The following is a 56,038-nucleotide window of genomic DNA, read 5'->3' as shown; positions in this document are numbered from 1 at the left end:
CGAGGTGGGCGAACTCGTCGCCGCTGGCAGCTTCGTAAAGCTCGGAAGCGTGAAGCAACGCTTTGGACGGCATGCAACCGACGTTAAGGCAGGTGCCACCCAGCGTCGCACGGCCTTCCACGCAGGCGACACTCAGGCCCAGCTGGCCGGCGCGGATCGCTGCGTTGTAGCCGCCAGGGCCGCCGCCGATGATCACCACGTCATAGGATTTCATGGGTTTTGTACTCCAGATGAGAAAGCGCGAGAGGGGCATAAGGTTAAGCTGAGAAGTGCGGATTGTATACAATCCGTTGCCTCATCAGACCAGTTGGTTCTAGACCTTGGTCTCGTTTAGAGGAAACCTCCCACGAATGAACTACTCTGTTCCGGCGACGTTCGAAATGTCAGGCGTCGTAGCCTTTCAGGGATAGGAGGAGTGTTCATGCTTGCTCAACTTCCACCGGCATTGCAGAGCCTGCATCTGCCGCTGCGGCTGAAACTGTGGGATGGAAACCAGTTCGATCTGGGCCCAAGCCCGCAGGTCACCATCCTGGTCAAGGAGCCACAGCTGATCAGCCAGCTGACCCACCCGAGCATGGACCAGCTGGGCACTGCATTCGTGGAGGGCAAGCTGGAGTTGGAAGGCGATATTGGCGAAGCCATCCGTGTCTGCGACGAACTCAGCGAAGCATTGCTGACCGAAGAGGATGAGGCTCCGCCGCAGCGCCTGGCGCATGACAAGAGCACAGACGCCGAGGCTATTTCTTATCACTACGACGTCTCCAATGAGTTCTATCAACTCTGGCTCGATCAGGACATGGCCTATTCCTGTGCCTATTTCCGCGAGCCCGACAACACCCTGGATCAAGCGCAACAGGACAAGTTCGATCACCTGTGCCGCAAGTTGCGCTTGCAAGCCGGCGACTACTTGCTTGATGTCGGCTGTGGTTGGGGCGGGCTGTCGCGTTTCGCCGCGCGTGAGTATGGCGCCAAGGTATTCGGTATCACCTTGAGCAAGGAGCAGCTCAAGCTCGGCCGCGAGCGGGTCAAGGCAGAAGGCCTGGCCGACAAGGTCGACCTGCAGATTCTCGACTATCGCGACCTGCCTCAGGATGGCCGCTTCGATAAGGTAGTCAGCGTTGGCATGTTCGAGCATGTCGGGCACGCCAATCTGGCGTTGTATTGCCGGAAACTGTTCGGCGCCGTCCGCGAAGGTGGACTGGTAATGAACCATGGGATTACTGCCAAGCATGTCGATGGACGCCCGGTCGGGCGTGGAGCCGGTGAGTTCATCGACCGTTATGTTTTCCCCCATGGCGAGCTGCCGCACCTGTCGATGATCAGCGCCAGCATCTGTGAGGCGGGGCTGGAGGTGGTGGACGTGGAGAGCTTGCGTCTTCACTACGCGAAGACGCTGCACCACTGGAGCGAGAACCTGGAGAACCAGTTGCACAGGGCTGCGGGGTTGGTGCCGGAGAAAACCCTGCGGATCTGGCGCCTGTACCTGGCCGGGTGTGCCTATGCGTTCCAGAAGGGCTGGATCAACCTGCACCAGATTCTGGCCGTGAAGCCATATGCCGATGGGCACCATGATCTGCCGTGGACGCGGGAAGACCTTTATCGCTGAACCTTCATCACTGACCGCAGAGGGGCCGCAAAAGCGGCCCCTTCTTCGATCAGAGGATGGGTGAAATCAGGCGCGCAATGCGCATTCCCAGCTGCTGGATACGATGGGTATCGCGGCTGTCTTCAGCAGTGATTTCACGGGCTTGTTCAAAGTCGTCCAGCAGCATTGCCTCTACCTGATCAGCGAACGGACGGTCCACCGTCAGCAAGGTGATTTCGAAGTTGAGCCGGAATGAGCGATTGTCCAGGTTGGCGCTGCCGATCGCGCTGACCTCGTCATCCACCAGCACCACTTTCTGGTGCAGGAAGCCTGGCTGATAACGGAACATCCTCACCCCTGCACGTACCGCTTCGAACGCAAACAGGCTGGAGGCCGCATACACGATCTTGTGATCGGGCCTAGACGGAATAAGCACGCGCACGTCCACGCCACGCAGTACCGCCAGGCGCAAGGCGGCGAACACGGCTTCGTCGGGGATGAAATAAGGACTGGTGATCCATACGCGTTTGCTCGCCGAGTGGATGGCCTCGATGAAGAACAGCGAACAGGTTTCCTGTGGGTCTGCCGGGCCACTGGCCAACGCTTGGCACAGCACCCCGTTGTCCGGGTAGGTGTCGGGCAGGATCAAAGGAGGCAGCTGGCGCGTGGCCCAGTACCAGTCCTCGGCAAACGACTCCTGCAGGCAGGCCAACACCGGGCCGCCGATCTGCACGTGGGTGTCGCGCCAAGGTGACAGGTGTGGATCCTTGCCAAGGTATTCGTCCCCTACGTTATGCCCACCGATGAAGCCGAGCAGGCCATCGACCACGACGATCTTGCGGTGGTTGCGGAAGTTGACCTGAAAGCGGTTGAACCATCCGCGGCGGGTGGCAAAGGCATGGATCTGCACACCACCATCACGCAGCGCTTGGCTGTAACTCGCGGGCAGCGCATGGCTGCCGACACGGTCGTACAGCACGAACACCTTCACACCCTCAGCCGCCTTGCGCAGTAGCAACTGCTGCAGCTCCTTGCCAAGGCCGTCGTCGTGGATGATGAAAAATTGCACCAATACCACTTCGCGTGCCTGCTCGATGGCAGCGAAGATGGCCTCAAAAGTGGCTTTACCATTGATCAGCAGCTTCACTTCGTTATTGGCCAGGCAAGGCATCCGCCCGAGCTTTGGCATGGCACGCAAGGCCGCATAGCTTTCTGACTCTCTGGCGGTGAGGGCTTCTTCAACCCAAGGCCGCCAGTTGAGGTTGGCCATGGCCACGTGCATTTCCTGGTTGGCCTGGCGCCGGGCCTGGATGTAAGCGTAGAAGGATCGCGCACCAAAGATGAGGTAGGGAATCAGGGTGAGGTAAGGAATGAAGAACAGTGACATGGCCCAGGCAATTGCACCTTGGGCAGTACGCACGGTGAACACGGCGTGCAACGCGGCGATCATGCCAAGCAAATGGATCAGGCCGAGCACGTAGCCGAAGAAGTAGGGGCTGTGGTAATCCATACGCATCCTGCTTGCCAAATACACAGCGGATAACAGAACACGTTCCACCTCCGCCTTGCAACCTGCAAGCGGATTTGGCGTCTAAGGCTGAGCCCGGCCCGTTGGCCGGCTTTACGAGGAGCGTCCGTACATGAAGATTCGTCTGCCACTGTTGGCCCTGGCCTTGGGCCTGAGCAGCCCACTGGTAAATGCGCAGATGTTGCAACCTGGTTTGTGGGAATTGACCACCAGCAACATGCAGGTCGATGGCAAGCCATTACCCGATATGCAGTTCATGCTCGGGCAATTGAAGAACCTGCCCCCTGAACAGCGGGCCATGATGGAAGGGGTATTGGCCAAGCAGGGCGTTACGATTGGCGGCAATGGCGTGCGCTCGTGTCTGACGCGTGAACAGGTGCAGACCAACGATATCCCCCTGCAGGATCCCAAGTCTGGATGCACTCAGAAGATCACCGACCGAACGGGTAATGTCTGGAAGTTCCAGTTCAGTTGCCCCAAGGCTCAGGGCACTGGCCAGGCGACTTTCCTCAGTGACAAGGAGTTCACCACCCAGGTCAACGGCACCTTCAATGCATCGGGCGTTCAGCAGCAGGGCAGCATGAACACCCGCGCCGTATGGCTCGGCAACGACTGTGGAACAGTCAAACCTCGCACCTGAGCCTCACCACCGCCATTGGCTGCTGGCTACCGCATCGTGGGCATGCAAGCTTTCTGCATGTTCCACGCGCAGCTTGAAGGCCGTCGCCCATTCCAACTGCTGTAGCGACTGGTGCAGCCGCCGAGCGGCGTCTTCACAGAACATGAGGTTCTGCCCGTTGGCCAAGGCGAACGCTTGTTCGTCTGCACGCTTTACCGCAGTTTGCACAGCCGTACCCAGGCTAGCCTCAATCCGGTCTATCAATTCAGTGATGGGCAGCAACGCCAGTTTGTCTTGCAGGCGCACGCTGACGATCGCCTGGCTACGCTGGCTATGGGGTGTCGCGACGATGCCTTGGCTGGTGCCCAACCAGTCCAGTACCGTGCTGCGCTCGAGGTGCTGCCCGGCGAAGTCAGCCTCGAACTGCTGTTGAATCAGTTGCCTTGCAAGGGCTGCCGAGCACGGGCACTTTGAGGAATAAGGCACACGAACGGATAGTTCCACGTGGAACATTTCATCTGCAATCTTCGCTTCGAGGCTGACTGCGTAGCGCTTCCAACCCGCCAATGGGCTGACCAACGCGGGCCTCTTCAGCATGTGCTGGAAATCCAGGTTGAGATAAGCCGCGTGGGAAAGTCCCTCGTGACTGGTGAGAAAGTCTGCGAGAAGACGGCGAATGGCCAAGGGCGTCAATGGCTGCGCTTCGAGCGATTCCAGTGCCAGGTATAGGCGAGACATATGGATGCCTCGGGCATTGCCATCCACCAGGCTGACACCCGCATCGGCCTTGGCCGGCACCTGACGACCGTCTAACTGGATAGGTACGGCGATACCGCGCATGCCGACCCAATCAAGCGGGGTGGCGTGTGCTTGGGGCTGCGAGGCAATGTCCGGGAGCATCAGGCTAGTCATGGGGTATTACCAGAATTAGGGTCAGCGACATCCGCCGACCAGGCTGCAATGCAGATTGAAACGCTGGCCGCTGGAGCTGGAAACGCGATTCAACGTGGTCCAGCCAACCCGTCGGCTGTAGCCGAACCAGGCTTCGCCATCGCTGGCCAAACCGGTAAACAACGTCAGTGCGCCATAGCGGCTGTTGGTCTGCGACCAGAGACGACGTGTCGTCGTGTCGAAGCCGCGCAGGTAGAAATGGCTGCCTTCAGTGCGCACGCTGTAGTAACTGCCGTTGCCGTCCTGGCAGGCGAGCAGCGTTGCGCTTCGGGTGCACAGCGCCAGCGAACTACCTGAGGCCAATGCCAGGGCGGGCACAGGCGTCAGGAGCAGCAGCAACAGGGCCGCAGGTGGCAGTTTCATTTCCATCTCCGGAATACGTTTGCGACGAGTATGGCTTGGCGAAATTGTATTGTTACTTTATAACATTATGCAATGCATCGTTTCGAGTGCGTCCGCCTGAAGAGGGTTCACCATGTCCAACCGCCTCCCTGTCACCGTGCTGTCCGGCTTCCTGGGTGCCGGCAAGAGCACCTTGCTCAACCATGTACTGCGTAACCGCGACAACCTTCGGGTCGCGGTCATCGTCAATGACATGAGTGAGATCAACATCGACGCCAGCGAAGTGCAGCGCAACGTCAGCCTCAACCGCGCGGAAGAAAAACTGGTTGAAATGAGCAACGGCTGCATCTGCTGCACCTTGCGTGAAGACCTGTTGGAGGAGGTCGCGCGACTGGCCGAGGAAGGCCGTTTTGACTATCTGCTGATCGAGTCCACCGGTATCTCGGAGCCGCTGCCGGTTGCCGAGACCTTCACCTTCCGCGATGAGCAAGGCCGTAGCCTGTCCGACATGGCGCGCCTGGATACCATGGTCACTGTGGTCGATGGCCTGAACTTCATGCGCGATTACCAGCAAGCCGACAGCCTGGCCAGCCGCGGCGAGACGCTGGGTGAAGACGATGAGCGCTCCATCAGCGACCTGTTGATCGAACAGGTCGAGTTCGCCGACGTGCTGCTGCTGAGCAAGATCGACCTGATCAGCCAGCACGAGCGCGAAGAACTCACCGCCATTCTGCGAAGCCTCAATGCCCGCGCGCAGATCGTGCCGATGGTCATGGGCAAAGTGCCGCTGGCGCGGATTCTCGATACCGGGCTGTTCGACTTCGACCTGGCAGCGCAGGCACCAGGCTGGCTGCAAGAACTGCGCGGCGAGCACATACCGGAAACCGAGGAGTACGGTATCGCGGCGAGTACCTGGGAAGCCCGTCGTCCCCTGCACCCACAACGTTTCTTTGACTTTATCCACAAGACCTGGAGCAACGGCCGGTTGCTGCGCTCCAAAGGGTTTTTCTGGCTGGCCAGCAAGTTCCAGGAAGCCGGTAGCTGGTCGCAGGCGGGCGGCATGATGCGTCATGGCCTGGCCGGGCGCTGGTGGCGGTTTGTTCCCCGCGAGCATTGGCCGCAGGATGAGCAGAGCACGGCAGATATTCTCAAGCACTGGCACGCTGAAACCGGTGACTGCCGCCAGGAGTTGGTATTCATCGGGCAGAACATCGACTTCGTGCAGTTATCCACAGAGCTGGACGCCTGCCTGCTGAGCGATGAGGAAATGGCACTCGGGCCGATGGCCTGGCTGCGCCTGCCAGATCCGTTCGGTCCCTGGCAGGCCGAGGAAGCAGCATGAACCTGGCGTTGCGCCCGCGGGTTATCCGCCAGGCCTTCGGTGAGGCACCCAAGGTGCTCACCGAAATCTTCGAAGATGGCGTTAACCTGGCTGTCTGGCAGCGCCGTTTGCCTGCGCAGGTCGAAGATTTTGCCACCTTGGTGGTCAGCCTCGGTCAGTCCCTGGCTGACCAGCGCGTACTCGATGTGAACGAGCACGAGCCGCCGCAATTGCCTGGCTTACTGCAGGAGGCTGCCGACCTGCATGGCTACGAGGGGTTTGTGGCTGATGTGACGTGGCTGGTATCGGCCTACACTTGCCTGGTCGGGGCGCGGCGGGTGGGGCTGCGGCTGCGGGTGCTGCAAGGTGCCATGTGCCCGCGCTTCCATGTGGATAACGTGCCCTTGCGCTTGCTCACCACCTACGTCGGCCCTGGCAGTGAATGGCTGGAAGAAGGCGCAATAGAGCGAGTCGGTCTGCATTTGGCCGCGGCACCTGTGGATAACATTCGCGCCCTGCAGGCGGGTGAGGTGGCAGTTGTCAAAGGAGAGAAATGGCTGGGCAATGAAGGCGCCGGACTTATCCACCGCTCGCCAGCCAGTGACCAGCGGCGTCTGCTGCTCAGCCTTGACTGGCTGGCCTGACGGGTCATAGTGGAGTGAATTCCGCGTAGAAGGCCTGGCATGCTGCAGAATATCCCCACCCACGTCATCGCCGGTCCCTTGGGGGCGGGCAAGACCAGCCTCATCCGCCAGTTGATGGCCCAGCGCCCGGCAAACGAACGCTGGGCCGTGCTGGTCAACGAGTTTGGCCAGGTCGGCCTTGATGCGGCGTTGCTCAGTCGCGACGAGGATGGGATTGCCATCGGCGAGGTGGCCGGCGGCTGCCTGTGCTGCGTGAACGGTACACCGTTCCAGGTTGGCCTCGGCCGCCTGCTGCGCAAGTCTCGGCCTGACCGCTTGTTTATCGAGCCTTCCGGGCTTGGTCATCCCGTGCAGTTGTTGAACCAGTTGCAGCAGGCACCTTGGGTTGGGGTGCTGGCAGTGCAGCCGTTGGTGATGGTGCTGGATGCTCAGGTACTGGCCCGAGGTGAGCCGTTGGCAAACGCTCAGCAACAGGCCTTGCAAGCGGCATCGCTGGTTGTGCTGAACAAGGCCGACGCTGTGGATGAAAATTCCAAGCTGTTGATAAATAGTAATTTTTCCCTTTTCCGCACGCTTTGGACCCAGCAGGGACTGGTCGAGCTCGAAATGCTGCCTGTTTCATCCACACATCCAATCAATGTCGGTTCGGTTGATGATGTGCCCGAGACAAGTCTATCCACAACCCCTTCAGCCCTGTGGATAGATCCTTCCCTGCCGATTTGTGCGGCCCAGGAGGGAGAGGGAGGGTGGAGCATCGGCTGGCGCTGGCACCCCAGTCAGCGATTCGAACCCCAACGTTTACAGGCGTTTCTTTCGGCCTGGCCCTGGCGGCGTGCCAAGGGAGTTATCCACAGTGCGGAGGGATGGCAGTCATTCAATGGGCTCAATGGTGAATTGGCGCAGTGGCAGCCGAGCGAATGGCGCAAGGACTCGCGAATCGAGCTGATCTTCGAACAGGTGCAGCCAGAGCCGCTGTTACGAAAGGCTCTGGCAGATAGCCTGATCTGAGGGTCAGTTGCGCCAGCGATTGTGCTCCTGACGCCACTGCTGCATCTCGATCACATTGTCAGCCCGTGGTGGCGTCTTGATCTCGAATGGGTAGGGGGCCAGTTCGATCTGGGCGCTGTGGGCGCCGAACTGGGTCACGGTTCCAGGGTGGCGTTGTTCACCGGTCACGGTGAACTCGAAGGCATAGACGCGGGCCAGGCGCTTCTTGCCGTTTGCATCGCGGATGAACGCGATGCGTTTGAGCGCAACGGCGTCATCCAGCAGCTCCAGGTCGAGCTTGGCACAATGCTGTTTGACCCGCTCCAGGGCCTTCTCGCGCAGCCCGTGGTTGTGCCATAACCAAGCGCCTGCCGTGGCCAGCAACATCAGGACGAAGAGATTCTCCAGGGTCAACATTTACGTATGCTCCAAACAGGTCAAACCAGCTTAACTGCGTCCCTGGCCTGTCGTACAGGTGGCAATCGAGTCCATACTGCGCGCTGCACAATCCTTGAAACAGCTTTGGAATCCTCCCGCATGAAACGTACCCCGCACCTGCTCGCCATCCAGTCCCACGTGGTATTCGGCCACGCCGGCAACAGCGCTGCGGTGTTCCCCATGCAGCGTATCGGGGTCAATGTCTGGCCCCTCAATACCGTACAGTTCTCCAATCACACTCAGTATGGCCAGTGGGCGGGCGAAGTGCTCGCTCCTGCGCAAATTCCTGCGTTGGTGCAAGGTATTTCCAACATCGGCGAATTGGGCCACTGCGACGCCGTGCTGTCTGGCTATCTGGGCAGCGCCGAGCAGGGCCGGGCGATCCTGGCGGGCGTCGATCGCATCAAGGCTGTAAATCCGAAGGCGCTGTACCTGTGTGATCCAGTCATGGGCCATGCGGAGAAGGGGTGTATCGTTCCGCAGGAGGTCAGCGAGTTCCTGCTCGATGAGGCGGCGGCCAAGGCGGATATCCTGTGCCCCAACCAGCTGGAGCTGGACAGCTTCTGCGGCCGTCGGGCGCAATCGCTCGAGGACTGTGTGAGCATGGCGCGCAGCTTGCTCGAACGTGGACCGCAAGTGCTGCTGGTCAAGCACCTGTCTTATCCGGGGCGGGCTGAGGACATGTTCGAGATGTTGCTGGTGACCCGCGAAGCAAGCTGGCACCTGCGTCGCCCCCTGCTGGCGTTCCCTCGGCAACCGGTCGGTGTGGGCGACCTGACTTCGGGGTTGTTCCTGGCCCGCGTGCTGTTGGGCGACAGTTGGCAGCAGGCCTTTGAGTTCACCGCTGCGGCCGTGCACGAGGTGCTGCTGGAAACCCAGGCCTGCGCCAGCTATGAACTGCAGCTGGTGCGGGCCCAGGATCGCATCGCCCATCCGCGTGTGCGCTTCGAGGCGCAGCGCCTGGCAATCTAGATCGAGTCGGTTTTCAGGTCCTGGTAGCGTTTTTCCAGTTCCTGGCGGATCTGGCGGCGCTGCTGGCCCTGCAGGAAGCGGCGCTTCTCTTCGCTGGAGTGCGGCTGGCGGGGCGGCACGGGTACCGGGCGGCGGTTGTCATCGACCGCGACCATGGTGAAGAAGCAGCTGTTGGAGTGACGTACCGAGCGCTCGCGGATGTTCTCGGTGACCACCTTGATCCCCACTTCCATCGAGGTGTTGCCGGTGTAGTTGACCGAGGCGAGGAATGTCACCAGCTCGCCGACGTGTACCGGCTCGCGGAAGATCACCTGGTCGACCGACAGGGTCACCACGTAGCTGCCGGCGTAGCGACTGGCACAGGCATAGGCCACTTCGTCGAGGTACTTGAGCAACGTGCCGCCGTGTACGTTGCCAGAAAAGTTGGCCATGTCCGGGGTCATCAGGACGGTCATGCTCAGCTGGGCGTTTCCAGGTTCCATAGTGTGCTCACGGTGAGGTTGCGCTGAATCGGGGCGGGTATCTGCTGACACTTCTGGTTCCCCCTCTAGAAGGTTTGCCTTCCTGATTTACGGGACGTTGCCGGACGCGCCATGGTCACGCCAATGACGTCATCAGAGGCGGCTGATCGGCCGATCTGTTTCTACATATTGCACCGCCTTTTTGCGGCAGGGTGCGATGTTAACCTGACTACGCCCACGCAACGTGGGCGTTCTTGCATTCAATACAGTATGTACTTGCTGCTCGCTCGGCTGTGCCTTGGCAGAGGAGCGGTCTGCCCAGGCATCCAGCAAAGTCGACAAGGAGTATCGCGCCATGCATGCCATCAGCTTCATCCAGGACCTGGCAGTTATCATGCTGGTCGCCGGTGTGGTGACGATTCTGTTTCATCGCCTCAAGCAGCCCGTGGTGCTGGGCTACATCGTCGCCGGTTTCATCATCGGCCCGCACACACCGCCGTTCGGCCTGATCCACGATGAAGACACGATCAAGACCCTGGCCGAGCTGGGGGTCATTTTCCTCATGTTCTGCCTGGGCCTGGAGTTCAGCCTGCGCAAGCTCTTCAAGGTCGGCGCCACGGCCTTCATCGCGGCATTCCTGGAAATCGTCCTGATGATCTGGATCGGTTTCGAGATCGGCCGCTGGTTCGGCTGGAATACCATGGACTCGCTGTTCCTGGGCGCGATCCTGGCAATTTCCTCGACCACCATCATCGTCAAGGCGCTGAACGACCTGAAGATGAAGAACGAGCGTTTCGCCCAGCTGATATTTGGCGTGCTGATCGTCGAGGACATCCTCGGTATCGGCATCATCGCCTTGCTGTCCGGCATTGCCGTCAGTGGCACAGTCAGCTCAGGCGAGGTGTTCTCGACGGTGGGCAAGCTGTCGTTGTTCATGATCGTCGCACTGGTCATCGGCATCCTTCTGGTGCCGCGACTACTGGCCTACGTGGCGAAGTTCGAAAGCAACGAGATGTTGCTGATCACAGTGCTTGGCCTGTGCTTCGGTTTCTGCCTGCTGGTGGTCAAGCTGGAATACAGCATGGTGCTGGGGGCCTTCCTGATCGGTGCGATCATGGCCGAGTCACGCCAGTTGCTGAAGATCGAACGCCTGATCGAGCCCGTGCGCGACCTGTTCAGCGCAATTTTCTTTGTCGCCATCGGCCTGATGATCGACCCCCAGGTGCTGGTCGACTATGCCTGGCCGATCGTGGTGATCACCCTGGCGGTGGTACTGGGCAAGATGCTGTCTTGCGGTATGGGCGCCTTCATCGCCGGTAACGATGGCCGTACTTCGCTACGGGTGGGCATGGGCCTTTCGCAGATTGGCGAATTTTCCTTCATCATCGCGGCGCTGGGGATGACCCTGCAGGTCACCAGCGATTTCCTTTACCCGGTGGCCGTGGCGGTTTCTGCCATCACCACGTTGCTGACGCCTTACCTGATTCGCGCTGCCGATCCGCTGTCACTGAAGCTTGGCAAAGTCGTGCCAAGGCGCCTGGCGCGGGTCCTGTCACTGTATGGGGAATGGCTGCGCAACATTCAGCCGCAAGGCGAAAGCGCCATGCTGGCGGCGATGATCCGGCGCATCCTGCTGCAGGTGGGCGTCAACCTGGCGCTGGTGATCGCGATCTTCTTCAGCGGTGGTTACTTCGCCGGGCGCATCGGCAATTGGTTGAACGAATGGGTCACGGATGTCAGCCAGCAGAAGGCGTTGATCTGGGGGGCGGCATTACTGCTGTCGCTGCCGTTCCTGATTGCTGCGTATCGCAAGCTCAAGGCATTGTCGATGCTGTTGGCAGAGATGGGGGTAAAACCGGAAATGGCCGGGCGGCACACCCAGCGCGTGCGTCGTGTGGTTGCCGAGGTGATTCCGCTGCTGTCGCTGCTGGTGATCTTCCTGCTGCTGTCGGCGTTGTCGGCGAGCATTCTGCCGACCAGCGAGCTGTTGCTGGTGATCGCCGTGGTAGCGGCAGTGGTGGTGTCGTTGTTGTGGCGCTGGTTCATCCGCGTGCATTCGCGGATGCAGATCGCCCTGCTGGAGACGCTGGAGAACAGCCGCGATCATTCGCATTGAGGGCGTGCCCAGGCAGGAGCGCCCATGTGTCACAAACGGGCCGCAAAGCGGCCCTGGCGTTCAGCATCGAATCGAAGCAGCGAGGCCGCTTCTGAAGGATTGGTGCAGCTGACGATGTCAGCTCTCCAGCCATACATCCCGTGCCCAGTGCCACACCGATTCCCAGCTCTCCTCGGCAACGGCTTCTTCGTCGCCATCCCACAGCACCACGGTGCCATCTTCCTCGACGCAGTAGTAATTTTCGCCATCCTGGCACAGCGGGATCAGGTCGCGCGGCACACCGGCATCCCAGGCGTTGGCAGCGACATCAGGCAGGTAGGTGTGCGAATGCGGGTCGGTGCAGGTCACCGGCTCCAGCGAGCCGTACACGACATCGCTGACCGTCAGCAAAAACTCCTTGAATACGAACGGAATGTTGATGAACAGCTGCTCCTCGATCTCGACCAGTTGGTCTTCATCGGGAAGCTCCAGCGGCACCGGCACCGGTTCATTGGCTTCACGGAGTTGTTCGATCACTTCTTCCACGGTTTACATCCTCTGACCTTGATGACAACGCTGCGCGTTATACCCTAGTAGTCTGCTCTGGCAAAAGCAAAAACCCCGAGGCAGGCCCGGGGTTTTTTGTGCAACGTGCGGCGGTTAACCGTTTTGACGGATACCGGCGACCAGCCAAGGCTGGTTCTCGCCATGGGCGCGAACCATGTGCCAGCTTTCGTTGAAGGCTTCGCCCTGGTCGAAGCGCGAGGTCTTCGACACGCCACGGAAGGTCAGTGTGGCGTCGGTGCGGTCGGCGCGATCATCGACACCGTCCAGCTGCACATCGAGGTCATCGATGTAGGTGGACTGGAAGCCATCGCCCAGGTCGGCGCGCTCGCGCTTGAGGAATTCAAGCATCTGCGGGGTGACGAACTCGGCGATCTTGTCCATCTCGTTGGCATCCCAGTGCTGCTGCAGCGACTGGAAGTGGCTGCGGGCTGCGGCCAGGAAGCTCTGCTCGTTGAACCAGGCCGGTGCGTTGATCACCGGAGCGGCTGCGGCGGCAGGGGCGGCCGACCCACCGAAGATCGACGGTTGGGCTGGCTGCTGACCATGGGCTTCACGCTGGAACGGCGCATGGCCCGGAGCGGCCATGTGTGGCTGCTGCTGGCGACGGCGCGCGGCAATGAAGCGGAACACCAGGAAGGCGATCAGACCCATGATCAGGAAGTCCATGATCTGCAGGCCCTGGAAGCCGTCACCCATGAACATGGAGGCCAACAGGCCACCAGCGGCGAGGCCGGCCAATGGGCCCAGCCAGCGCGAAGCACCGCTGGCGGCGGCCGGGGCGCGGCCTGGAGCGGTCGGCGCGGCGGCAGGCGTGGTTGGCGTAGCCTGGCGGGTCTGGTGGATAGGTGCGGCGCCCGAGCTCTTGCCGCCGCCAAAACGCTTGGCGTTGGCGTCCAGGCTCAGCGTCAGGCCGACGCAAAGCGCCAGTACGATGCTAAGAAAACGTTGCATAAATGGGATTTCCCCTGTTGTGGATTGCACGCGCGTCATGGTGCACAGGTTCCTGTGCACATGACCAGCGACAAGATGTTTCCAGCTTTTGCCTGAATGTTACAGGCCGCTCAGGTCGTGGTTGGGCGACTCGGTCTTTGTGGGAGCGGCCTTGTGTCGCGAAAGGGCTGCGAAGCAGCCCCAGGATTTCAGCGCAGATGCATAATTTGTTGGGGCTGCTTTGCAGCCCTTTCGCGACGCAAGGCCGCTCCCACAGGTTTCAGATGGCCTCGAGCTTGGCGTACCCCAGCATGAGCCATTTGCTGCCTTCGGCAAAGTTTACCTGCACGCGCGCCTGGGCACCGGACCCCTCGAAATTGAGGATCACCCCTTCGCCAAACACCGCGTGCTGCACTCGCTGGCCCAGGCTGAAGGCGGTCTGTGGAATGGCCGCATTGGCAAACAGGTTGCTGCTGGTGCTCGTCGAGCCGCCGAACGGCCTGCTGACGCTGTTGGACAAGCGTACTTCCTGAACAAGGCCGCTCGGAATCTCGCGTACGAAACGAGACACCTTGTTGTAGGTCTCGCTGCCATAAAGACGGCGAGTCTCGGCATAGGTCATGATCAGCTGGCGCATGGCGCGGGTGATGCCCACGTAGGCCAGGCGGCGCTCCTCTTCCAGGCGGCCGGGTTCTTCCAGGCTCATCTTGTGAGGGAACAGGCCTTCTTCCATGCCCACCAGGAATACGTAGGGGAACTCCAGGCCCTTGGCGCTATGCAGCGTCATCAACTGGATACTGTCTTCGTGCTCGTCCGCCTGGGCATCGCCAGCCTCCAGTGAGGCATGCCCAAGGAAGGCCGACAGCGGCGACAGGCCGGCGTCGTCTTCGCTGGTTTCGAAGTTGCGCGCGGCGCTGACCAGTTCTTCAAGGTTTTCTACCCGTGCCTGGCCCTTTTCACCCTTTTCTTCCTGGTGATAGATGATCAGGCCAGACTGCTCGATGGCCGTCTGGGTCATGGTGTGCAGCGGCATGTCCGCTACCTTGCTGGCCAGGCCTTCGATCAACTCGATAAAGGCTCCCAGGGCAGAGGCGGCGCGGCCTTTCAGCGCCTTGGCGGCCAACAGCTGGCACATGGCTTCCCACATGGACAGCTGGCTGTGGCGGGCATGTTCGCGAATGGCTTCGACGGTTTTCTCGCCAATGCCACGGGGCGGCACGTTGATCACCCGCTCCAGTGCCGCATCGTTGCCGCGGCCTTCGATCAGGCGCAGGTAGGCCATCGCATTCTTGATTTCGGCACGTTCGAAGAAGCGCTGGCCACCGTAGATGCGGTAGGGGATGCGTTCGCGCAGCAGGGCTTCTTCCAGCACCCGCGACTGGGCGTTGGAGCGATACAGGATGGCGATATCGCTGCGCGCGCTGCCTTGCTTGATCAGGCTCTCGATGGTCTCGACCACATAGCGCGCTTCATCGTGTTCGTTATAGGCGGCGTACAGCGTCAGCGGCTCGCCTTCGCCCATGTCGGTCCACAGCTCCTTGCCCAGGCGCCCGCTGTTGTTGGCGATCAGCGCGTTGGCAGCCTTGAGGATGCCGCCGGTGGAGCGGTAGTTCTGCTCCAGACGAATCATCTCGGCGTCAGGGAAGTCGGCCGTGTACTGGTGAATGTTCTCGATCTTGGCGCCGCGCCAGCCATAGATCGACTGGTCGTCGTCGCCCACCGCCATCAGGCTGCCACCGTTCTTGCCCGCCAGCAGGCGCAGCCAGGCGTACTGCACGGCGTTGGTGTCCTGGAATTCGTCCACCAGCAGGTGGCGGAAGCGCCGCTGGTAGTGTTCCAGCAGGCCTGGGTGGTCGCGCCACAGGTCGAGGGCGCGCAGCAGCAATTCGGAGAAGTCGATGACCCCGGCGCGCTCACAGGCCTGTTCGTAGGCGCTGTATACATCCCGCATGGTCTGCAGGAACAGGTCACCGCTGGCCTGGATGTGGTGTGGGCGCAGGCCCTCGTCCTTCTGCCCATTGATGAACCACTGGGCTTGGCGCGCCGGCCATTTTTGCTCGTCCAGGCCGAGTTCACGCATGACGCGCTTGATCAGCCGCTGCTGATCATCGCTGTCGAGGATCTGGAAGTTCTGCACCAGGCGTGCTTCCTGCCAGTGCGCCCGCAGCAAGCGGTGCGCCAGGCCGTGGAAGGTACCCACCCACATGCCGGCCGGGTTGATACCCAGCAACTGTTCGATCCGCTGGCGCATTTCGGCGGCAGCCTTGTTGGTGAAGGTCACCGACAGGATCGAATGCGGCGAGGCCTGCTCGACCTGGATCAGCCAGGCGATGCGGTGCACCAGCACGCGGGTTTTACCGGAACCGGCGCCAGCAAGCACCAGCTGACGCCCAAGCGTGGCGGCGACGGCCTGGCGCTGGGCATCGTTGAGGGAATTGAGCAGGAGGGAGAGGTCATCTGTGTGCATCCGGCCATTCTAGGGGCAGGCCGGTCAAGGGGCAAACGTCTACTGTATGAATATTCACCTCTCGCCCTGTCGCTCATCGGGTTCTGCATCCACTACAGTCAGCAGGCCAGTGCTTGCCCGGTACGACCTGGCGAAAGAAGCCACGGAGCAGTTTGGCCAAATCAGCGGTTTGTGTAAGATCGCAGCTCGTTCAACGCCAACCATAATAAGAACAGTACAAGAACCCGCGCTATGACTCAGGACTGCACGGCGATCGGAGTATCGCTGGAGATGACAAGGAACGTGCGCAGGCAGTTCGCCACTCAGCTGTCCGTTGAGCGAACCCGCCTGTTGTATCAAGGCTCACTGCTGCCCACAGTGTTCATGCTGCTTACCGGTTTGCTGTGCGCCTGGCTGGTGTGGAGCCCTGGACGTTATCTGCTGGTGGGCGTCTGGCTGGTATGGCTGGTGGCGCTGGTGGCCCTTCGAGTGATCCAGGTTGCGGCGTTCGATGCAGCCACGGTGCAGCGCCAGGCCAACCCCGGCTGGCGCCGTATGTTCTTGCTCGGTTCGGCGTTCAGTGGCTTGACCTTGGCCTGTGCCGCGATTGCGCTGGTGCCGGACGACAACTTCGTGCAGCAGGCCTGGGTGTTCGGGCTGCTGGGGATGGCCACCTTGAGTGCGAGCATTGCCTATGCAGTGAGCTTGCCGGCCTTTCTCAGCTTTGCCTTGCCCTGCCTGGTGCCGCCCATCCTGTTCCTGTTCTGTTTCGGCGCCGGACAGCAGCGTGGTTGGGGCTGGCTCGGGCTGATCCTGCTGGCGGCGCTGCTGGTGGTAGCCTGGCAGGTCAACCGCCTGCTTGACCGCAGCCTCCTGCGGCGGTTCCAGAATCAGGCGTTGAACCAGGACCTGCAACGGGTCTCGGCGCAGAAGGTGCTCGAAGAGCAGCAGCGTCTTGCTGCCACGGTGTTTGAAGCCTGCAACGAGGGCGTGGCGATTCTCAGTGCCGATTTCGTGGTGCTGGCAGTGAATCACGCTTACTGCCAGATGACCGGCTACAACCGCTCCGAGCTACTGGCGCGCGAGCTGTTCGACCTGCCATGCCACAGCGATGCGCGCCGGCACAGCCAGGCCATCGAGTCGGCGCTGGCGCAGCAAGGCGGCTGGGAGGGTGAACTGGTAGAGGCGCGCAAGCACGGCGAGCTGCACCCGCAACGCTTGCAGCTGACGGCTGTGCGCGACCCGCAGGGCCAATTGAGCCAGGTGGTCGGCTTCTTTACCGACCTGTCGGCGCGTCGGGCATCCGAGGAGCGCCTGCGCTATCTGGCGCACTACGATGAACTGAGCGGACTGGCCAACCGCTCATTGTTCCGGCTGCGCCTGCAAGAAGCCGCGCAACGGGTACGCAGCAACGGCCGCAGCCTTGCCCTGCTGCATGTCGATCTGGACCGTTTCAAGCTGCTCAACGAAAGCCTGGGCCATGAATTGGCCGATCAGCTGATTCGCAAGATTGCCCGGCGCATTGTCAGCACCGTTCCCGAGGCGGATACCGTGGCGCGGCTGTCTGGCGATGAGTTTGCCGTGCTGTTCGACGGGTACAGCAACCTGTCGAGCCTGGTGCGGGTAACCACCCGCTTGCTGAACAAGTTGCGCAAGCCGCAGCGGCTCGATGGGCATGAGGTGGTGGTCAGCGCTTCGGTGGGTATCAGTGTGCTGTCCGACGCCACGCTCGATGCCGATTCGCTGATCAGCCAGGCAGACATGGCCAAGCAGCATGCCAAGCATCTGGGCGGCGACAACTTCCAGTTCTATACCGAGAGCCTGCGTGCCAGTACCCTCGAGCGCCTGCAACTGGAGAACCAGTTGCGCAAGGCCATCGATGAAGAACAACTGAGGGTCTATTACCAGCCCAAACTGTGCCTGCGCAGTGGCCGCCTGCATGCCGCCGAGGCACTGGTGCGCTGGCCGCATCCGCAGTGGGGCATGGTACCGCCAGCTGAATTCATCGGTTTGGCCGAAGAAACCGGTCTGATTGCTCCGATCGGTGAACTGGTGCTTCGCCATGCCTGCAGGCAAGCGCGCGAGTGGCTCAAGCAAGGGCTGGAGGTGCGGGTTTCGGTCAACCTGTCGGTCTATCAGTTGCGTCAGGGCAAGCTGGTCAGCCTGGTGCGTCAGGTGCTTGAGGAAACCGGGTTGGCGCCGCATCAGCTGGAGCTGGAGCTTACCGAAAGCCAGCTGCTGGACAGCGTCGAACATATCATCTCGACCTTCGGGCAACTGCGTGCACTGGGCGTGAAGCTGGCCATCGACGATTTTGGCACCGGCTATTCGTCATTGAGTTACCTCAAGCGCCTGCCGGTGGACTACGTGAAGATCGACCAGGCATTCATCCGTGGCTTGTCCGAGGGTAGCCAGGATGCCGCCATAACCCGAGCGATCATCACCCTGTCCAGAAGCCTGGGCCTGAAGGTCGTGGCAGAAGGGGTGGAAACGGCGGAACAGTTGGCTTTCCTGCGTGAGCACGGCTGTGATGAGGCCCAGGGCTACCTGATCAGCAGGCCCATCCCGGAGCCTGAGTTCAGGGAGATGATTGCCCGTCCCTGGGGGCATTGAGCGCACCATCAGCCATGCCAGTGCCTGCCATGCCTGGCCAGCAGGCTGTTGGCCTGTTCCGGCCCATTGTTGCCGGCAGCATAATGGCGGGGCGCCTGGAAGTGCTCTTCCCAACCCTTGATGATCGGGTCGACCCAGGCCCAGGCGGCCTCCACTTCGTCGCGGCGCATGAACAAGGTCGAATCGCCTTCCAGGACGTCCAGCAACAACCGTTCGTAGGCGTCCCAACGGCGCGTCTGGCCAAATACCTGGGCAAGGTTCAGGTCCAGGTCGACCGGTTCCAGGCGCATGCCCTTGCCGGGGCTTTTGGTCATCATCCGCAGGCTGATGCGCTCCTCCGGCTGCAGCTGGATCAGCAGCTGATTGACCTGGCCGCCGATGAACAGCTCGTGGGGCACCGGTTTGAACTGAATGACGATCTGCGACGAACGCCGCGCCATGCGCTTGCCGGTCCGCAGGTAGAAAGGCACGCCAGCCCAGCGCCAGTTGTCGATGTGCGCGTGCACGGCGACGAAGGTTTCGGTGTCGGTGTCATTGTCGACGTCTTTCTCGAAATAGTAGGCCGGTACTTCCTGCCCGCCGATATGGCCGGCACCGTACTGGCCGCGCACGGTCTTGTCCTGCACGTCCTGGCCGGTGATCGGCTTGAGTGCGCGCAGGATCTTCACTTTCTCGTCGCGGACGGCTTCGGCCTCGAACTGCGCCGGTGGCTCCATGGCCACCAGGCACAGCAGCTGCAGCAGGTGATTCTGCAGCATGTCGCGGGTCGCCCCGGCGCGGTCGTAGTAACCGCCGCGGTTTTCCACACCGAGGGTTTCGCAGACACTGATCTGCACATGGTCGACCTGGCCGTTGCGCCATACCGGCTCCAGCAAGGCGTTGGCGAAGCGCAGGGCCATCAGGTTCTGCACGGTTTCCTTGCCCAGGTAGTGGTCGATGCGAAACACCTGCGATTCGTCGAACACCGCGCCGATCGCTTCGTTGATGGCGGTGGCCGAGGCCAGTGAATGGCCGATCGGTTTCTCCAGCACGATGCGCGCTTCGCTGTCGGCCAGCCCGGCAATCCGCAGGTGGTTGGCGATGGGTACGAACAGGTTGGGTGCAGTGGCCAGGTAGTAGATGCGGGTCAGCCCTCCAGGCTCACCGAGGTAGCGGGCCAGGCGGCCGAAATCAGCGCTTTGCGCCGCATCCATGGGGAAGTAGTCGAGGCGGGCGGAGAAGCGTTGCCACACATCCTCGTCGAAATCGTGGCGGGCGATCTGCGCCCGGCAATGGCGTTCGGCGAGCTTGAGGTACTCATTACGGGTTATGTGGCGGCGGGCGAGGGCGATGATGCGCACCGCGTTGTTCAGGCGTGCCTCGCGATACAGGTGATACAGCGCCGGCAGCAGTTTGTGCAGGGCCAGGTCACCGGTGCCACCGAACACCAGAATGTCGCAAGGAATAGTCAAACCACCACTCTCCACGTTCGTTTAACTGGGCGGGTTGGCCTCCATGTAGTATAACTACAAGAAAGCTACATCCCGGCCAGCCGATCATAACCGAGTCCAGCCCGTGAATCTGTTGCAACATATCGCCCAATCGCGCCACTTGCTGCGCAAATCGGAACTCAAAGTGGCCGACCACGTGCTGCTCGACCCGGCTGCCGTGATGCACAGTTCCATGGCCGACCTGGCGCACAGCGTGGGTATCAGTGAGCCGACCATTGTGCGCTTCTGCCGGGCGATCGGTTGTTCGGGCTTCCAGGATCTCAAGCTCAAGCTGGCCCAGAGTCTGGCGGCGGGCGCCAGTTTCGGCCAGTTCGCGATTCATGAAGACGACTCGGTTGCCGATTACAGCCTGAAGATCTTCGACACCACCCTGCACACGCTGATGGAAGTCCGAGAGCACCTGGACCCGCAGGCCTTGCAGCAGGCCGTGAGTGCCATGGCTCAGGCACAACGCGTGGAGTTCTATGGCTTTGGTGCGTCCGGCGCAGTAGCCGCCGACGCCCAGCACAAGTTCTTCCGCCTGCTGCTCAGCGCCGCAGCCTACTCCGACCCGCACATGCAGGCCATGTCGGCGGTGACGTTGAAACCGGGTGACGTGGCGGTGTGCATCTCCCAGTCGGGGCGTTCCAAGGACCTGCTGATCACCGCCAATCTGGTGCGTGAAAGTGGTGCCAACCTGATCACGTTGTGCCCAAGCGCGACGCCCCTGGCGGAGCTGTCGACGGTCAACCTGGCGATCGATGTCCATGAAGATACCGAAATCTACACCCCGCTGACCTCGCGTATCGCTCACCTGGTGGTGATCGACGTGCTGGCCATGGGCGTGGCGATGGCCCGTGGGCCAAGCCTGGTCAATCACCTCAAGAGCGTGAAACGCAGCTTGCGCAGCCTGCGTTTGTCGCCCAAGTCGATCAAGGCTACCGACGACTGATAGCGGCCTGTACGGGCAAAGCAGATTTCACTGTTTTGTCACCGATCCACAGCCAAACCGTAAACCTTCAGGGCCAGTCTGAAACTCCCGCATCCTATCTGGGAGACAGGCAATGGCTCGTGACTTCGACGGTACGTATCAACCCAGCGCCAAGGCTCGCAAGCAGCAGGAAAAAGATCAGCGCCGCATGGAATACCGCCGCGCAATCGAGAGCTATTGCGACCAACGTCAACTGCTACGCGATCTCGCCGACTACCCCGAGCTGCAAGCGCTCACGGTGTGGCAGGCATCGGCGGCAACTTTCCCGAAAAGCGCTCAACCAGTGCGCTGATCAGTGCACGTTCGCTACGGATGAACGCCAGAAACGCCAAGGCCACTGGCGACTGTCGCTTGGCCTTGGCCTGCACCACACACCAGCTGCGGTACAGCGGCAACTCCTCAACCGGCAGCTCCCTGAGTACCCCCGTGGCCAGCTCCAGGTTTACGGCATGGCGGGTCAACAGGGCAATGCCCAGGCCGGCGATCACGCATTCGCGCTGGGCATCGGCTGACGCGACTTCCAGGGTCTGGGTGAAGTGCACGCGCTTGTCCTTGAAGTACTCTTCGCAAGCCTTGCGGGTCCCCGAACCCTGTTCGCGGACCAGCAGAGTATGAGGCTCCAGGTCTTGCAAGCGCAGGTGCTCGAGCTTGCACAGCGGGTGTTCCGGCGGGGCCACGGCAATGATCGGGTTATTCAGAAACGGCAGAAACTCCAACCCCATGTCCTGCGGCACCATCGACATGATGATCAGGTCGTCGCGGTTGTCGGAAAGGCGTCGGATCGCCTGGGCACGGTTGACCACCGTGAGGGTGAGGTTGACCTCCGGGTGACGCTGCTTGAAGGCGGCGAACAGGTGTGGCACGAAGTACTTGGCACTGGACTCGATCGCCAGTTTCAGCTGCCCCTGCAGTGAGCCCTGCATGTCCGACAGCTGCATGTCGAGGCTTTCCAGCCGCCCGAAAATGTCGCGGCTGGCCCGTTGCAGGGCCTCGGCGGCTTCGGTCAGGTAAAGCTTCTTGCCGACGTACTCGAACAGCGGTTGGCCGATCAGCTCTTCGAGCTGGCGGATCTGTAGACTAACGGCGGGTTGCGTCAGAGCCATCTCTTCCGCCGCGCGGCTGTAGGAGCGCAAATCGCATACCTCGTTGAAGATCTGCAATTGGCGCAATGTCATACGCATCAAGGACTTACGCATTTTTATTAGCTCTTCGGCAATACCTTGTTACCTAACTATAAGCTTTTGCTAATACAGCCCCTAACAAATATTGATTTTTGTTTATCGACCTTCGGCGCTAGGGTGAATGTGCGACTGGCCAGCAACCTCTGGTCACGCGCCGACCGGTACAACCGGATCGTCTGTTCCTACGGCTTTGGGAAGACTCCAGTGATAAAAAAAATCCTGATCGCCAACCGGGGTGAAATCGCAGTTCGGATCGTGCGTGCCTGCGCCGAGATGGGCATTCGCTCTGTCGCGATCTATTCCGACGCCGACCGCCACGCCTTGCATGTCAAGCGCGCCGACGAGGCCTACAGCATTGGCGCCGAGCCACTGGCCGGTTACCTGAACCCGCGCAAGCTGGTCAACCTGGCTGTGGAAACCGGCTGTGATGCCCTGCACCCGGGTTACGGTTTCCTCTCGGAAAACGCCGAACTGGCAGAGATCTGCGCCGAGCGCGGGATCAAGTTCATCGGCCCGGCCGCCGACGTCATCCGCCGCATGGGCGACAAGACCGAAGCGCGTCGCACCATGATCCAGGCCGGTGTGCCGGTAACCCCCGGCACCGAAGGCAACGTCGCCGATATTCATGAAGCCCTGAGCGAAGGAGACCGTATCGGTTACCCGGTGATGCTCAAGGCCACTTCCGGCGGTGGCGGCCGTGGTATCCGCCGCTGCAACAGCCGTGAAGAGCTGGAACAGAACTTCCCACGGGTGATTTCCGAAGCCACCAAGGCCTTCGGTTCAGCCGAAGTGTTTCTGGAAAAATGCATCGTCAACCCCAAGCACATCGAGGCGCAGATCCTCGGCGACAGCTTCGGCAACGTCGTGCACCTGTTCGAGCGTGACTGCTCGATCCAGCGCCGCAACCAGAAGCTGATCGAAATCGCCCCGAGCCCACAGCTCACCCCTGAGCAGCGCGCCTACATCGGCGACCTGGCGGTGCGTGCGGCCAAAGCAGTGAACTATGAGAACGCCGGTACCGTAGAGTTCCTGCTCGCCGATGGCGAGGTGTACTTCATGGAGATGAACACCCGGGTGCAGGTGGAGCACACCATCACCGAGGAAATCACCGGTATCGACATTGTCCGCGAGCAGATCCGCATCGCTTCGGGCCTGCCGCTGTCGGTGAAACAGGAAGACATCCAGCACCGTGGCTACGCGTTGCAATTCCGCATCAACGCCGAAGACCCGAAGAACAACTTCCTGCCCAGCTTCGGCAAGATCACCCGCTACTACGCCCCGGGTGGCCCGGGCGTGCGCACCGACACGGCGATCTACACCGGCTATACCATTCCGCCGTTCTACGACTCCATGTGCCTGAAGCTGGTGGTCTGGGCGTTGACCTGGGAAGAAGCCATGGACCGCGGCCTGCGGGCCCTGGATGACATGCGCGTGCAAGGGGTGAAGACCACCGCCGCGTACTACCAGGAAATCCTGCGCAATCCGGAGTTCCGTAGCGGCCAGTTCAATACCAGCTTCGTCGAAAGCCACCCGGAACTGACCAACTACTCGATCAAGCGCAAACCCGAAGAGCTGGCCCTGGCCATCGCCGCCGCCATCGCCGCCCACGCAGGCCTGTGAGGAATCCCCATAATGTCCAAGAAAATTCACGTAACCGACACGATCCTGCGCGACGCCCACCAGTCTCTGCTGGCTACCCGTATGCGTACCGAAGACATGCTGCCGATCTGTGACAAGCTCGACAAGGTCGGCTACTGGTCGCTGGAAGTCTGGGGTGGCGCCACCTTCGACGCCTGCGTGCGCTTCCTCAAGGAAGACCCGTGGGAGCGCCTGCGCAAACTGCGTGCGGCCCTGCCCAACACTCGCCTGCAAATGCTCCTGCGCGGCCAGAACCTGCTGGGCTACCGTCACTACAGCGACGATGTGGTCAAGGCCTTCGTCGCCAAGGCTGCGGTCAACGGCATCGATGTTTTCCGCATCTTCGACGCCATGAACGACGTGCGTAACCTGCGCGTGGCCATCGAAGCGGTGAAGGCTGCCGGCAAGCACGCGCAGGGCACCATCGCCTACACCGTCAGCCCTGTGCACACCATCGACGCCTTCGTCGCCCAGGCCAAGCAGATGGAAGCCATGGGTTGCGACTCGGTTGCGATCAAGGACATGGCCGGCCTGCTGACACCGTTCGCCACCGGTGAGCTGGTCAGGGCGCTGAAGGCCGAGCAGTCGCTGCCGGTGTTCATCCATTCCCACGACACCGCCGGCCTGGCCGCCATGTGCCAGCTCAAGGCCGTGGAAAACGGTGCCGATCACATCGATACCGCGATCTCCAGCTTTGCCTGGGGCACCAGCCATCCAGGCACCGAGTCGATGGTCGCCGCGCTCAAAGGCAGCGAGTTCGACACCGGCCTTGACCTGGAGCTGCTGCAGGAAATCGGCCTGTACTTCTACGCGGTGCGCAAGAAATACCATCAGTTCGAGAGCGAGTTCACCGCCGTGGACACCCGCGTGCAGGTCAACCAGGTGCCGGGCGGGATGATTTCCAACCTGGCCAACCAGCTCAAGGAGCAGGGCGCGCTCAGCCGCATGAACGAAGTGCTGGCAGAGATCCCGCGGGTGCGTGAAGACCTCGGCTTCCCACCGCTGGTGACGCCGACCTCGCAGATCGTCGGTACCCAGGCATTCTTCAACGTGCTGGCCGGTGAGCGCTACAAGACCATCACCAACGAGGTGAAGTTGTACCTGCAAGGCGGTTACGGCAAGGCGCCGGGCGTGATCAACGAGCAACTGCGCCGTCAGGCCATCGGTAACGAAGAAATCATCGACGTGCGCCCGGCCGACCTGCTCAAGCCAGAGATGGCCAAGCTGCGCAGCGATATCGGTGCCTTGGCCCGTTGCGAAGAAGACGTGCTGACCTACGCCATGTTCCCGGACATTGGCCGCAAGTTCCTCGAGGAACGTGAAGCCGGCACCCTGACCCCCGAAGCCCTGCTGCCGATTCCTGAGGCCGGTGCCGTGGCGTCCCATGGCGGTGAAGGGGTGCCGACCGAGTTCGTCATCGACGTCCACGGGGAGACCTACCGCGTCGACATCACCGGCGTGGGCGTCAAGGCCGAAGGCAAGCGTCACTTCTACCTGTCGATCGACGGCATGCCGGAAGAAGTGGTGTTCGAGCCGCTCAACGAGTTTGTCGGCGGTGGCAGCAGCAAGCGCAAGCAGGCCAGTGCGCCGGGCCACGTCAGCACCACCATGCCGGGCAACATCGTCGATGTGCTGGTCAAGGAAGGCGACGTGGTCAAGGCCGGCCAGGCCGTGCTGATCACCGAAGCGATGAAGATGGAGACCGAAGTGCAGGCGGCCATCGCCGGCAAGGTCGTGGCCATCCACGTGGCCAAGGGTGATCGCGTGACGCCGGGCGAGATCCTGATCGAGATCGAAGGCTGAGATAAGCCTTCATCTACAAGCGGTTTACCTCTGGGGAGCGGGTGCTCCCCTTTTTTATGGTTAAGAGTGCATTTTAATGCAGACCTTGTTGGGTTGATTGGACTGTATCTGCATTAAAGCGCATATTCAGTATGGAGCTTGATGTAAATCTGCACTATGCTGCAGATTAACCGCCTGAAGCGATCGACAGCATGCAGTAAATTGCAGGTGACCTGTGTACAGACTCACGCTCCAACTCCATGATCAGGGGCAGTGGCATGATGCTGTTGCCATCGCTTTTGCCGAGCCTGAAAAGAGCCTCTCCAGTCCCTGCGAGTTCGGGTACACGTCCGAGTACGTCAAAACCAATCTGGATGCCTACGACAGCCTGTTCTGCCAGGCCGCAAGCGCCAGGCTGCCGGTGGACATCGGTTCCCATCGTCTGCAGCACGCTCCCGCATTCCTTTACGACATCGCGCCTGCAGGCGCTGCGAAGCGCTTCCTGCTCAGGCATATCGGCCGTGAGAAACCGGAGGGTATGGGCGAGGACCTGTTTCTGCTGGGGCGCTCGACCCCGGCTCCGATCGGTAATCTGCGCATCAAGGAATCGGTCGAGCTACTGGATCTTGCCGACCCAATCGGCTTCACCCGCCAGGACGTCATCACCCGTGATCAACGTTTTCTTGAATACGCCTATGAGCAAGGCGCGGCCATTGGTGGCGCGACAGGCGCTGGTGGTGAAGCGCCAAAGCTGTTGATGACCGAAGGCGAGGGCGGCCAGTTGTATCCGGACGCGGTGCTTGCGGATGAACGTGCCCGACGGCACTGGTTCATCAAGTTCGCCCGGAACCAGGCCCTGGCCGATGATCAGGACATCCTGCGGGCCGAGTACCTCTACTACAAGGCGTTGCAGCAGCTTGGCATCGAGACGGTGGCCAGTGAGCACATGGCGCTTGAAGAGGGTAGAAAGCCCAGCCTGTGGATGGAACGCTTCGATCGTCAGGTTTGCGCTCAGGGTGTACGGCGCTTTGCCGTGGAGTCGGTGTATTCCCTGTGTGGAGTTACCGAGCCCGGTAGCCGGATGGGGCACCTTGAGGTGATCGAGGCGCTCGCCGGAGTATGGAACATGGCTGGCCAAAGCAAAGAGGTGCCTGACCTGATTGCGGATTATCTGCGGCGCGACCTGATCAACAAGATCCTGGGCAATGCCGATAACCACGGACGCAACACGGCGATCATTCGTACCCGCGACGCGGTGCGTCTCGCACCCATCTACGACCTTGCGCCGATGGTGATGGATCAGGAAGGGATAACCCGAACCACCAAATGGCCTGCTTCGATCGAAAGAGCCGGCGAAATCGACTGGCAGGCGGCCTGTATTGCACTGGCTCGCTTCGTCGATCCGGGCGAGGCTTACCAGCGTCTACGCCAGGATGCCCGGCATCTGTTGGCATTGCCGGATATCTTGTCCGGTCTTGGGCTCCCGGATGCAGTGATGAATCACCCGGCGATTGCGCTGGGCAAGCTTGAGCGCCGAATGGCGGAGTGGGGGTTGGCATGACGGTCTCCATCGATGCCCGCGGGCTGATGATCGATGGCGTGCGCGAAGGCATTGCCGACGGCAGCCTTGAACTGGGGGCTGCCGTGCGACGGCTGCGCGTGGAGGTGGCGAAGATGCAGCAGACTCAGTTTGCGCGGATGTGCAAGATTTCCGTGCGTACGTTGATTCAGATCGAGCAGGGGGATGGCAATCCCACGCTCAAGTCGTTGAACGCTGTGTTCAAACCATTTGGTTTGCAGATGGGTGTTGTCAGGCGCGCGAGTCAGATCAGGTAAACCCCTTGGATCGATCACAGGCCCGCCGGCCCGTGATCGGTCATTGACGATTCAGTTCTTGCGGCAGTCCTCAAGTGTTCGAGCCTGGCCCTCTGGCCTCTGATTCTCTGCGCTCAACCACCGCTCGAACCCTGCCGCCACCTGCGGCCACTCATCATCGGTGATCGAATACCACGCGGTATCGCGGTTGTGGTCTTTCACCACCAGGTGCTTGCGGAACACCCCTTCGAAGACAAAACCGAACCGCTCCGCTGCACGCTTGGAGCGGGCGTTGGCGTTGTTGCACTTCCACTCCAGCCTCCGGTTGCCCAGCTCGAAGCTCAATTTGCCCAGCAGGTAGACGGCCTCGGTGCTCTTGGGCGTGCGCTGCATGGGGGCGCCGAAGGCGATGTGGCCAATCTCGATTCGGCCGTGGTCGGGCACGATCGACATCAGGGTCAGGACGCCTTGGGCCTGGCCGCTGGCGCGGTCGATCACGCTGTAATACAGCGGGTCGTGGCCGGCGGCGTTGCCTTGCAGCCAGCGGTCGAAGGCCGCACGCTCGGTGAACGGGCCGTAGGGCAGGTAGTCCCAAAGTACCGGGTCGGAACCCGGGCCTTGCAGGGCGGCCCAGAGGTCGTCGCCGTGACGCGCCGGGTCGAGTTTCTCCAGGCGGATGAAGCGGCCATCGATGGGCTCGGCCTTGGGCGCTGCAGCGGGTTTCCAGTTCAGTGCGTCAGTCATGTGGCCTACAACCCTTTGCGGAATTGGATGAAGCCCGGGCGCTCGGCAACCTGTTGGTACAGGCTGATGGCGGTGGCGTTGGTTTCGTGGGTCAGCCAGTGCACCTTGATGCAGCCGGCGGCCTTGGCCGTGGCGTAGACGTGCTCGATCAGCTGGCGGCCGATACCGAGGCCGCGCTGGCCGCTGTCGACGTAGAGGTCCTGCAGGTAGCAGGCGTTCTCGATGCTCCAGTTGGAACGATGGTAGATGAAGTTGACCATGCCCACGGCCTTGCCATCGACCCAGGCCAGGGTCGAATGGGTTGGCTCGTTAGGGTCGAGCAGGCGTTGCCAGGTGCTGAGGCTTACTTCTTCTGCCAGTTCGGTCTGGTAGAAGCGCAGGTAGGCTTGCCACAGTTCGAGCCAGGCGGCGTGGTCTTGTGCGCTGACGGGGCGCAGGGTAACGCTGGGCATTGGGCTTTTCCTTCAGAGTTGGCGCATGTGCGCCGCAAGTTGGTTGTCCAGGTAATCCGGGCTCGCACCCAGGCCTTCGCGCACGCCGGCGATATCCTCGGCCGAGCGGTTCTGGCTGAGCTTGCGCGCGCCTTGCAGGCGGGCAATGGGCAGGCGAATGCCGACAATGGCGCGGAGCATGCCCTCCAGATAGTCGGTGGGGGCGTCGGCGACTTTCCAGGGTGTGCTGCGGCCTTGTTCGTGAAGATCGGTCAGGCGGCTGACGATCTGCAGCAACGGTGCGGCTTCGTGGATCACGTGCGCAGTGCCGTAAGCATGCACGGCAAGGTAGTTCCAGGTCGGCACCACCTTGGGGTTTTCGGCCTTGCTCGGGTAATAGCTGGGGCTTACGTAGGCGTCGGCACCTGGGAACACCAGGAGTGCTTCGGCACCTTGCGCCAGGTCCTGCCATTGGCGGTTAGCCCGCGCCAGGTGGGCATAAACGCAGCCGAACTCGCCCTCGTCGGTGTCGAGCAAAACTGGCAGGTGTGTGGCCAGCAGGCCCTGTTCACCGTGGCTGACCAGCACGGCCAGGCGGGTGTTGCGCATGTGCTGGTGCAAGCGCTCAAGGTCATGTTCCTGATGGGGTTTGCTGTTGTACATGCGCAGGGTCCTTGTTGAATGGCTCCATCCTAGGCAGGCTATTGGCTCTGGGTAAGAGCCATTAATGACTGTTTTGGTAGGTCCAATGCCATGAGCGAGCGTCCCTTCCTATTGCCTTTCGATCCTGCCGGTATCGTGCTCGATCGCCGACGCGGGCTCAGTCAGCAGCTCTACGAGGCCTTGCGGGCACGGGTACTGGATGGTCGCCTGAGCAGCGGTACCCGGTTACCGGCTACGCGTGAGCTGGCGAGCGTGCTGGCGCTGTCGCGCAACAGCGTGGTGCGTGCCTATGACCAGTTGTATGCCGAGGGCTACATTGAAAGCCGGATAGGGGATGGCACGTACGTGAGCCGCCTGCCAAAACTATCCACACAACTGTCCACAGGCTTATCCCAAGGCTTATCAACAGACTTATCCACATTTTGCCTGAATGATACTGAGGATTTATCCAGCAGCCAGCGTTCCAGCGAGCCGTTGGGACGGCTGAAAAATAACCATCTACCGCCGCCCAAGAGCGGCGCGCCCAGGGCATTTCGCGTCGGCATTCCGGCATTCGATTTGTTCCCGTTTGACGTGTGGGCCAAGCTGCAGGCGGGTTTCTGGCGTAATCCGTCGCATGCGAAGCTGGGTTATGGTGACCCCGCAGGTGAACCGGTACTTCGCGAGCTGATAGCCGCCTATCTGCGCCGTTCGCGCGGTCTCTCCTGCTCGGCTGAACAAATTGTGATCACCAGTGGTGCGCAACAGGCCATCAGCCTTTGTGCACAGTTGTTGTTGCAGTCGGGCGACCGCGTGGCTGTGGAAAACCCGGGATATCGAGCCGCCGGGCATGCTTTTGCCGTGGCCGGCGCCAAGGTGGCCGGGGTGCCGGTGGACGAGGATGGCCTGGACTGCCAGCGCCTGGAGCAATTGGAGGATTGTCGACTGGCCTATGTCACCCCGGCGCACCAGTACCCGACCGGCGTGACCATGAGCCTGCCCCGGCGCCTGGCCTTGTTGGCCTGGGCCGAGCGCAACGATGGCTGGATCATCGAGGATGACTACGACGGCGAGTACCGCTACAGCGGCGCGCCGTTGACCCCGCTGGCAGCGCTCGACCGCCAGGGGCGGGTGCTGTACGTCGGTACCTTCGGCAAGATCGCCTTCCCGGCTTTGCGCCTGGGGTATCTGGTACTACCGCCACCGCTGGTGCAGGCGTTCAGCCAGGGCCGGGCGCTGGCGGTGCGGCATTCCGAGGTGGGCACCCAGTGCGTGATGGCCGAATTCATGGCTCAAGGGCACTTCCAGCGCCATATCCGGCGCATGCGCAAGGCGGCGCTGAGCCGACGCAATGTGCTCAAGGCCGGATGGCCATTGGATGTACCCGGGCTTGGTGCGATGCCCGAGGTGGCGGCGGGGCTGCATGTGAAGGTGGATGTGGATGACGTTGCGTGGGAGCAGGCGTTGGTGGCCAGGGCTGAAGCGGTGGGGGTAGAGGTGAATCCACTGAGCAGTTACTGGCTTGAGGACAGCGAGGTGCCTGTGGATAAGCGGGCAGGGCTGGTGTTGGGGTTTGCGGCGGTACCTGAAGGGCAGATTGCCGAGGCTTTATTGAAATTGCGTAAGGCCTGGAAAAGGTGAATGGGGCTGCAAAGCAGCCCCCCCGGCTCTACATCAGGTGCCGGATTTGATCCGGGTCCAGGCGCGTGTCCGCGCCCGTTCAGCCTCACGCGTCAACGGTTTGAGGGTATACAGCTTGGCCATCGCCTCTGCCGTCGGATACAGGTTCGGGTTGTTGCGGATCGTCGGGCTGACCTTGTCGGTGGCATCCTTGTTCGGGTTCGGATAGCCGACAAAATCGCTGATCGGCGCAATCACCTCAGGCCGCAGCAGGTAGTTGATGAACGCGTGGGCGTCCTCCGGATTCGCTGCATTCTTGGGGATTGCCAGCATGTCGAACCAGATAGGTGCACCTTCCTTGGGCAGGCGCATGTCCACCACCACACCATTCTTCGCATCCTTCGCGCGGTTGGCAGCCTGCGAGAAGCTGCCGCTGTAGCCTACCGCCACGCAGATATCGCCATTGGCGATGTCGGCCATGTACTTCGAAGAATGGAAGTAGGTGATGTAAGGGCGGATCTTCAGCAGCAAGGCTTCGGCCTTCTTGTAGTCGTCCGGCTTGTCGCTATTGGGTGGCAGACCCAGGTGCTGCAAGGCCAGCGGCAGGATCTCCGACGGCGAGTCGAGTAGTGCGACGCCGCACTGTTTCAGCTTGGCGATGTTCTCTTCCTTGAAGATCAGGTCCCAGCTGTCGACCGGGGCCTGGTCACCGAGCGCGGCCTTGACCTTGTCCGGGTTGAAACCGATCAGGATGGTGCCGTACATGTACGGCACGGCGAACTTGTTGCCCGGGTCGTTGGCTTCGATCAGCTTCATCAGCGCCGGGTCCAGGTGTTGCCAGTTCGGCAGCTTGCTGCGGTCCAGCGGCTGGAACACCCCGGCCTCGATCTGCTTGGCGAGGAACACGTTGGACGGCACGACCACGTCATAGCCGGAGTTGCCGGTGAGCAGCTTGGCCTCGAGCGCTTCGTTGGTGTCGAAGATGTCGTAGACCAGCTTGACGCCACTGTCCTTCTGGAAGTCGCTCAAGGTCTGCGGGGTGATGTAATCGAACCAGTTAAACACACGCAGGGTGCGCTGCTCGGCTTGAGCGTGCAGGGCACCGGTGAACAGGGTGGCAGCGATGAACGGGGCGAGCAGACGCTTGAGTCGAACCATGTCAGGCTCCTGGCTGGGCGCGCTGGAAGCCTTCCAGCACATTGACTGCGTTGATACCGATTTCTTCCACAGCGTAGCCACCTTCCATCACGAACAGGGTCGGTTTGCCGAGCTGGGCGATGCGCTTGCCCATCTCCAGATAATCCGGGCTGTCCAGCTTGAACTGGGAGATCGGGTCGTCTTTGAAGGTGTCTACGCCCAGGGAGACCACCAGCACGTCGGCGTCATAGGCGGCGATGCGTTGGCAGGCGTCTTCCAGTGCGGCGCTCCAGGCTGCCCAGTCACTGCCGGCGGGCAGCGGGTAATTGAGATTGCAGCCTTCGCCTGCGCCTTCACCGGTTTCGTCGGCATAGCCGAGGAAGAACGGGAATTCATCCTGGGGGTCGCCGTGTATCGAGGCGAAGAATACGTCGTTGCGCTGATAGAAGATGTCCTGGGTGCCGTTGCCGTGGTGGTAGTCGACGTCGAGGATGGCCACCTTGGCGCGGCCCTGGTCAAGGAAGGCCTGGGCGGCAATCGCGGCATTGTTCAGGTAGCAGTAGCCGCCCATGACTTCAGCAGCGGCGTGGTGCCCTGGTGGGCGGCACAAGGCGAAGGCCGAGTGAGCACCTTGCTCGATGGCAGCCTGGGCGGTCAGGGCGACCTGCGCGGCACTGTAGGCGGCTTGCCACGTACCCGCGGTGATCGGCGCGCCGGCGTCGAAGCTGTAGTAGCCCAGTTCGCCATGCAGGCCGGTTGGCTTGACCTGGCGCAGGGTGCGTGCCGGCCAGGTGAAGGGCAGCAGGTCACCGTCGTGACCGAGCGCGGCCCAGCGCGCCCAGGCGCCCTGGAAGAAGTCGAGATAGTCGGCGCTGTGAATGCGCTGCAACGGCGCACGGCCGAAATCAGTTGGCCCCTGGACATCGCCGAGGTTGCGCTTTTTCACTTGTTCGAGGACATGATCGGCGCGCGAGGGCATTTCGAAGCAAGGCATCAGCTTGCCGTCGATCAGCTCGCAGCGGCCGTGGTGCAGGCGGTGATCATCGGAATAGATCGTCAGCATTTGTTGTTCTCCGGGTACTGGCGTGGGCCTATTTTCACGGGCGTCCCGCTGGCGGAAAACGACGCAAACGGCCAAAAGGGGATCGATGTGGCCAAGCTCGTTGGCCTGCATTGGCCTCTTCGCAGGTCAACCGCGGAAGTGGCTGGGCGCGACGCCGCTCCAACGCTGGAAAGCATGGCGGAAACTTGCGGTCTCGCTGAACCCCAGGGTTTCGGCAATCCGGTAGATCGGCATCTGTTCATCGGCCAGCAACTGCTTGGCACGATCGAAGCGCAGCTCATCGAGCAGTTGTTGATAACTGCAGCCCAGCGCCTGCAGATGCCGGCGCAAGGTGCGCGAGGAACAGTTCATCTGCCGCGCCAGACCCTCCAGGCCCGGCGCCGCATCCAGTTGCTGCAGCAAAAGCTGGCGGATGCGCCCAAGCCAGGCCTGGCGCCCGGTGAATTCAAGGTTCAGGCGCCGGCAGCGCTCGCTCATGGCCTTGTGGGTAATCGGGTCGGCCAGCGGCAATGGCATGTCCAGCCAGCGCCGTTCGAAGGCAAAGGCGTTGTCCTCTGCGTCGAAGGCCAATGGGCACTGGAAGGCGCCGCTGTAGAGGCTGTGGTAGCCGGGCCGTGTGTGCTCGAAGCGGGCACCGAGTAACGGCAGTGTGCGGCCAAGCAGGTCATCACAGATCACTTTCAGCGACACCAGGCAGAACTCGGCATTGAAGGCGGCGAGGGCCGGACTGTCGTGGTATTCGCTGGCGCTGAACCAGACGCGCTGGCCATCGTCGACCAGGCGCAGCTTGAAGACTGTTCCCAGCAGTGCCGGGTAATGCAGGGCCAGGCGCAGGGCGTCACCCAAAGTGGCACTGGAGAGCAGGGCGTAACCGAGCATCCCGTAGCACGACACATGCATGCGCCGCCCCAGCTCCAGGCCGATCTCTTCACGCCGGGCCACGGCATTGGCGCACACCTGCAACTCTTGCTGGGTGGTGATGCGTGCGTCGCTATGGCCCAGGTCGGCCGGGCCTATGCCGCTGCCGGCGAGCAACGCCGTCGCCTCGCATCCTTGCTCCTGGAACAGGTTGAGGATCAGCGAAACCGCATTGAGGGTGGTCAGGTGGCTGTGCAGCATGCTCGGTCATCCCGTGGGCCTGGGAGACATTATGGAGCAAGTAGCGTGCCGATACCGGCGCTGCAAACTGGCGCGCCATGCATGAGGCGAAAAAAAAGGCCCGGAGCGTGCGCTCGGGCCTTTGAAAGGTTGAGAGGTGTCTAGTCCCTCGACCTGGTGAGACTGTATGCAGGGGCCTGGATTACGCCTTCAGCGGGACCAGACGTGGAGCGATCATGTTTTCCGGACGCAGGATGTCGTCGAGCATCGCGTCGTCCAGCAGCTTCTCTTCACGCACCAGTTCCAGTACGCCGCGGCCGGTTTCCAGGGCAACGCGGGCGATACGGGTGGCGTTTTCGTAGCCGATGTACGGGTTCAGGGCGGTGACCAGGCCGATCGAGTGCTCGACCAGTTCACGGCAGCGCTGTTCGTTGGCGGTGATGCCGACGATGCAGTGCTCGCGCAGCATGTCCATGGCGCGCTGGAGCAGGCGGATCGAGTCGAAGATCTTGTAGGCGATCAGCGGCTCCATCACGTTCAGCTGCAGCTGGCCACCTTCGGCGGCGACGGTCAGGGCCAGGTCGTTGCCCATGATGGCGAAAGCGACTTGGTTGACGGCTTCCGGGATGACCGGGTTGACCTTGCCTGGCATGATCGAGCTGCCTGGCTGACGCGCTGGCAGGTTGATCTCGTTGATGCCGGTGCGTGGGCCGCTGGACAGCAGGCGCAGGTCGTTGCAGATTTTCGACAGCTTGACCGCGGTACGCTTGAGCATGCCGGAGAACAGCACGAAAGCACCCATGTCGGAAGTGGCTTCGATCAGGTCGGCAGCCGGTACCAGAGGCTGGCCGCTGATAGTGGCCAGGCGTTGTACGGCCAGGGCCTGGTAGCCCGGGTCGGCGTTGATGCCGGTACCGATGGCAGTACCGCCCAGGTTGATTTCGGTCAGCAGTTCCGGCGCCAGCGAGCGCAGGCGCTGCAGGTCTTCGGTCATGGTGGTGGCGAAGGCGCGGAATTCCTGGCCCAGGGTCATCGGCACGGCGTCCTGCAGCTGGGTGCGGCCCATCTTCAGTACGTGGTCGAATTCCTTGCCTTTGGCAGCGAAGGCCTGGATCAGGCTGTCGAGGCTGGCCAGCAGGGCATCGTGACCCAGCAGCAGGCCCAGGCGGATGGCAGTCGGGTAGGCGTCGTTGGTCGACTGCGCCATGTTCACGTCGTTGTTCGGGTGCAGGTACTGGTATTCACCCTTCTGGTGGCCCATGGCCTCCAGCGCGACGTTGGCGATGACTTCGTTCGCGTTCATGTTGGTGGAAGTACCGGCACCACCCTGGATCATGTCCACCACGAACTGGTCGTGGTAATCGCCTTTGATCAGGCGGGCGCAGGCTGCACTGATGGCCGCGTGCTTGGCATCGCTCAGGTGACCCAGCTCACGGTTGGCGTCGGCAGCAGCCTGCTTGACCATGGCCAGGGCCACGACCAGCTTCGGGTAGTGCGACAGCGGAACACCGGAGAGGTGGAAGTTGTTGGCAGCGCGCAGGGTCTGGATGCCGTAGTAGGCATCGGCAGGGACTTCAAGGGTACCAAGCAGATCTTTTTCGACGCGGAACGATGCAGCGGAGGACATGATGGATATCATCTCGATTTTGACCCGGCACCTGCCGGAATGGCGGCAATCCTAGGCCTGAAGGGGATTTTGCGGCCAATGCTGTTGCACGCTAACCTATGCACAAACGGCATAGTGTTTCATGTGACGCCAATTGACATTCGAGCGTGTTCCATTTTGGTGCACGCCGGGAGATCTGCTTCATGAACCTCGAAAGCAAGTGGCTGGAGGACTTCAGTGCCCTGGCCTCCACCCGCAGTTTTTCCCAGGCGGCCGAGCGCCGTTTCGTTACCCAGCCCGCCTTCAGCCGGCGTATACGCAGCCTGGAAGCGGCGTTGGGCCTGACCTTGGTGAATCGTTCCCGCACACCGATCGAACTGACCGAGGCCGGCCAGCTTTTTCTCGTCACTGCGCGTACCGTTGTCGACCAGTTGAGCGAAGTTCTTCGCCATTTGCATCACCTCGAAGGAGGCCAGGGCGAGGTGATCCAAGTGTCAGCCGCGCACTCCTTGGCATCAGGCTTTTTCCCTCGCTGGGTAGCCCAGCTGCGCAATGATGGCTTGAACATCGCCACCCGCCTGGTTGCGACCAACGTCGGAGATGCGGTGCATGCATTAAGGGAGGGGGGGTGTGACCTGATGCTGGCGTTCTATGACCCTGATGCCGCCCTGCAGATGGATGCCGAGATCTTCCCATCGCTGCACATGGGCACCACCGAAATGCTTCCGGTGTGCGCAGTGGATGCCGACGGCAAGCCGCTGTTCGACCTTGAAGCCGACAGCAGCGTGCCGCTGTTGGCTTACAGCGCCGGTGCTTTCCTGGGGCGTTCGGTGAACTTGCTGCTACGTCAGCGCAATCTGCGCTACACCACGGTTTACGAGACTGCGATGGCTGACAGTCTGAAGAGCATGGCGCTGGAAGGCATGGGTGTCGCCTGGGTGCCACGTCTGTCGATGCGTGGCGAGCTGGAGCGCGGCGAGCTGGCGATTTGTGGTGGGAGCCAATGGCATGTGCCATTGGAAATCCGCCTGTACCGTTGTGCTCTGGTGCGCAAGGCCAATGTCCGGCTGCTGTGGCGCAAGCTGGAATCGGCGGGCGGCCCAGGCGATATGCCGGTTTGAATGATGATCGAGGGTAGCCGTCAGGCGGTGCGGTAGCCGTTTCGTACCGCCGCAAAAGTTGTCCCGCGAGACAGCTTGCCCTTTGATCCGACATGTGCTTATGGGGGTGGGCGGGCCGCCCGGATATACGCTACAATCCCGCGCCTTCGACCGACCCGGTCGATACAGAATCCGTATGACAAGCCACGCTGGCCCACCTGCGTGGCTTGTTGCTTTTAGCGCGCCTGAAGGCGCTTGCAGGAGAGGCTCGACGATGAGTGCACTGGTTGGCGTGATCATGGGCTCCAAGTCCGATTGGTCCACCCTTAGCCACACCGCCGATATGCTGGAAAAACTCGGCATTCCCTACGAAGTGAAGGTGGTCTCCGCCCACCGCACCCCGGACTTGCTGTTCCAGTATGCCGAAGAGGCCGAAGGGCGTGGTATCGAGGTGATCATTGCCGGTGCCGGTGGCGCTGCCCACCTGCCAGGCATGTGTGCTGCCAAGACCCATCTGCCGGTGCTGGGCGTGCCCGTCCAGTCGTCGATGCTGTCGGGCGTCGACTCGCTGCTGTCGATCGTGCAGATGCCTGCCGGTGTGCCGGTTGCCACCCTTGCCATCGGCCGTGCTGGCGCCGTCAACGCTGCGCTGCTGTCGGCGAGCATCCTCGGTGCCAAGTACCCGCAGTACCACGCGGCGCTCAAGCAGTTCCGCACCGAGCAGACCGACACCGTGCTGGACAATCCAGACCCGCGCCAGGCTTGAGGCTGAACCCATGAAGATCGGTGTAATCGGTGGCGGCCAGTTGGGCCGCATGCTGGCCCTGGCGGGCACTCCGCTGGGCATGAACTTCGCCTTCCTCGACCCGGCGCCAGACGCCTGCGCCGCCGCGCTGGGCGAGCACCTGCGTGGCGACTATGGCGACCAGGCTCACCTGCGCCAACTGGCCGACGACGTCGACCTGGTCACCTTCGAATTTGAAAGCGTCCCGGCCGAGACCGTGGCTTTCCTGTCGCAGTTCGTGCCGGTTTACCCAAGTGCCGAAGCCCTGCGCATCGCCCGTGATCGCCTGTTCGAGAAAAGCATGTTCCGCGACCTGGGTATCCCGACCCCGGCCTTCGCCGACATCCTCTCGCAGGCAGACCTCGACGCGGCGGTCGCCAGCATCGGCCTGCCGGCAGTACTGAAGACCCGCACCCTGGGCTACGACGGCAAGGGCCAGAAGGTGCTGCGCACACCTGAAGACGTGGTTGGCACCTTTGCCGAACTGGGCAGTGTGCCTTGCCTGCTGGAAGGCTTCGTGCCGTTCACCGGCGAAGTATCGCTGGTAGCCGTGCGGGCCCGCGATGGTGAAACCCGCTTCTACCCGTTGGTGCACAACACCCATGAGAGCGGCATCCTGAAACTGTCGGTGGCCAGCGACGCGCACCCGCTGCAGGGCCTGGCCGAAGACTATGTCGGTCGAGTGCTCAAGCAACTGGATTATGTCGGGGTGATGGCCTTCGAGTTCTTCGAGGTCGACGGTGGCCTGAAGGCCAACGAAATCGCCCCGCGTGTGCACAACTCCGGGCACTGGACCATCGAAGGTGCCGAGTGCAGCCAGTTCGAGAACCATCTGCGCGCCGTGGCCGGCCTGCCGCTGGGTTCGACTGCCAAGGTCGGTGAGAGCGCCATGCTCAACTTCATCGGTGAAGTGCCGGCGGTGGACAAGGTCGTGGCCATCGAGGGCTGCCACCTGCATCACTACGGCAAGGCTTTCAAGGTCGGGCGCAAGGTCGGCCACGCTACCCTGCGCTGCCAGGACATGGTCAGCCTGAAGGCCAGGATTGCCGAAGTAGAAGCGCTGATCAGCAACTGATCGAACTTCTGCGCAAGGTCTGCCCTCTGAAAATGGCAACAAGCCAAAGCGCTGTCTAGGCTTTGGCTTGTTCCATCTTCACTTCAGAGGGATTGCCATGGGCATCATTGGAACCATCTTCATCGGCCTTATCGTTGGCCTGCTGGCCCGCTTCCTCAAGCCGGGTGACGACAGCATGGGCTGGATCATGACCATTCTGCTGGGTATCGCCGGCTCACTGCTCGCCACCTATGGCGGCCAGGCACTGGGGATCTACCAGGCGGGCCAGGCCGCAGGATTCGTCGGCGCGCTGGTCGGTGCGATCATCCTTCTGGTGATCTACGGATTCATCAAGAAACGTTGAATACTGGTTAGAATGCCCGGCAATTCATCCCGAGTTGCCGAGCATTTCCATGCGTGCCTTTTTCCTCATCCCGTTGCTTCTGGCCAGCACCCTGGCCCATGCCGAACTGCCCGAGACCGACTGGCTGGAGCTGATGCCCAAGTCAGACCAGAAGGCCCTCGAAGCGATGCCCGAGATCGATCACAACTCACCGGAAGCCAATGGCACCTTCACTGCCAAGGGCGGCCTCAAGCAGAGCAAGGGCCTGCCGGCGGTGATGTATTCGACCAAGACCGTGGCCACCATGAACGGTAGGGACATCCGTCTGGGCGGCTACCCGGTACCGCTGGAAAGCGACGCCAAGGGCAACAGCACCTTGTTCTTCCTCGTGCCTTACCCAGGCGCGTGCATCCACGTGCCGCCGCCGCCGCCCAACCAGTTGGTGCTGGTGCGGTATCCGAAGGGCCTGAAGATCGATGACATCTACACGCCGCTTTGGGTCAGCGGCAAACTGAAGGTAGAGAAGGTCAGCAATGACCTGGCCGATGCGGCCTATGCGCTGGATGCGGGGAAGGTGAGGGTGGTTGAAGACGCCGATCTTTGATTTCCTGCACTGTCCCTTTCGCGGGTAAACCCGCTCCCACAGGGCCGGTGAAATACCTGTGGGAGCGGGTTTACCCGCGAAAAGGCCGGGCCTGCAAGGGAAGCACTCAGGTCTGTGCGCTACCGATCCTGACCTGCAACGATCGGCTGGCACCAGGCTTGAGCTCCACCACATCATCCCAGACATTCGCCGTCTCGATGCACAGCATCCGCTGCCAGCCGTCATCGGCCATGTCTGCCAGCTCCTTGGCCCGCTCGGTCCAGGGGTTCCAGATCACCGCCGAGCGCGATCCGTTGCTGGTCAAGGTAATCCGCCGCTGCCAGTGCGGATCGACGATGCTTAGCTGCTGTGGCGTATCCAGGTAGATCCGGTCGGTTTCTCCGGCAAAACCCAGCGCACCCTGCTGTTGGCGCTGTTCCCAGTCGGCCAGGGTTTCGATGTACTGCAGCCCCTCGACACCTTCGACCCGCGCCTGGCGCACGTCGCTCACGGCGAAGTAGCTGTGCAAGGCCTGGCTGATGGTCACGGGGCTGTTGCCCAGGTTGCGGCTGTTCAGGGACACGGTGAGATCGTCACCGAGCACGATGTGCAGCTTCAGCTCGACATCATGCGGCCAGTCCGGCAGATCGCCCTGGGCCTCTGGCAGCTCGAACTCGATGTGCAGGCCATCGCCTTTTTCTTCGACGCCCAGCAATTGCCAGTCGCGCGTGCGCGCCAAGCCATGAGCGGGAGCCTGCTCGCCACGGTACATGGCCTGCACGGAGGCGGGGTTGCGCTGCAAGTTGCCAAACCACGGCCAGCACACCGGCACACCGGCGCGCACCGATTTGCCCTGGCGGAAGATGGCCTGGTCGCTCAGCCATAGCAGCGGTGGCTCGCCAACACGCTGGTAGCTGAGGATCTGCGCGCCCTGCTGGGCGATCAGTAGTTCGGCGCGGTCGCTGCTGATGCGCCAGCAGTTGAGTTCGCCATGTTGCTCGGATTCGACCTTGAAGGTTGCCATTGCGTTCGTCTCATTGATTGCCTGTGGGCCTTGGACCCGGTGACGTGCAATGAGTTTACCGCTCGCAAGGCTCAGCGACGAGGCACCGAGCGGGTGCGGCCACTGCCATCGATGGCGACGAATACGAACGTCGCTTCAGTGACCTTGCGCCATTCGCTGGACAGCGGATCGTCACTCCACACTTCGACCATCATGCGGATCGAGCTGCGGCCGATTTCCAGGGTCTGGGTGTAGAACGACAGTTGTGCACCGACGGCCACCGGCACCAGGAATGCCATGCGGTCGATGGACACCGTGGCTACCCGGCCGCCCGCGACGCGGCTGGCCATGGCGGTACCGGCGAGGTCCATCTGCGCGACCAGCCAGCCGCCGAAGATGTCGCCGAAGCCATTGGTTTCGCGCGGCAGTGCAGTGATCTGCAAGGCCAGGTCACCTTGCGGGATAGGATCTTCTTGTTCGAGCTCAATCATGCGATGGGGCCTCTGACCCGTGACGCTTCGTTGGTGTGGCGCAAGGCCGGGAAAACGATTCAGCTGACAACATACTACGCTGATTCCGCTTCGCTGGGCGCCCATAGGGAAACTCTGCGAAACCGTCTGACCTCAAGCCCGGCGTTTTCGCACAACTTCCCACGGTTAAAGCAACCTTTTCCTACGAGCGGCCAGTATATATAGCCAATCGCCAGGCGACGACCGCGCATTCACGAATATCTGTATGGTTTTTGTATCGCTTTCAGCGCAGCTCGGCAATTTGCTATCTTCGCTGCTCGCCTCAACCCAGAAGCCGCGTGCCAAGCGGCCTGCGTCACCTACAAGAGAACAACGATCAATGACCTCCGTGCCGAGCAGTATCGAGCAGCCCTCACGGCCGCTGACCCGCAGTGACTACAAGACCCTCTCACTGTCCGCGCTGGGCGGAGCCCTGGAGTTCTACGACTTCATCATTTTCGTGTTCTTCGCCACGGTGGTCGGCAAGCTGTTTTTCCCGCCTGACATGCCCGAATGGCTGCGCCTGATGCAGACCTTCGGCATTTTCGCCGCCGGTTACCTGGCACGGCCACTGGGTGGCATCGTCATGGCCCACTTCGGCGACCTGCTCGGGCGCAAGAAGATGTTCACCCTGAGCATCTTCATGATGGCCTTGCCGACCCTGATCATGGGCCTGCTGCCGACTTATGCACAGATCGGTCTGTGGGCGCCGGTCCTGCTGTTGCTGATGCGCGTGATCCAGGGCGCGGCCATCGGTGGTGAAGTACCGGGCGCCTGGGTGTTCGTCTCCGAGCACGTGCCGGCACGCAACACCGGCTACGCCTGTGGCACCCTGACCGCCGGCCTGACGGCAGGGATCCTGCTCGGTTCGCTGGTGGCCACCCTGATCAACACCCTCTACAGTGCCGAAGAAGTGGCCGACTATGCCTGGCGTATCCCGTTCCTGCTCGGCGGGGTGTTCGGCCTGTTCTCGGTGTACCTGCGCCGCTGGCTGCACGAAACCCCGGTGTTCGCCGAGATGCAGCAGCGCAAGGCACTGGCCGAAGAGCTGCCATTGCGCGCGGTGCTGCGTGATCACCGTGGGCCGATCATCCTGTCGATGCTGCTGACCTGGATGCTGTCTGCCGGCATCGTCGTGGTGATCCTGATGACCCCGGCGTTGCTGCAGAGCATCTATCACGTCAGCCCTACCGATTCGCTCAAGGCCAACAGCCTGGCGATCGTGCTGCTCAGCTTCGGCTGCATCGGTGCCGGCAGCCTGGCCGACCGCTTCGGTGCGGGTCGGGTGTTCGTGATCGGCAGCCTGCTGCTGCTGGCCAGCTCCTGGACCTTCTACCACAGCCTGCCGACCCATCCTGAGCTGCTGTTCCCGCTGTATGCGCTGACCGGCCTGTGCGTGGGGGTGATCGGCGCGGTGCCGTACGTGATGGTCAAGGCGTTCCCGGCGGTGGTGCGCTTCAGTGGGCTGTCGTTCTCCTACAACGTCGCCTACGCCATCTTTGGTGGCCTGACTCCAATGGTGGTGACGGCGCTGCTCAAGGTCAGCCCGATGGCACCGGCCTACTATGTAGCAGGGCTGTGCGCCGTCGGTCTGGCCGTGGGCCTGTACCTGCTCGCCAACAAGCGCTGATCTACGGCGCGGCTACTGGCCTCTTCGCGGCTGAAGCCGCTCCCACAGGTAAGGTGTAGGCCCTGGGGCCTGTGCAAAACCCTGTGGGAGCGGCTTCAGCCGCGAAGGGGCCAGACCTCATTCTGTGATGGCCTTTCATCCATTTGTCACAATTTGGTCATATCGTATTCATGCGGCCTGCAGATACTGGGCCCCGTTCCATCCAACACCCCCATATTCCTGCTAGGAGCAAGGCATGAAACTGAAGCGTTTGATGGCGGCCCTCACCTTTGCCGCCGCTGGCGTTGCGACCGCCAACGCGGTAGCCGCTGTCGACCCTGCGATCCCGACCTACACCAAGACCACCGGTGTGTCGGGCAACCTCTCCAGCGTCGGTTCCGATACCCTCGCGAACCTGATGACTCTGTGGGCCGAGGCCTACAAGAAGGAATATCCGAACGTAAACATCCAGATTCAGGCTGCCGGCTCCTCTACCGCGCCGCCCGCGCTGACCGAAGGCACCGCCAACCTCGGCCCGATGAGCCGCAAGATGAAGGACGTCGAGCTGCAAGCCTTCGAGCAGAAGTACGGCTACAAGCCGACCGCCATCCCGGTCGCCGTCGACGCGCTGGCCGTGTTCGTGCACAAGGACAACCCGATCAAGGGCCTGACCATGGAACAGGTCGATGCGATCTTCTCGTCCACCCGCCTGTGTGGCGCCAAAGCCGACGTAAAGACCTGGGGCGACCTGGGCGTGACCGGCGACCTGGCCAACAAGCCGGTGCAGCTGTTCGGCCGCAACTCGGTATCGGGTACCTATGGCTACTTCAAGGAAGAGGCCCTGTGCAAAGGCGACTTCAAGCCTAACGTCAACGAACAGCCTGGCTCGGCTTCGGTCGTACAGGCGATCAGCTCCTCGCTGAACGGCATCGGTTACTCGGGCATCGGCTACAAGACTGCCAGCGTCAAGACCGTGCCACTGGCCAAGAAAGGCAGCACCGAGTTCATTGAAGACAACGAAACCAACGCCCTGAACGGCAAATACCCGCTGTCGCGCTTCCTCTACGTCTACGTCAACAAGGCGCCGAACAAGCCACTGGCCCCGCTGGAAGCCGAGTTCGTCAAGCTGGTGCTGTCGCAAGCTGGCCAGCAGGTCGTGGTGAAGGATGGCTACATCCCGCTGCCGGCCAAAGTCGTCGACAAGACCCTGGCTGACCTGGGCCTGTCCCACGCCGGTAACGTTGCAAAGAAGTAACTGACTGAGGATGAGGCCGGTGCTGAAGTCCGGCCTCTTCCACGACTTCCCCAGTCCGTTGCCAGGGTTCCTGTGCAGCGGGCTTTTTTGCGTCAACTCACTGTCATGTTTTTGTCATACGGGACCGCTAGGGTGTGCGCATGAATGATCTGGCCAATTCCACAATGACCCCAAACTCCCCGCCCGTGCGGATTGACTTCAATACGCCCGAGTTGCAACGCAAGCGCCGCATGCGCGCCCTCAAGGATCGCCTGACCCGCTGGTATGTACTGGTGGGCGGGCTTGCCGTATTGGCAGCCATCACGCTGATCTTCTTCTACCTGGCGTATGTGGTACTGCCTCTGTTCCAGGGTGCGGAGCTGACCAGCAAGAAGGCCCTGGAGCCAGCCTGGCTGCAGCAGGATGCCGGCAAGCCACTGATGATCGCCCTTGAAGAGCAGAACCTGGTCGGCATGCGCGTTTCGGACAAGGGGCAGGCCATTTTCTTCGACACCAAGAGCGGTAATCCGCTCAGCCGCGTCGACCTGCCAGTGCCGGCTGGCACCCAGGTCACTTCGATCAGCGCCGACCAACCGGGCAGCCCGCTGGTGGTGCTCGGCCTGTCCAATGGCCAGGCACTGGTGTTCCACCACACCTACAAGATCACTTACCCGGACAACAAGAAGGCCATTACCCCCGGCATCGACTACCCGTACGGCCAGGCGCCGTTCGTGCTCGACGAGCAGGGCCGCGCGCTGGAGCACGTGAGCGTCAACGTCAGTGGCGACACCCTGGTGCTGGCCGGCTCCACCGGTGCGCACCTGCAGGTGGTCGAGCTGTCGCGCAGCGAAAACATGCTGACCGGCGAGACCAGCACCGAGCAGCGACGTATCGAATTGCCGCAGATGACCGAAGTGGTGAAGAACATCTTCATCGACCCACGTCAGCAGTGGTTGTATGTGATCAACGGTCGCGCCACCGCCGATGTCTTCAGCCTGCGCGACAAGAGCCTCAATGGCCGCTACAAGCTGGCCGAAAGCGCCGACACCGAAGTCACCGCCACCGCCCAGCTGGTGGGGGGCATCTCGCTGATCATCGGCGATTCCAAGGGCGGACTGGCCCAGTGGTTCATGGCCCGCGACCCGGATGGCGAGCAGCGCTTCAAGCAGATCCGTACCTTCAAGATGGGTAAGGCGCCGATCGTACAGATCGATGCCGAAGAGCGTCGCAAGGGCTTCATCGCCCTGGACAGCGAGGGCAAGCTCGGCGTGTTCCACAGCACCGCGCACCGCACTTTGCTGGTCGAGCAGGCCGCCGAGGGGCCTGGCATCCTGGCCCTGTCGCCGCGTGCCAACCGCATCATCATTGAAGAAGGTGGCAAGCTGCTGCCGCTGAGCCTGCGCAACCCGCACCCGGAAATCTCCTTCAGCGCCTTGTGGGGCAAGGTCTGGTACGAGAACTACGACGAGCCCAAGTACGTCTGGCAGTCGACCGCCTCGAACACCGACTTCGAACCCAAGCTGAGCCTCTCGCCGCTGACCTTCGGTACCCTCAAGGCCGCGTTCTACGCGATGATCCTGGCGGCCCCGCTGGCCATTGCTGCCGCCATCTACACCGCCTACTTCATGGCCCCGGGCATGCGCCGCAAGGTCAAGCCGGTGATCGAGCTGATGGAAGCGATGCCGACAGTGATCCTCGGCTTCTTCGCCGGCCTGTTCCTGGCACCTTACCTGGAAGGCCACCTGCCCGGCGTATTCAGCCTGTTCCTGATCATGCCGCTCGGCATTCTGCTGACCGGCTTCACCTGGAGCCGCCTGCCGGAGTCTATCCGCCTGCGCGTTCCGGATGGTTGGGAAGCGGCAATCCTGATTCCGGTGATCCTGGCGATCGGCTGGTTTGCCCTGGCGGTCAGCCCGTATCTCGAAAGCTGGTTCTTCGGCGGTGACATGCGCCTGTGGATCGAGCACTCGCTTGGCCTGCGCTACGACCAGCGCAACGCCTTGGTGGTCGGAATCGCCATGGGCTTCGCGGTCATCCCGAACATCTACTCGATCGCCGAAGACGCCGTGTTCAGCGTGCCGCGCAGCCTGACCCTGGGCTCCCTGGCCCTGGGTGCGACGCCGTGGCAGACCCTGACCCGCGTGGTCATCCTCACCGCCAGCCCGGGCATCTTCTCGGCGTTGATGATCGGCATGGGGCGTGCGGTGGGCGAGACCATGATCGTGCTGATGGCCACCGGCAATACCCCGGTGATGGAACTGAACCTGTTCGAAGGCATGCGTACTCTGGCCGCCAACGTGGCAGTGGAAATGCCTGAATCGGAAGTTGGCGGCAGCCACTATCGCGTGCTGTTCCTCGCCGCCCTCGTGCTGCTGATGTTCACCTTCATCATGAACACCTTGGCCGAGCTGATTCGCCAGCGTCTGCGCAAGAAATACTCGTCGCTTTGATAGAAAGGTAGCGATCCGTGAAAAAGGATTCCCTCAAAGGCTGGTTCAAGAGCGGCGCCCCAGGCGTCTGGATCAGCGGTGGCGCGGTGGCCATGGCGGTGATCATGACCGTTGGCCTGCTGGCGGTGATCGCCGTGCGCGGCCTGGGCCACTTCTGGCCAGCCGACCTGATCCAGGCCACCTACCAGGTGCCGGGCCAGGCCGACCACGTTGTCATCGGCGAAGTGGTGCAGAAGGAAGAAGTCCCGCGTGCCCGCCTCAAGGGCGCCGGCTTGCCGGTGCCGGACGACGGCCCCGAGTTCATGACCCGCGAGCTGGTCAAGGTGGGTAACCGCGACCTCAATGGCAGCGACTTCACCTGGGTGGTCGGCGACTGGCTGGTCGACGAGCAGCGCCCGGCCGACCTGATCGCCCTGGAGCGCCGCGAATGGGGCAACTTCTACGGCTACCTGGTCAGCGTCAAGGAAGAGGGCCGCGTGGTTGCCCAAGGCCCGGCGGCCTGGAACGAGTTGCAAGCCCGCCTGAAGCGTGCCAACCAGCTCAACAGCGAACTGCAAACCCTCGAGAAGAAAGACATCGGGGCCATCAACCATGGCCTCGAGCGCTTGCGCCTGCACGGCCGAAAGCTGGAACTGGACGGCAAGCTGGACGCCACTGCCCAGGCCGACATGGACGCCGAACGCGCCGAGCTCAACAGCCGCTACAAGGCCGTCGAGGAGCGCCTGCTGGGCCTGCACCAGGCCTTCGCCCGTGACAGCCTGGTGGCCCGCGACGGCAACGGCCGCGAAGTGGAAATCAACCTGAGCAAGGTGGTGCACGCCGTCCAGCCGAATGCCATGTCCGGCTTCAGCAAGATGGGTACCTATTTCGCCAAGGTCTGGGAATTCCTCAGCGACGACCCGCGTGAAGCCAACACCGAGGGCGGCATCTTCCCGGCCATCTTCGGCACCGTGATGATGACCCTGATCATGGCGGTAATCGTCACGCCGTTCGGCGTGCTGGCCGCGGTCTACCTGCGCGAATACGCCAGGCAAGGCCCGGTGACCCGCCTGATCCGCATCGCGGTGAACAACCTGGCTGGCGTGCCGGCGATCGTCTACGGCGTGTTTGGCCTGGGCTTCTTCGTCTATGTACTGGGCGGCTCGATCGACCGCCTGTTCTTCCCCGAAGCGCTGCCTGCGCCGACCCTGGGTACCCCGGGCTTGCTGTGGGCTTCGCTGACCCTGGCGCTGCTGGCCGTGCCGGTGGTGATCGTGGCCACCGAGGAAGGCCTGGCACGGATTCCACGGACCGTGCGCGAAGGCTCCCTGGCCCTGGGTGCGACCAAGGCCGAAACCCTGTGGAAGATCGTCCTGCCGATGGCCAGCCCGGCGATGATGACCGGCATGATCCTCGCCGTGGCCCGTGCCGCCGGTGAAGTGGCGCCGCTGATGCTGGTGGGTGTGGTGAAGCTGGCGCCATCGCTGCCGCTGGACGGCAACTACCCGTACCTGCACCTGGACCAGAAGATCATGCACCTGGGCTTCCACATCTACGACGTCGGTTTCCAGAGCCCTAACGTCGAAGCTGCGCGACCGCTGGTATACGCCACCGCGCTGCTGCTGGTGCTGGTGATCGCCACCCTCAACTTGTCGGCGGTGTGGATCCGTAACCACCTGCGCGAGAAGTACAAGGCGCTCGACAGCTGAGCCTGGATTGCAAGCGTGCCGCCTGCCAATCGGCGGCCCTTTGAAACGTATTGATAGCGTATGGAGTTGACCATGCAGCATGATTCCCATACCCACGGCATCGACATGTCTGCCCTGGGTCGCGACAAGCAGGGCCTGCGCCTGGCTGAAGAAACCGTGGCCATCGAAGTGCCGGGCCTGAGCCTGTTCTACGGCGACAAACAAGCCCTGTTCGACGTGCAGATGAACATTCCCAAGCAACGCGTGACCGCCTTCATTGGCCCGTCCGGCTGCGGCAAGTCGACCCTGCTGCGCACCTTCAATCGCATGAACGACCTGGTCGACGGCTGCCGCGTGGAAGGTGCCATCAACCTTTACGGCAACAACATCTACCGCAAGGGCGAAGACGTGGCCGAGCTGCGTCGCCGGGTTGGCATGGTGTTCCAGAAGCCCAACCCGTTCCCCAAGACCATTTACGAGAACGTGGTGTATGGCCTGCGTATCCAGGGCATCAACAAGAAACGCGTGCTGGATGAAGCCGTGGAATGGGCACTGAAGGGCGCCGCCTTGTGGGACGAAGTCAAAGACCGCCTGCACGAATCCGCCCTGGGCCTGTCCGGCGGCCAGCAGCAGCGTCTGGTGATCGCCCGTACCATCGCCGTGGAGCCTGAGGTGCTGCTGCTCGACGAACCGTGCTCGGCGCTGGACCCGATCTCGACGCTGAAGGTCGAAGAGCTGATCTACGAACTGAAATCCAAGTACACCATCGTCATCGTGACCCACAACATGCAACAGGCGGCCCGTGTTTCGGACTACACCGCCTTCATGTACATGGGCAAACTGGTCGAATTCGGCGATACCGACACCCTGTTCACCAACCCGGCGAAAAAGCAGACCGAAGACTACATCACCGGTCGTTACGGCTAAGGCCGGCTCGGTGTCTGGCACCGGCTTCGCCGGTGTTCGCGGGTGAACCCGCTCCTACAGGGCCGCGCTACCAAAGGATAATACGATGATCAACAAAGAAAGCCTGACGCACCATATTTCCCAGCAGTTCAACGCCGAACTCGAAGAGGTGCGCAGCCACTTGCTGGCCATGGGCGGCCTGGTCGAGAAGCAGGTGAACGATGCCGTCACCGCGCTGATCGAGGCCGACTCGGGTCTGGCCCAGCAGGTGCGCGAAGTCGATGAGCAGATCAACCAGATGGAGCGCAACATCGACGAGGAATGCCTGCGCATCCTCGCCCGCCGCCAGCCGGCGGCCTCCGACCTGCGCCTGATCATCAGCATCTCCAAGTCGGTGATCGATCTGGAGCGCATTGGTGACGAATCCACCAAGATCGCTCGCCGCGCCATCCAGCTGTGCGAAGAAGGCGAGTCGCCGCGCGGCTATGTCGAGGTGCGCCACATCGGCGACCAGGTGCGCAACATGGTGCGCGATGCCCTCGATGCCTTCGCCCGCTTCGATGCCGACCTGGCACTGTCGGTGGCCCAGTACGACAAGACCATCGACCGCGAGTACAAGACTGCCCTGCGTGAACTGGTCACCTACATGATGGAAGACCCGCGCTCGATCTCGCGGGTGCTCAGCGTGATCTGGGTGTTGCGTTCGCTGGAGCGGATCGGCGATCACGCGCGAAACATTTCGGAGCTGGTGATCTACCTGGTGCGCGGCACCGATGTCCGTCACATGGGCCTCAAGCGCATGAAGGCTGAAGTCGAAGGCACTGCGGGGGATGCGGCCGAAAGCGCTAATGTTCCGGGCAAACCTGACGATAAATAAGATTGCTCCCGAGCATCGACGCCCGGCCCGTGCCGGGCGTTTGCGTGTGTGGCAGAGCAATCAGCAGGCACCCGCGAACGATGCGAAGAAGTCCCGGCGTGACCCTAGAGTTGGCAAGTGGCCACCATTGCGCGGTAGGCTAGTCGGGTTCAAGAGGAGTATCGATGAGTAAAGTCAATGTGCTGGTCGTGGATGACGCACCGTTCATTCGTGACCTGGTCAGGAAGTGCCTGCGCAATGCTTTCCCGGGCATGGTCATCGAAGACGCGGTCAACGGTCGCAAAGCCATGGCCATGCTGGCCAAGGAGCCGTTCGACCTGGTGCTGTGCGACTGGGAAATGCCGGAGATGTCCGGCCTTGAGTTGCTGACCTGGTGCCGTCAGCAGCCCGAGATGAAGGACCTGCAGTTCATCATGGTGACCAGCCGTGGTGACAAGGAGAACGTGATCCAGGCCATCCAGGCCGGCGTCTCCGACTTCGTCGGCAAGCCGTTCACCAACGAGCAGCTGCTGACCAAGGTGAAAAAGGCCCTGAGCAAGATCGGCAAGCTGGAGAGCCTGATGGCTGGTGCACCGGCACGGGTGAATTCGGCCTTCGCCAACGACTCGTTGAGCGCACTGACCGGTGGCAAGCCTGAAGCGGCCAAGGTGGCGGCACCTGCTGCTGCCGCGGCGGCCAAGCCTTTGCTCAATGCGCCGAAGCCCCAGACGGCGGCGGCTGCGGCGGCCCAGGTCGGGCGGGGGCAGGGCCAGCTGCGCCTGGCCAGCGGTACCCAGCCCTGCGTGATCAAGGCGCTGAGCCTCAAGGAAGCGTTGTTGGTGGTGCGCCGCAGTGCAACGCTGCCACAGGTACTGGAGGGCGCAGTGCTCGACCTGGAGCAGGGTGAGAACGCCGAAGTGGCGCGCCTGAACGGCTACCTGCACGCCATCGCGGCGCTGGAGCCCAAGCCAGAAAGTGACTGGCTGCAGCTGACCTTCAAGTTCGTCGACCAGGATGCGCAGAAACTCGACTACCTGTCGCGCCTGATTGCCCGAGGTACACAGCAGAAGCATTTCACCCCCGGCGCCTGATCGACACCCTGTCCAGAACCCTATGGGAGCGGGCTTGCCGGCGAAGCAGGACCGCAGTGGATGGCACGGGCTTCGCCCGTGTTCGCGGGCAAGCCCGCTCCTACAGGGATCGCGCCAACTTCCAATGATTTGAGCAGACAGTTGCTCCCACAAGGTCCACACCAACCTGCCGGGTTCTTCCGACCAGCTGCAATACCGCTCACAAATCCCGCTGCTAGTCTTCGACAGACCATACCTGTCAAAAAGCCACCATCATGCCAGCCGCCGCCCGCTTGCTGCTTTTCTGTGCCTTGCTTTCGGCCTCGGCGTCGAGCGTGGGCATGACGATCTACAAGACCGTCGACAACTCCGGCGTGGTCTCGTACTCCGATCGCTACAGCCCGGGGGCGAAGACCTTCGAGCTGAGCGAGCCGATCCTCGATCACATCGATGGCAAGGTGCGCCTGCAGGCCGAAACCTTCCCCGGCGGTGTGCGCTTCATGGTGCGCAACGACCTGTACGTGCCGATGCAGGTCGAACTGCGGATCGACAAGCTGAGCAATGCCTTCGGTGGCAACCAGCCGCGCAACATACGCGCCGTGGTGGGGCCGCGTTCGAGCAAAGTGCTGAGTTCAGTGCTGGCGGCACCCGGCGGCAAATTGCAGTACGCCACAAGCTTCCAGTACGCCATGGGCGACCCGGGCCAGCGCTCTCTCGCCTACCGCTACCCGTTCCCCTGGAAGGGCGGGCCATTTCGCCTGACCCAGGGGCCCAATGGCCGTTTCAGCCACTTCGGCCCCAGGAGCCGCTATGCGATGGACATCGCCATGCCGGAGGGCACGCCGATCATTGCGGCCCGCGGCGGTATGGTGGTGAAGGTCGAGAATGGCCAAAGTGGCCGGGGCAGCAACCCGGCAGGCAATTTCGTGCGGATTCTGCACCCCGACGGCACCATGGGCGTTTACCTGCACCTGATGCAGGGTTCGGTGGTGGTTCGCGAAGGGCAGCAGGTGGTCGTGGGGCAGGCCCTGGCGAAGTCGGGCAATACCGGTAACAGCACCGGGCCCCACCTGCATTTCGTGGTACAGCGCAATGTGGGGCTGGCGCTGGAGTCGATACCGTTCCAGTTCGACCGGCCGCTGGGCGGGCTGCCGGACTTCACTGCCGGCAACCCCTAGGGTCAGTCGAGCTTGAGCACCTTGGCCAGCACGATCTTCGGCCCTTTCATCTTCTTGATGATGATGCGCAGGCCTTCGACTTCCAGCACTTCCTCTTCTTCAGGCACGCGCTTGAGGGTCTCGTAGACCAGGCCGGCGAGGGTTTCAGCCTCGATGTGGTCAAGGTCGACACCGAGCAGGCGCTCGACCTTGAACAGCGGCGTATCGCCACGTACCAGCAGCTTGCCGGGCTGGTAGGCGAGGATGCCGCGTTCGGTCTTGCGGTGTTCGTCCTGGATGTCACCTACCAGCACTTCCAGCACGTCTTCCATGGTCAGGTAGCCGATCACCTTGCCGTCGGCTTCCTCCACCAGCACGAAGTGCGCGCCGCCTTTGCGGAACTGTTCGAGCAACTGCGCCAGTGGCATGTGCCGCGATACCCGCTCCAGCGGGCGAGCCAGATCGTCCAGGTCGATGGTTTCGGGCAGGTGCTCGAGTTCGGCCAGCTCCAGCAGCAAGTCCTTGATGTGCAGCAGGCCGGTGAATTCTTCGCGCTCGGCGTCATACACCGGGTAGCGGCTGAACTTGTGCCGGCGGACCAGGGCGAGGATTTCCTTGAGCGGGGCATGGGCGTCGATGCTGACCATGTCCTCACGCGAGTTGGCCCAGTCCACGACTTCCAGCTCGCCCATTTCCACGGCCGAGGCGAGTACGCGCATGCCTTGGTCGCTCGGGTCCTGACCGCGGCTGGAGTGCAGGATCAGCTTGAGTTCTTCGCGGCTGTAGTGGTGTTCGTGGTGCGGGCCGGGCTCACCCTGGCCGGCGATGCGCAGGATGGTGTTGGCGCTGGCGTTGAGCAGGTAGATGGCCGGGTACATGGCCCAGTAGAACAGGTACAGCGGCACGGCGGTCCACAGCGACAGCAGCTCGGGCTTGCGGATCGCCCACGACTTGGGCGCCAGTTCGCCGACCACGATGTGCAGGTACGAAATGACGAAGAAGGCGACAAAGAACGACACCGCCTTGACCACTTCGGCGCTGTCCACGCCCAGGTAAGCCAGCAGCGGTTCGAGCAGGTGGGCGAACGCCGGTTCACCGACCCAGCCCAGGCCCAGCGAGGCGAGGGTGATGCCCAGCTGGCAGGCCGACAGGTAGGCGTCGAGCTGGTTGTGTACCTTGCGCAGGATGCTGCCGCGCCAGCCATGCAGTTCGGCAATGGACTCGACGCGGGTGGCGCGCAGCTTGACCATGGCGAACTCGGCGGCGACGAAGAAGCCGTTGAGCAGCACCAGCAGGAAGGCAAAGATGATCATGCCGAAATCGGCGAATAACGAGGTGAGGCTGATACCAGGGGAAGGGTCCATGATGGGGTTTTTACGGGGTCCGTCTTCGAGAAAGAGAAAAAAAGTGCCAGCTCTTGCTGGCACAGGGGATCCAATGTAGCGGCTGGGGCAGCAAAAGCAAAGGGCTGCAAAGCAGCCCCCGGTACCTCAGGCTTTGCCGTTGGCCAATTGTGCCGGCCCGAAATGACAGGTGAAGGTACTGCCATGCCCCGGCACGCTGCTGATTTCCAGCTTGCCGCGATGGCGCATCAGCACGTGCTTGACGATCGCCAGCCCCAGGCCAGTGCCGCCAGTATTCGACGCACGGCTGGAGTCGACCCGGTAGAAGCGCTCGGTCAGCCGCGGCAGGTGCTTGGCGTCGATACCTACCCCGGAATCCTGCACCGACAGGTGCGCGCCGTGCTCGTCAGCCCACCAGCGGATGCGGATGGTGCCTTCATCCTGGGTGTACTTCACGGCGTTGAACACCAGGTTGGAGAAGGCGCTGCGCAGTTCCGACTCGCTGCCCTTCAGGCGCAGGCCTGGCGCAGCTTCCAGGGTGATTTTCTGATTACGTGGCCCGGACAGAGCCTGGGCATCCTGCTTGATCGCAGTGAGCAGGACATCGACCGCCACCGGCTGGTTATCCGACGGGTAATCGGTGGCTTCCAGCTTGGCCAACAGCAGCAGGTCGTTGAGCAGGGTCTGCATGCGCGAGCCTTGCTGGGTCATCTGCTGCAGCGCCCGGGCCCAGCGCGGGTTGACGTCCTCGACGTTGTCCAGCAGGGTTTCCAGGTAGCCGGTGATCACCGTCAGCGGTGTGCGTAGCTCGTGGGAGACGTTGGCAACGAAATCCTTGCGCATCTGCTCCAGCTGATGGATGCGGGTGACATCGCGCACCAGCATCAGGTGCTCATTGTTGCCGTAGCGGGTGATGTGCAGCTGTACGCGCAGGCGGTCGTTGATCGGCGAGGGGATTTCCAGCGGTTCGACGTAGTTCTGCGCCTCGAAGTATTCCTTGAAGCGCGGGTGGCGTACCAGGTTGGTGACCGGCTGGCCGCCGTCCTGTGGGGTCTTGAAGCCCAGCAACGTCTCGGCGGCACGGTTCCACCACTCCAGGTTGCCATCGCTGTCGAGCATGATCACCGCATCGCGCAGCGCCGCAGTGGACTCCTGTACCCGGTCGATCACCGCCTGCAGGCGCCCGCGCACGCGCTGGTCGCGGCGTTGCAGGTGGTAGATGCTGTCGAACACCTCACCCCACAGGCCGTAGCCATCGGGCGGTGCTTCGTCGGGCTGATGGTTGCGCAGCCAGTCATGCAGGCGCAACAGCTGCTTGAGTGTCCAGCCCAGATAGAGCGCCAGGCCGATGGCCAGGCTCCAGCCGTAATAGCCGCTGACCAGGCCGCCGATCAGGCAGACAGTGATCAGCAGCAACAGGTGGCGAATCAGGGTCGCGTGCCAGTTCTGGTTCAATTGACGGTCCTTGTACAACGACGTGCAGCTTGGCGCTTGTCGGCTCGCTCAGCTCTTGGTCGAGAAGCGGTAGCCAGTGCCCCGGACGGTTTGTACCAGATTTTCGTAGGCCTCACCCAGTGCCTTGCGCAGGCGACGGATGTGCACGTCGACGGTGCGCTCCTCGACATACACGTTGCCGCCCCACACTTGGTCGAGCAGCTGGCCACGGGTATAGGCGCGTTCCTGGTGAGTCATGAAGAACTGCAGCAGGCGGTATTCGGTAGGGCCCATCTCGGCCGGCTTGCCGTCGATGGTCACGCGGTGGCTGATCGGGTCGAGCAGCAGGCCGCCGACTTCGATCGGCGCTTCACTGTCGCTTGGGCCCGTGCGACGCAGCACGGCCTTCAGCCGGGCTACCAGCTCACGCGGCGAGAACGGCTTGGTGATGTAGTCGTCGGCGCCGACTTCCAGGCCCTGGATCTTGTTGTCCTCTTCGCCCTTGGCGGTGAGCATGATGATCGGGATGTCGCCGGTCAGTTCGTCGCGCTTGAGGCGGCGTGCCAGCTCGATGCCGGAGGTGCCGGGCAGCATCCAGTCGAGCAGGATCAGGTCCGGTTTGCGGTCGACGATGATCGCGTGGGCTTGCTGGGAGTTCTCGGCTTCCAGGCAGTCATAGCCGGCCATTTCCAAGGCAACGGCGATCATCTCGCGAATCGGTGCTTCGTCGTCGACGATCAGAATGTTTCTGCCAACCATGCTCAAAACCTCTCCCGGGAATCGTGTCTTGGCCCGCATTAGATAACGGAATTATTGCAGCTGTGTGACAGGGTGTTGGCCGTTCTGGCGACATTCCATGACTGGGCTAGGCTTCACAGGGCCGCCGTGGCGGTAAACAGAATGCAATCCATCCCCGAATTCATGGTGATTCCAATGACACGACATACGCTGAGCTGGATGGCCCTTTTCGCTGCACTGGCGCTGCCGGGGGTGGCTTCCGCCCACCATGCCATGGAGAAAGACGGCATGTGGGTCGACCACAATGGCATGACGCTGTACACGTTCGACAAGGATGCCGGCGGCAAGTCGATGTGCAATGGTGATTGTGCCAAGAATTGGCCACCATTGATGGTCAAGAAAGAGGATGAAGCCCCGAAAGACAAGTGGACCCATGTCACGCGCGACGACGGTTCAATGCAGTGGGCCTATGACGGCAAGCC

The 56,038-nt window shown here is 62.0% G+C and carries 52 protein-coding genes (2 of these 52 cut by a window edge); 29 read left to right on the top strand and 23 right to left on the bottom strand.

What is annotated here, in order from left to right; translation table 11 throughout:
• Positions 1-214, bottom strand: the 5' end (the start) of a protein-coding gene (gene lpdA / locus L6D64_RS20005) for a dihydrolipoyl dehydrogenase (RefSeq protein ID WP_176508545.1). 1,187 nt of this gene lie to the left of the window's left edge; only the first 214 of its 1,401 coding nucleotides appear in the window; its start codon is at positions 212-214; its stop codon lies off the left edge, out of view.
• 207 nt (positions 215-421) lie between these two features.
• Here lpdA and cfaB point away from each other — a divergent pair, with 207 nt between their 5' ends.
• A complete protein-coding gene (gene cfaB, locus L6D64_RS20000) occupies positions 422-1,606 on the top strand; it encodes a C17 cyclopropane fatty acid synthase CfaB (protein WP_176508544.1) in 1,185 nt (394 codons plus the stop codon).
• A gap of 49 nt (positions 1,607-1,655) precedes the next feature.
• Here the strand turns inward: cfaB and cls are convergent, their stop codons facing one another.
• Positions 1,656-3,095: a cardiolipin synthase gene (cls, locus tag L6D64_RS19995; RefSeq protein ID WP_176508543.1), complete on the bottom strand. Its 1,440-nt coding sequence runs from the start codon at positions 3,093-3,095 to the stop codon at positions 1,656-1,658.
• A gap of 130 nt (positions 3,096-3,225) precedes the next feature.
• On the opposite strand from cls, the gene L6D64_RS19990 reads away from it, so the two are divergent.
• Complete coding sequence (locus tag L6D64_RS19990; protein WP_099814980.1) at positions 3,226-3,753, top strand: DUF3617 domain-containing protein; 528 nt, start codon at positions 3,226-3,228, stop codon at positions 3,751-3,753.
• A 3-nt stretch (positions 3,754-3,756) separates the two neighbouring features.
• On the opposite strand, the gene folE2 is transcribed toward L6D64_RS19990, so the two are convergent.
• Together folE2 and L6D64_RS19980 are read right to left on the bottom strand one after the other, a co-directional pair.
• Positions 3,757-4,644, bottom strand: coding sequence for a GTP cyclohydrolase FolE2 (gene folE2, locus L6D64_RS19985; RefSeq protein ID WP_176508542.1), 888 nt, complete (start codon positions 4,642-4,644; stop codon positions 3,757-3,759).
• Positions 4,645-4,665: 21 nt separating this feature from the next.
• Positions 4,666-5,046, bottom strand: coding sequence for a glutamine synthetase (locus L6D64_RS19980; RefSeq protein WP_176508541.1), 381 nt, complete (start codon positions 5,044-5,046; stop codon positions 4,666-4,668).
• 112 nt (positions 5,047-5,158) lie between these two features.
• Between L6D64_RS19980 and zigA the strand changes: the two genes are divergently transcribed.
• Genes zigA through L6D64_RS19965 form a run of 3 tightly spaced genes read left to right on the top strand, consistent with a single transcriptional unit; the run spans position 5,159 to position 7,998 of the window.
• Complete coding sequence (zigA, locus tag L6D64_RS19975; protein WP_176508540.1) at positions 5,159-6,367, top strand: zinc metallochaperone GTPase ZigA; 1,209 nt, start codon at positions 5,159-5,161, stop codon at positions 6,365-6,367.
• Positions 6,364-6,990: a DUF1826 domain-containing protein gene (locus L6D64_RS19970; RefSeq protein ID WP_176508539.1), complete on the top strand. Its 627-nt coding sequence runs from the start codon at positions 6,364-6,366 to the stop codon at positions 6,988-6,990. Before zigA ends, L6D64_RS19970 begins: the two co-directional genes overlap by 4 nt.
• Positions 6,991-7,029: 39 nt before the next feature.
• A complete protein-coding gene (locus tag L6D64_RS19965) occupies positions 7,030-7,998 on the top strand; it encodes a CobW family GTP-binding protein (protein WP_176508538.1) in 969 nt (322 codons plus the stop codon).
• A 3-nt stretch (positions 7,999-8,001) separates the two neighbouring features.
• On the opposite strand, the gene L6D64_RS19960 is transcribed toward L6D64_RS19965, so the two are convergent.
• On the bottom strand, positions 8,002-8,394 hold the full coding sequence (locus tag L6D64_RS19960; RefSeq protein WP_054884785.1) for a DUF3301 domain-containing protein: 393 nt from the start codon (positions 8,392-8,394) through the stop codon (positions 8,002-8,004).
• 120 nt (positions 8,395-8,514) lie between these two features.
• Between L6D64_RS19960 and pdxY the strand changes: the two genes are divergently transcribed.
• Positions 8,515-9,387, top strand: coding sequence for a pyridoxal kinase PdxY (gene pdxY / locus L6D64_RS19955; RefSeq protein WP_176508537.1), 873 nt, complete (start codon positions 8,515-8,517; stop codon positions 9,385-9,387).
• Here pdxY and L6D64_RS19950 read toward each other — a convergent pair.
• Complete coding sequence (locus L6D64_RS19950; RefSeq protein WP_016394349.1) at positions 9,384-9,869, bottom strand: acyl-CoA thioesterase; 486 nt, start codon at positions 9,867-9,869, stop codon at positions 9,384-9,386. The genes pdxY and L6D64_RS19950 overlap by 4 nt on opposite strands.
• Before the next feature lie 334 nt (positions 9,870-10,203).
• Here L6D64_RS19950 and L6D64_RS19945 point away from each other — a divergent pair, with 334 nt between their 5' ends.
• Positions 10,204-11,964 carry a cation:proton antiporter gene (locus tag L6D64_RS19945; protein ID WP_176508536.1) on the top strand — a complete coding sequence of 587 codons (1,761 nt, stop codon included), beginning with the start codon at positions 10,204-10,206 and terminating at the stop codon, positions 11,962-11,964.
• 117 nt (positions 11,965-12,081) lie between these two features.
• Here L6D64_RS19945 and L6D64_RS19940 read toward each other — a convergent pair whose 3' ends face one another.
• The 3 genes from L6D64_RS19940 to uvrD all read right to left on the bottom strand — a co-directional run bounded on the left by L6D64_RS19940 (position 12,082) and on the right by uvrD (position 15,907).
• The gene (locus tag L6D64_RS19940; RefSeq protein ID WP_176508535.1) at positions 12,082-12,489 is read right to left on the bottom strand and encodes an SMI1/KNR4 family protein; all 408 of its coding nucleotides are present in this window, start codon (positions 12,487-12,489) and stop codon (positions 12,082-12,084) included.
• Between the two features lie 114 nt (positions 12,490-12,603).
• Positions 12,604-13,461: a Tim44 domain-containing protein gene (locus L6D64_RS19935; RefSeq protein ID WP_099814988.1), complete on the bottom strand. Its 858-nt coding sequence runs from the start codon at positions 13,459-13,461 to the stop codon at positions 12,604-12,606.
• A 259-nt stretch (positions 13,462-13,720) separates the two neighbouring features.
• Positions 13,721-15,907, bottom strand: coding sequence for a DNA helicase II (gene uvrD, locus L6D64_RS19930; RefSeq protein WP_176508534.1), 2,187 nt, complete (start codon positions 15,905-15,907; stop codon positions 13,721-13,723).
• Positions 15,908-16,138: 231 nt separating this feature from the next.
• Between uvrD and L6D64_RS19925 the strand changes: the two genes are divergently transcribed.
• The gene (locus tag L6D64_RS19925; RefSeq protein WP_176508533.1) at positions 16,139-18,499 is read left to right on the top strand and encodes a putative bifunctional diguanylate cyclase/phosphodiesterase; all 2,361 of its coding nucleotides are present in this window, start codon (positions 16,139-16,141) and stop codon (positions 18,497-18,499) included.
• An 8-nt stretch (positions 18,500-18,507) separates the two neighbouring features.
• Here L6D64_RS19925 and zwf read toward each other — a convergent pair whose 3' ends face one another.
• Positions 18,508-19,950, bottom strand: coding sequence for a glucose-6-phosphate dehydrogenase (gene zwf / locus L6D64_RS19920; RefSeq protein WP_176508532.1), 1,443 nt, complete (start codon positions 19,948-19,950; stop codon positions 18,508-18,510).
• A 103-nt stretch (positions 19,951-20,053) separates the two neighbouring features.
• On the opposite strand from zwf, the gene hexR reads away from it, so the two are divergent.
• Together hexR and L6D64_RS19910 are read left to right on the top strand one after the other, a co-directional pair.
• Positions 20,054-20,920 carry a transcriptional regulator HexR gene (gene hexR / locus L6D64_RS19915; protein WP_027917078.1) on the top strand — a complete coding sequence of 289 codons (867 nt, stop codon included), beginning with the start codon at positions 20,054-20,056 and terminating at the stop codon, positions 20,918-20,920.
• Positions 20,921-21,032: 112 nt separating this feature from the next.
• A complete protein-coding gene (locus L6D64_RS19910; RefSeq protein ID WP_099814992.1) occupies positions 21,033-21,251 on the top strand; it encodes a PA3496 family putative envelope integrity protein in 219 nt (72 codons plus the stop codon).
• Here the strand turns inward: L6D64_RS19910 and L6D64_RS19905 are convergent.
• Positions 21,193-22,140 (bottom strand): LysR family transcriptional regulator, encoded by a 948-nt coding sequence (locus L6D64_RS19905; RefSeq protein WP_176508572.1) that lies wholly within the window; start codon positions 22,138-22,140, stop codon positions 21,193-21,195. The genes L6D64_RS19910 and L6D64_RS19905 overlap by 59 nt on opposite strands.
• A 204-nt stretch (positions 22,141-22,344) precedes the next feature.
• On the opposite strand from L6D64_RS19905, the gene L6D64_RS19900 reads away from it, so the two are divergent.
• From L6D64_RS19900 to L6D64_RS19885, 4 genes are all read left to right on the top strand, one after another.
• Complete coding sequence (locus L6D64_RS19900) at positions 22,345-23,760, top strand: acetyl-CoA carboxylase biotin carboxylase subunit (protein WP_054884776.1); 1,416 nt, start codon at positions 22,345-22,347, stop codon at positions 23,758-23,760.
• Positions 23,761-23,772: 12 nt separating this feature from the next.
• Positions 23,773-25,581 carry a sodium-extruding oxaloacetate decarboxylase subunit alpha gene (gene oadA / locus L6D64_RS19895; RefSeq protein WP_054884775.1) on the top strand — a complete coding sequence of 603 codons (1,809 nt, stop codon included), beginning with the start codon at positions 23,773-23,775 and terminating at the stop codon, positions 25,579-25,581.
• Between the two features lie 214 nt (positions 25,582-25,795).
• Entirely contained in the window at positions 25,796-27,121 is a 1,326-nt protein-coding gene (locus L6D64_RS19890; protein WP_176508531.1) for a type II toxin-antitoxin system HipA family toxin, read from the top strand.
• Complete coding sequence (locus tag L6D64_RS19885; protein WP_176508530.1) at positions 27,118-27,396, top strand: helix-turn-helix domain-containing protein; 279 nt, start codon at positions 27,118-27,120, stop codon at positions 27,394-27,396. Before L6D64_RS19890 ends, L6D64_RS19885 begins: the two co-directional genes overlap by 4 nt.
• 51 nt (positions 27,397-27,447) lie before the next feature.
• On the opposite strand, the gene L6D64_RS19880 is transcribed toward L6D64_RS19885, so the two are convergent.
• Genes L6D64_RS19880 through L6D64_RS19870 form a run of 3 tightly spaced genes read right to left on the bottom strand, consistent with a single transcriptional unit; the run spans position 27,448 to position 29,213 of the window.
• On the bottom strand, positions 27,448-28,119 hold the full coding sequence (locus L6D64_RS19880; RefSeq protein ID WP_176508529.1) for a GNAT family N-acetyltransferase: 672 nt from the start codon (positions 28,117-28,119) through the stop codon (positions 27,448-27,450).
• Between the two features lie 5 nt (positions 28,120-28,124).
• Positions 28,125-28,571 (bottom strand): GNAT family N-acetyltransferase, encoded by a 447-nt coding sequence (locus tag L6D64_RS19875; RefSeq protein ID WP_176508528.1) that lies wholly within the window; start codon positions 28,569-28,571, stop codon positions 28,125-28,127.
• A 12-nt stretch (positions 28,572-28,583) separates the two neighbouring features.
• The gene (locus tag L6D64_RS19870; protein ID WP_176508527.1) at positions 28,584-29,213 is read right to left on the bottom strand and encodes an FMN-binding negative transcriptional regulator; all 630 of its coding nucleotides are present in this window, start codon (positions 29,211-29,213) and stop codon (positions 28,584-28,586) included.
• Positions 29,214-29,303: 90 nt separating this feature from the next.
• Between L6D64_RS19870 and pdxR the strand changes: the two genes are divergently transcribed.
• Complete coding sequence (gene pdxR, locus L6D64_RS19865; RefSeq protein WP_176508526.1) at positions 29,304-30,833, top strand: MocR-like pyridoxine biosynthesis transcription factor PdxR; 1,530 nt, start codon at positions 29,304-29,306, stop codon at positions 30,831-30,833.
• A 33-nt stretch (positions 30,834-30,866) separates the two neighbouring features.
• Here the strand turns inward: pdxR and L6D64_RS19860 are convergent, their stop codons facing one another.
• The 4 genes from L6D64_RS19860 to aspA all read right to left on the bottom strand — a co-directional run bounded on the left by L6D64_RS19860 (position 30,867) and on the right by aspA (position 35,737).
• On the bottom strand, positions 30,867-31,970 hold the full coding sequence (locus L6D64_RS19860; protein ID WP_176508525.1) for a polyamine ABC transporter substrate-binding protein: 1,104 nt from the start codon (positions 31,968-31,970) through the stop codon (positions 30,867-30,869).
• A 1-nt stretch (position 31,971) separates the two neighbouring features.
• Positions 31,972-33,012, bottom strand: coding sequence for a histone deacetylase family protein (locus L6D64_RS19855; RefSeq protein WP_176508524.1), 1,041 nt, complete (start codon positions 33,010-33,012; stop codon positions 31,972-31,974).
• A gap of 126 nt (positions 33,013-33,138) precedes the next feature.
• The gene (locus L6D64_RS19850; RefSeq protein ID WP_176508523.1) at positions 33,139-34,131 is read right to left on the bottom strand and encodes an AraC family transcriptional regulator; all 993 of its coding nucleotides are present in this window, start codon (positions 34,129-34,131) and stop codon (positions 33,139-33,141) included.
• A gap of 181 nt (positions 34,132-34,312) precedes the next feature.
• The gene (gene aspA, locus L6D64_RS19845) at positions 34,313-35,737 is read right to left on the bottom strand and encodes an aspartate ammonia-lyase (protein ID WP_027917067.1); all 1,425 of its coding nucleotides are present in this window, start codon (positions 35,735-35,737) and stop codon (positions 34,313-34,315) included.
• A gap of 182 nt (positions 35,738-35,919) precedes the next feature.
• Here aspA and L6D64_RS19840 point away from each other — a divergent pair, with 182 nt between their 5' ends.
• The 5 genes from L6D64_RS19840 (at position 35,920) to L6D64_RS19820 (ending at position 39,601) form a co-directional block, all read left to right on the top strand.
• Entirely contained in the window at positions 35,920-36,837 is a 918-nt protein-coding gene (locus L6D64_RS19840) for a LysR substrate-binding domain-containing protein (protein WP_176508522.1), read from the top strand.
• A gap of 253 nt (positions 36,838-37,090) precedes the next feature.
• Entirely contained in the window at positions 37,091-37,582 is a 492-nt protein-coding gene (gene purE, locus L6D64_RS19835; protein WP_003253304.1) for a 5-(carboxyamino)imidazole ribonucleotide mutase, read from the top strand.
• Positions 37,583-37,592: 10 nt separating this feature from the next.
• Positions 37,593-38,675, top strand: a complete 1,083-nt coding sequence (locus L6D64_RS19830) for a 5-(carboxyamino)imidazole ribonucleotide synthase (RefSeq protein ID WP_176508521.1) — start codon at positions 37,593-37,595, stop codon at positions 38,673-38,675.
• Between the two features lie 97 nt (positions 38,676-38,772).
• A complete protein-coding gene (locus tag L6D64_RS19825; RefSeq protein ID WP_054884765.1) occupies positions 38,773-39,018 on the top strand; it encodes a GlsB/YeaQ/YmgE family stress response membrane protein in 246 nt (81 codons plus the stop codon).
• A gap of 49 nt (positions 39,019-39,067) precedes the next feature.
• Positions 39,068-39,601: a DUF3299 domain-containing protein gene (locus L6D64_RS19820; protein ID WP_176508520.1), complete on the top strand. Its 534-nt coding sequence runs from the start codon at positions 39,068-39,070 to the stop codon at positions 39,599-39,601.
• Between the two features lie 106 nt (positions 39,602-39,707).
• Here L6D64_RS19820 and L6D64_RS19815 read toward each other — a convergent pair whose 3' ends face one another.
• On the bottom strand, positions 39,708-40,604 hold the full coding sequence (locus L6D64_RS19815; RefSeq protein WP_176508519.1) for a D-hexose-6-phosphate mutarotase: 897 nt from the start codon (positions 40,602-40,604) through the stop codon (positions 39,708-39,710).
• Positions 40,605-40,675: 71 nt separating this feature from the next.
• Positions 40,676-41,074 (bottom strand): acyl-CoA thioesterase, encoded by a 399-nt coding sequence (locus L6D64_RS19810; RefSeq protein ID WP_027917060.1) that lies wholly within the window; start codon positions 41,072-41,074, stop codon positions 40,676-40,678.
• A 358-nt stretch (positions 41,075-41,432) separates the two neighbouring features.
• Here L6D64_RS19810 and L6D64_RS19805 point away from each other — a divergent pair, with 358 nt between their 5' ends.
• The 8 genes from L6D64_RS19805 (at position 41,433) to L6D64_RS19770 (ending at position 52,062) form a co-directional block, all read left to right on the top strand.
• On the top strand, positions 41,433-42,722 hold the full coding sequence (locus L6D64_RS19805; protein WP_176508518.1) for an MFS transporter: 1,290 nt from the start codon (positions 41,433-41,435) through the stop codon (positions 42,720-42,722).
• A 235-nt stretch (positions 42,723-42,957) separates the two neighbouring features.
• Positions 42,958-43,956, top strand: a complete 999-nt coding sequence (locus L6D64_RS19800; RefSeq protein ID WP_176508517.1) for a phosphate ABC transporter substrate-binding protein PstS — start codon at positions 42,958-42,960, stop codon at positions 43,954-43,956.
• A 140-nt stretch (positions 43,957-44,096) separates the two neighbouring features.
• Entirely contained in the window at positions 44,097-46,385 is a 2,289-nt protein-coding gene (locus tag L6D64_RS19795; RefSeq protein WP_176508516.1) for an ABC transporter permease subunit, read from the top strand.
• Positions 46,386-46,402: 17 nt separating this feature from the next.
• Complete coding sequence (pstA, locus tag L6D64_RS19790; protein ID WP_176508515.1) at positions 46,403-48,073, top strand: phosphate ABC transporter permease PstA; 1,671 nt, start codon at positions 46,403-46,405, stop codon at positions 48,071-48,073.
• Positions 48,074-48,145: 72 nt separating this feature from the next.
• Entirely contained in the window at positions 48,146-48,979 is an 834-nt protein-coding gene (pstB, locus tag L6D64_RS19785; protein ID WP_054884758.1) for a phosphate ABC transporter ATP-binding protein PstB, read from the top strand.
• Positions 48,980-49,064: 85 nt separating this feature from the next.
• Complete coding sequence (gene phoU, locus L6D64_RS19780) at positions 49,065-49,835, top strand: phosphate signaling complex protein PhoU (RefSeq protein ID WP_176508514.1); 771 nt, start codon at positions 49,065-49,067, stop codon at positions 49,833-49,835.
• A gap of 164 nt (positions 49,836-49,999) precedes the next feature.
• The gene (locus L6D64_RS19775) at positions 50,000-50,905 is read left to right on the top strand and encodes a response regulator (protein WP_176508513.1); all 906 of its coding nucleotides are present in this window, start codon (positions 50,000-50,002) and stop codon (positions 50,903-50,905) included.
• A 254-nt stretch (positions 50,906-51,159) separates the two neighbouring features.
• Positions 51,160-52,062: a peptidoglycan DD-metalloendopeptidase family protein gene (locus tag L6D64_RS19770; RefSeq protein WP_176508512.1), complete on the top strand. Its 903-nt coding sequence runs from the start codon at positions 51,160-51,162 to the stop codon at positions 52,060-52,062.
• A 2-nt stretch (positions 52,063-52,064) separates the two neighbouring features.
• On the opposite strand, the gene L6D64_RS19765 is transcribed toward L6D64_RS19770, so the two are convergent.
• The 3 genes from L6D64_RS19765 to phoB all read right to left on the bottom strand — a co-directional run bounded on the left by L6D64_RS19765 (position 52,065) and on the right by phoB (position 55,577).
• Positions 52,065-53,405 (bottom strand): hemolysin family protein, encoded by a 1,341-nt coding sequence (locus L6D64_RS19765; RefSeq protein WP_176508511.1) that lies wholly within the window; start codon positions 53,403-53,405, stop codon positions 52,065-52,067.
• A 126-nt stretch (positions 53,406-53,531) separates the two neighbouring features.
• A complete protein-coding gene (gene phoR / locus L6D64_RS19760; RefSeq protein WP_176508510.1) occupies positions 53,532-54,839 on the bottom strand; it encodes a phosphate regulon sensor histidine kinase PhoR in 1,308 nt (435 codons plus the stop codon).
• Positions 54,840-54,887: 48 nt separating this feature from the next.
• Complete coding sequence (gene phoB / locus L6D64_RS19755) at positions 54,888-55,577, bottom strand: phosphate regulon transcriptional regulator PhoB (RefSeq protein ID WP_003253341.1); 690 nt, start codon at positions 55,575-55,577, stop codon at positions 54,888-54,890.
• A 174-nt stretch (positions 55,578-55,751) separates the two neighbouring features.
• Here phoB and L6D64_RS19750 point away from each other — a divergent pair, with 174 nt between their 5' ends.
• Positions 55,752-56,038, top strand: partial view of a COG4315 family predicted lipoprotein gene (locus L6D64_RS19750; protein ID WP_176508509.1) — the 5' portion only. Its footprint extends 85 nt past the window's final position; only the first 287 of its 372 coding nucleotides appear in the window; its start codon is at positions 55,752-55,754; its stop codon lies off the right edge, out of view.

The organism is Pseudomonas urethralis (assembly GCF_021602465.1).
Classification (GTDB): domain Bacteria; phylum Pseudomonadota; class Gammaproteobacteria; order Pseudomonadales; family Pseudomonadaceae; genus Aquipseudomonas; species Aquipseudomonas vlassakiae.
Note: the sequence above shows the minus strand (reverse complement) of the source record. Positions and strands in the feature narration are given on the sequence as shown.

Excerpts from the sequence above, each read along its gene's own strand:
- L6D64_RS19875 (WP_176508528.1), bottom strand. The coding sequence starts at position 28,571 with ATGCCCAGCGTTACCCTGCGCCCCGTCAGCGCACAAGACCACGCCGCC.
- L6D64_RS19795 (WP_176508516.1), top strand. The coding sequence starts at position 44,097 with ATGAATGATCTGGCCAATTCCACAATGACCCCAAACTCCCCGCCCGTG.
- oadA (WP_054884775.1), top strand. The coding sequence starts at position 23,773 with ATGTCCAAGAAAATTCACGTAACCGACACGATCCTGCGCGACGCCCAC.
- pstB (WP_054884758.1), top strand. The coding sequence starts at position 48,146 with ATGCAGCATGATTCCCATACCCACGGCATCGACATGTCTGCCCTGGGT.
- pdxY (WP_176508537.1), top strand. The coding sequence starts at position 8,515 with ATGAAACGTACCCCGCACCTGCTCGCCATCCAGTCCCACGTGGTATTC.
- uvrD (WP_176508534.1), bottom strand. The coding sequence starts at position 15,907 with ATGCACACAGATGACCTCTCCCTCCTGCTCAATTCCCTCAACGATGCC.
- aspA (WP_027917067.1), bottom strand. The coding sequence starts at position 35,737 with ATGTCCTCCGCTGCATCGTTCCGCGTCGAAAAAGATCTGCTTGGTACC.
- phoU (WP_176508514.1), top strand. The coding sequence starts at position 49,065 with ATGATCAACAAAGAAAGCCTGACGCACCATATTTCCCAGCAGTTCAAC.
- L6D64_RS19905 (WP_176508572.1), bottom strand. The coding sequence starts at position 22,140 with ATGCGTATGACATTGCGCCAATTGCAGATCTTCAACGAGGTATGCGAT.
- L6D64_RS19840 (WP_176508522.1), top strand. The coding sequence starts at position 35,920 with ATGAACCTCGAAAGCAAGTGGCTGGAGGACTTCAGTGCCCTGGCCTCC.
- L6D64_RS19990 (WP_099814980.1), top strand. The coding sequence starts at position 3,226 with ATGAAGATTCGTCTGCCACTGTTGGCCCTGGCCTTGGGCCTGAGCAGC.
- folE2 (WP_176508542.1), bottom strand. The coding sequence starts at position 4,644 with ATGACTAGCCTGATGCTCCCGGACATTGCCTCGCAGCCCCAAGCACAC.
- L6D64_RS19810 (WP_027917060.1), bottom strand. The coding sequence starts at position 41,074 with ATGATTGAGCTCGAACAAGAAGATCCTATCCCGCAAGGTGACCTGGCC.
- purE (WP_003253304.1), top strand. The coding sequence starts at position 37,091 with ATGAGTGCACTGGTTGGCGTGATCATGGGCTCCAAGTCCGATTGGTCC.
- L6D64_RS19770 (WP_176508512.1), top strand. The coding sequence starts at position 51,160 with ATGCCAGCCGCCGCCCGCTTGCTGCTTTTCTGTGCCTTGCTTTCGGCC.
- zigA (WP_176508540.1), top strand. The coding sequence starts at position 5,159 with ATGTCCAACCGCCTCCCTGTCACCGTGCTGTCCGGCTTCCTGGGTGCC.
- L6D64_RS19980 (WP_176508541.1), bottom strand. The coding sequence starts at position 5,046 with ATGAAACTGCCACCTGCGGCCCTGTTGCTGCTGCTCCTGACGCCTGTG.
- L6D64_RS19965 (WP_176508538.1), top strand. The coding sequence starts at position 7,030 with ATGCTGCAGAATATCCCCACCCACGTCATCGCCGGTCCCTTGGGGGCG.
- pdxR (WP_176508526.1), top strand. The coding sequence starts at position 29,304 with ATGAGCGAGCGTCCCTTCCTATTGCCTTTCGATCCTGCCGGTATCGTG.
- L6D64_RS19950 (WP_016394349.1), bottom strand. The coding sequence starts at position 9,869 with ATGGAACCTGGAAACGCCCAGCTGAGCATGACCGTCCTGATGACCCCG.
- L6D64_RS19765 (WP_176508511.1), bottom strand. The coding sequence starts at position 53,405 with ATGGACCCTTCCCCTGGTATCAGCCTCACCTCGTTATTCGCCGATTTC.
- L6D64_RS19850 (WP_176508523.1), bottom strand. The coding sequence starts at position 34,131 with ATGCTGCACAGCCACCTGACCACCCTCAATGCGGTTTCGCTGATCCTC.
- L6D64_RS19880 (WP_176508529.1), bottom strand. The coding sequence starts at position 28,119 with ATGACTGACGCACTGAACTGGAAACCCGCTGCAGCGCCCAAGGCCGAG.
- L6D64_RS19860 (WP_176508525.1), bottom strand. The coding sequence starts at position 31,970 with ATGGTTCGACTCAAGCGTCTGCTCGCCCCGTTCATCGCTGCCACCCTG.
- L6D64_RS19820 (WP_176508520.1), top strand. The coding sequence starts at position 39,068 with ATGCGTGCCTTTTTCCTCATCCCGTTGCTTCTGGCCAGCACCCTGGCC.
- L6D64_RS19935 (WP_099814988.1), bottom strand. The coding sequence starts at position 13,461 with ATGCAACGTTTTCTTAGCATCGTACTGGCGCTTTGCGTCGGCCTGACG.
- L6D64_RS19830 (WP_176508521.1), top strand. The coding sequence starts at position 37,593 with ATGAAGATCGGTGTAATCGGTGGCGGCCAGTTGGGCCGCATGCTGGCC.
- L6D64_RS19800 (WP_176508517.1), top strand. The coding sequence starts at position 42,958 with ATGAAACTGAAGCGTTTGATGGCGGCCCTCACCTTTGCCGCCGCTGGC.
- L6D64_RS19885 (WP_176508530.1), top strand. The coding sequence starts at position 27,118 with ATGACGGTCTCCATCGATGCCCGCGGGCTGATGATCGATGGCGTGCGC.
- L6D64_RS19925 (WP_176508533.1), top strand. The coding sequence starts at position 16,139 with ATGACTCAGGACTGCACGGCGATCGGAGTATCGCTGGAGATGACAAGG.
- L6D64_RS19870 (WP_176508527.1), bottom strand. The coding sequence starts at position 29,213 with ATGTACAACAGCAAACCCCATCAGGAACATGACCTTGAGCGCTTGCAC.
- L6D64_RS19805 (WP_176508518.1), top strand. The coding sequence starts at position 41,433 with ATGACCTCCGTGCCGAGCAGTATCGAGCAGCCCTCACGGCCGCTGACC.
- L6D64_RS19775 (WP_176508513.1), top strand. The coding sequence starts at position 50,000 with ATGAGTAAAGTCAATGTGCTGGTCGTGGATGACGCACCGTTCATTCGT.
- L6D64_RS19945 (WP_176508536.1), top strand. The coding sequence starts at position 10,204 with ATGCATGCCATCAGCTTCATCCAGGACCTGGCAGTTATCATGCTGGTC.
- cfaB (WP_176508544.1), top strand. The coding sequence starts at position 422 with ATGCTTGCTCAACTTCCACCGGCATTGCAGAGCCTGCATCTGCCGCTG.
- L6D64_RS19960 (WP_054884785.1), bottom strand. The coding sequence starts at position 8,394 with ATGTTGACCCTGGAGAATCTCTTCGTCCTGATGTTGCTGGCCACGGCA.
- L6D64_RS19855 (WP_176508524.1), bottom strand. The coding sequence starts at position 33,012 with ATGCTGACGATCTATTCCGATGATCACCGCCTGCACCACGGCCGCTGC.
- phoB (WP_003253341.1), bottom strand. The coding sequence starts at position 55,577 with ATGGTTGGCAGAAACATTCTGATCGTCGACGACGAAGCACCGATTCGC.
- L6D64_RS19910 (WP_099814992.1), top strand. The coding sequence starts at position 21,033 with ATGGCTCGTGACTTCGACGGTACGTATCAACCCAGCGCCAAGGCTCGC.
- L6D64_RS19815 (WP_176508519.1), bottom strand. The coding sequence starts at position 40,604 with ATGGCAACCTTCAAGGTCGAATCCGAGCAACATGGCGAACTCAACTGC.
- cls (WP_176508543.1), bottom strand. The coding sequence starts at position 3,095 with ATGGATTACCACAGCCCCTACTTCTTCGGCTACGTGCTCGGCCTGATC.
- L6D64_RS19825 (WP_054884765.1), top strand. The coding sequence starts at position 38,773 with ATGGGCATCATTGGAACCATCTTCATCGGCCTTATCGTTGGCCTGCTG.
- L6D64_RS19970 (WP_176508539.1), top strand. The coding sequence starts at position 6,364 with ATGAACCTGGCGTTGCGCCCGCGGGTTATCCGCCAGGCCTTCGGTGAG.